At 64.7% G+C, this 54,961-nt stretch carries 56 protein-coding genes (1 of these 56 cut by a window edge); 29 read left to right on the forward strand and 27 right to left on the reverse strand.

Annotated features, from left to right (window positions below; translation table 11 throughout):
- Positions 1-759: 759 nt before the first annotated feature.
- The 5 genes from CN97_RS20105 to CN97_RS03125 all read left to right on the forward strand — a co-directional run bounded on the left by CN97_RS20105 (position 760) and on the right by CN97_RS03125 (position 8,961).
- Positions 760-1,347, forward strand: a complete 588-nt coding sequence (locus CN97_RS20105) for an ImuA family protein (RefSeq protein WP_084683971.1) — start codon at positions 760-762, stop codon at positions 1,345-1,347.
- On the forward strand, positions 1,289-2,770 hold the full coding sequence (locus CN97_RS03110) for a Y-family DNA polymerase (protein WP_035708240.1): 1,482 nt from the start codon (positions 1,289-1,291) through the stop codon (positions 2,768-2,770). The genes CN97_RS20105 and CN97_RS03110 overlap by 59 nt, the downstream gene beginning before the upstream one ends.
- 428 nt (positions 2,771-3,198) lie before the next feature.
- Positions 3,199-6,483: an error-prone DNA polymerase gene (locus tag CN97_RS03115; protein ID WP_035707122.1), complete on the forward strand. Its 3,285-nt coding sequence runs from the start codon at positions 3,199-3,201 to the stop codon at positions 6,481-6,483.
- Between the two features lie 249 nt (positions 6,484-6,732).
- Positions 6,733-7,632, forward strand: a complete 900-nt coding sequence (locus tag CN97_RS03120) for a serine hydrolase domain-containing protein (protein ID WP_084683972.1) — start codon at positions 6,733-6,735, stop codon at positions 7,630-7,632.
- 81 nt (positions 7,633-7,713) lie between these two features.
- Complete coding sequence (locus CN97_RS03125; RefSeq protein WP_242685202.1) at positions 7,714-8,961, forward strand: FAD-dependent oxidoreductase; 1,248 nt, start codon at positions 7,714-7,716, stop codon at positions 8,959-8,961.
- A 33-nt stretch (positions 8,962-8,994) separates the two neighbouring features.
- On the opposite strand, the gene CN97_RS03130 is transcribed toward CN97_RS03125, so the two are convergent.
- The 4 genes from CN97_RS03130 to alr form a co-directional block, all read right to left on the reverse strand.
- Positions 8,995-10,095 (reverse strand): sensor histidine kinase, encoded by a 1,101-nt coding sequence (locus CN97_RS03130; RefSeq protein WP_035707128.1) that lies wholly within the window; start codon positions 10,093-10,095, stop codon positions 8,995-8,997.
- Positions 10,096-10,278: 183 nt separating this feature from the next.
- On the reverse strand, positions 10,279-11,025 hold the full coding sequence (locus tag CN97_RS03135) for an ABC transporter ATP-binding protein (RefSeq protein WP_035708246.1): 747 nt from the start codon (positions 11,023-11,025) through the stop codon (positions 10,279-10,281).
- 5 nt (positions 11,026-11,030) lie between these two features.
- Positions 11,031-11,813: an MlaE family ABC transporter permease gene (locus tag CN97_RS03140; protein WP_084683973.1), complete on the reverse strand. Its 783-nt coding sequence runs from the start codon at positions 11,811-11,813 to the stop codon at positions 11,031-11,033.
- Entirely contained in the window at positions 11,813-12,859 is a 1,047-nt protein-coding gene (alr, locus tag CN97_RS03145) for an alanine racemase (protein ID WP_035707130.1), read from the reverse strand. Before alr ends, CN97_RS03140 begins: the two co-directional genes overlap by 1 nt.
- A gap of 118 nt (positions 12,860-12,977) precedes the next feature.
- On the opposite strand from alr, the gene CN97_RS03150 reads away from it, so the two are divergent.
- Entirely contained in the window at positions 12,978-13,403 is a 426-nt protein-coding gene (locus tag CN97_RS03150; protein ID WP_035707133.1) for a GFA family protein, read from the forward strand.
- A 310-nt stretch (positions 13,404-13,713) separates the two neighbouring features.
- Here CN97_RS03150 and CN97_RS03155 read toward each other — a convergent pair whose 3' ends face one another.
- The 3 genes from CN97_RS03155 to pyrC form a co-directional block, all read right to left on the reverse strand.
- Positions 13,714-15,201, reverse strand: coding sequence for a replicative DNA helicase (locus CN97_RS03155; RefSeq protein WP_035708253.1), 1,488 nt, complete (start codon positions 15,199-15,201; stop codon positions 13,714-13,716).
- Between the two features lie 287 nt (positions 15,202-15,488).
- Positions 15,489-16,163: an orotate phosphoribosyltransferase gene (locus CN97_RS03160; protein WP_035707136.1), complete on the reverse strand. Its 675-nt coding sequence runs from the start codon at positions 16,161-16,163 to the stop codon at positions 15,489-15,491.
- A gap of 71 nt (positions 16,164-16,234) precedes the next feature.
- The gene (gene pyrC / locus CN97_RS03165) at positions 16,235-17,269 is read right to left on the reverse strand and encodes a dihydroorotase (protein ID WP_035708256.1); all 1,035 of its coding nucleotides are present in this window, start codon (positions 17,267-17,269) and stop codon (positions 16,235-16,237) included.
- A 114-nt stretch (positions 17,270-17,383) separates the two neighbouring features.
- On the opposite strand from pyrC, the gene CN97_RS03170 reads away from it, so the two are divergent.
- The 10 genes from CN97_RS03170 to ureG all read left to right on the forward strand — a co-directional run bounded on the left by CN97_RS03170 (position 17,384) and on the right by ureG (position 23,654).
- Positions 17,384-18,199, forward strand: coding sequence for an urease accessory protein UreD (locus tag CN97_RS03170; protein ID WP_035707139.1), 816 nt, complete (start codon positions 17,384-17,386; stop codon positions 18,197-18,199).
- Between the two features lie 12 nt (positions 18,200-18,211).
- A complete protein-coding gene (locus CN97_RS03175) occupies positions 18,212-18,514 on the forward strand; it encodes an urease subunit gamma (RefSeq protein WP_035707141.1) in 303 nt (100 codons plus the stop codon).
- 10 nt (positions 18,515-18,524) lie between these two features.
- A complete protein-coding gene (locus tag CN97_RS03180) occupies positions 18,525-18,830 on the forward strand; it encodes an urease subunit beta (protein WP_035707144.1) in 306 nt (101 codons plus the stop codon).
- A 119-nt stretch (positions 18,831-18,949) separates the two neighbouring features.
- Positions 18,950-19,300 carry a hypothetical protein gene (locus tag CN97_RS03185; RefSeq protein ID WP_035707147.1) on the forward strand — a complete coding sequence of 117 codons (351 nt, stop codon included), beginning with the start codon at positions 18,950-18,952 and terminating at the stop codon, positions 19,298-19,300.
- Between the two features lie 113 nt (positions 19,301-19,413).
- Positions 19,414-21,123: an urease subunit alpha gene (ureC, locus tag CN97_RS03190; RefSeq protein ID WP_035707151.1), complete on the forward strand. Its 1,710-nt coding sequence runs from the start codon at positions 19,414-19,416 to the stop codon at positions 21,121-21,123.
- A gap of 9 nt (positions 21,124-21,132) precedes the next feature.
- On the forward strand, positions 21,133-21,429 hold the full coding sequence (locus CN97_RS03195) for a hypothetical protein (protein ID WP_035707156.1): 297 nt from the start codon (positions 21,133-21,135) through the stop codon (positions 21,427-21,429).
- A 103-nt stretch (positions 21,430-21,532) separates the two neighbouring features.
- Positions 21,533-21,766 (forward strand): DUF1127 domain-containing protein, encoded by a 234-nt coding sequence (locus tag CN97_RS03200; protein WP_035707159.1) that lies wholly within the window; start codon positions 21,533-21,535, stop codon positions 21,764-21,766.
- Positions 21,767-21,826: 60 nt separating this feature from the next.
- Positions 21,827-22,387 (forward strand): urease accessory protein UreE, encoded by a 561-nt coding sequence (gene ureE / locus CN97_RS03205; protein WP_035707162.1) that lies wholly within the window; start codon positions 21,827-21,829, stop codon positions 22,385-22,387.
- Between the two features lie 23 nt (positions 22,388-22,410).
- Positions 22,411-23,046, forward strand: coding sequence for an urease accessory protein UreF (locus CN97_RS03210; protein WP_035707164.1), 636 nt, complete (start codon positions 22,411-22,413; stop codon positions 23,044-23,046).
- Positions 23,043-23,654, forward strand: a complete 612-nt coding sequence (gene ureG / locus CN97_RS03215) for an urease accessory protein UreG (RefSeq protein WP_035707167.1) — start codon at positions 23,043-23,045, stop codon at positions 23,652-23,654. The genes CN97_RS03210 and ureG overlap by 4 nt, the downstream gene beginning before the upstream one ends.
- Positions 23,655-23,708: 54 nt before the next feature.
- Here the strand turns inward: ureG and infC are convergent, their stop codons facing one another.
- Positions 23,709-24,311, reverse strand: coding sequence for a translation initiation factor IF-3 (gene infC / locus CN97_RS03220; RefSeq protein ID WP_338085404.1), 603 nt, complete (start codon positions 24,309-24,311; stop codon positions 23,709-23,711).
- 68 nt (positions 24,312-24,379) lie between these two features.
- On the opposite strand from infC, the gene CN97_RS03225 reads away from it, so the two are divergent.
- Positions 24,380-24,997 carry a hypothetical protein gene (locus CN97_RS03225; RefSeq protein ID WP_035707169.1) on the forward strand — a complete coding sequence of 206 codons (618 nt, stop codon included), beginning with the start codon at positions 24,380-24,382 and terminating at the stop codon, positions 24,995-24,997.
- Between the two features lie 3 nt (positions 24,998-25,000).
- On the opposite strand, the gene CN97_RS03230 is transcribed toward CN97_RS03225, so the two are convergent.
- From CN97_RS03230 to cysG, 6 genes are read right to left on the reverse strand one after another with little or no spacing between them, the layout of a single operon-like run.
- The gene (locus tag CN97_RS03230) at positions 25,001-25,816 is read right to left on the reverse strand and encodes a ferredoxin--NADP reductase (protein WP_035707171.1); all 816 of its coding nucleotides are present in this window, start codon (positions 25,814-25,816) and stop codon (positions 25,001-25,003) included.
- Between the two features lie 48 nt (positions 25,817-25,864).
- A complete protein-coding gene (locus CN97_RS03235; RefSeq protein WP_035707174.1) occupies positions 25,865-26,269 on the reverse strand; it encodes a DUF934 domain-containing protein in 405 nt (134 codons plus the stop codon).
- Positions 26,266-27,012, reverse strand: coding sequence for a phosphoadenylyl-sulfate reductase (locus tag CN97_RS03240; RefSeq protein ID WP_035707177.1), 747 nt, complete (start codon positions 27,010-27,012; stop codon positions 26,266-26,268). Before CN97_RS03240 ends, CN97_RS03235 begins: the two co-directional genes overlap by 4 nt.
- On the reverse strand, positions 27,002-28,669 hold the full coding sequence (locus tag CN97_RS03245) for a nitrite/sulfite reductase (protein WP_035707180.1): 1,668 nt from the start codon (positions 28,667-28,669) through the stop codon (positions 27,002-27,004). Before CN97_RS03245 ends, CN97_RS03240 begins: the two co-directional genes overlap by 11 nt.
- 19 nt (positions 28,670-28,688) lie before the next feature.
- Positions 28,689-29,006: a DUF2849 domain-containing protein gene (locus CN97_RS03250; RefSeq protein ID WP_035707184.1), complete on the reverse strand. Its 318-nt coding sequence runs from the start codon at positions 29,004-29,006 to the stop codon at positions 28,689-28,691.
- Positions 29,003-30,391 carry a siroheme synthase CysG gene (gene cysG / locus CN97_RS03255; RefSeq protein WP_035708262.1) on the reverse strand — a complete coding sequence of 463 codons (1,389 nt, stop codon included), beginning with the start codon at positions 30,389-30,391 and terminating at the stop codon, positions 29,003-29,005. The genes CN97_RS03250 and cysG overlap by 4 nt, the downstream gene beginning before the upstream one ends.
- A 140-nt stretch (positions 30,392-30,531) precedes the next feature.
- Here cysG and CN97_RS03260 point away from each other — a divergent pair, with 140 nt between their 5' ends.
- Positions 30,532-31,020 carry an Lrp/AsnC family transcriptional regulator gene (locus tag CN97_RS03260; protein WP_035707185.1) on the forward strand — a complete coding sequence of 163 codons (489 nt, stop codon included), beginning with the start codon at positions 30,532-30,534 and terminating at the stop codon, positions 31,018-31,020.
- A 7-nt stretch (positions 31,021-31,027) separates the two neighbouring features.
- On the opposite strand, the gene CN97_RS03265 is transcribed toward CN97_RS03260, so the two are convergent.
- The 4 genes from CN97_RS03265 to CN97_RS03280 form a co-directional block, all read right to left on the reverse strand.
- Complete coding sequence (locus tag CN97_RS03265) at positions 31,028-32,416, reverse strand: glutamine synthetase family protein (protein WP_035707188.1); 1,389 nt, start codon at positions 32,414-32,416, stop codon at positions 31,028-31,030.
- Positions 32,413-33,786 (reverse strand): aspartate aminotransferase family protein, encoded by a 1,374-nt coding sequence (locus CN97_RS03270; RefSeq protein WP_035707191.1) that lies wholly within the window; start codon positions 33,784-33,786, stop codon positions 32,413-32,415. The genes CN97_RS03265 and CN97_RS03270 overlap by 4 nt, the downstream gene beginning before the upstream one ends.
- 63 nt (positions 33,787-33,849) lie before the next feature.
- Positions 33,850-34,323: a hypothetical protein gene (locus CN97_RS03275; RefSeq protein ID WP_035707194.1), complete on the reverse strand. Its 474-nt coding sequence runs from the start codon at positions 34,321-34,323 to the stop codon at positions 33,850-33,852.
- A 40-nt stretch (positions 34,324-34,363) separates the two neighbouring features.
- On the reverse strand, positions 34,364-35,017 hold the full coding sequence (locus CN97_RS03280) for a ribonuclease T2 family protein (RefSeq protein WP_035707197.1): 654 nt from the start codon (positions 35,015-35,017) through the stop codon (positions 34,364-34,366).
- Between the two features lie 121 nt (positions 35,018-35,138).
- On the opposite strand from CN97_RS03280, the gene CN97_RS03285 reads away from it, so the two are divergent.
- Together CN97_RS03285 and CN97_RS03290 are read left to right on the forward strand one after the other, a co-directional pair.
- Entirely contained in the window at positions 35,139-35,894 is a 756-nt protein-coding gene (locus CN97_RS03285; protein WP_035707200.1) for a DUF1013 domain-containing protein, read from the forward strand.
- A 73-nt stretch (positions 35,895-35,967) separates the two neighbouring features.
- Complete coding sequence (locus tag CN97_RS03290; RefSeq protein ID WP_035707203.1) at positions 35,968-36,900, forward strand: cation diffusion facilitator family transporter; 933 nt, start codon at positions 35,968-35,970, stop codon at positions 36,898-36,900.
- Between the two features lie 3 nt (positions 36,901-36,903).
- On the opposite strand, the gene recR is transcribed toward CN97_RS03290, so the two are convergent.
- The 4 genes from recR to CN97_RS03310 all read right to left on the reverse strand — a co-directional run bounded on the left by recR (position 36,904) and on the right by CN97_RS03310 (position 39,948).
- Positions 36,904-37,500, reverse strand: coding sequence for a recombination mediator RecR (gene recR / locus CN97_RS03295; protein WP_035707207.1), 597 nt, complete (start codon positions 37,498-37,500; stop codon positions 36,904-36,906).
- A gap of 7 nt (positions 37,501-37,507) precedes the next feature.
- Positions 37,508-37,852, reverse strand: coding sequence for a YbaB/EbfC family nucleoid-associated protein (locus tag CN97_RS03300; protein ID WP_035707210.1), 345 nt, complete (start codon positions 37,850-37,852; stop codon positions 37,508-37,510).
- A gap of 11 nt (positions 37,853-37,863) precedes the next feature.
- The gene (locus CN97_RS03305) at positions 37,864-39,627 is read right to left on the reverse strand and encodes a DNA polymerase III subunit gamma/tau (RefSeq protein ID WP_035707213.1); all 1,764 of its coding nucleotides are present in this window, start codon (positions 39,625-39,627) and stop codon (positions 37,864-37,866) included.
- 99 nt (positions 39,628-39,726) lie between these two features.
- Positions 39,727-39,948, reverse strand: a complete 222-nt coding sequence (locus CN97_RS03310; RefSeq protein ID WP_035707215.1) for a hypothetical protein — start codon at positions 39,946-39,948, stop codon at positions 39,727-39,729.
- Positions 39,949-40,304: 356 nt separating this feature from the next.
- Between CN97_RS03310 and CN97_RS03315 the strand changes: the two genes are divergently transcribed.
- A complete protein-coding gene (locus CN97_RS03315) occupies positions 40,305-40,757 on the forward strand; it encodes a TspO/MBR family protein (RefSeq protein WP_035707218.1) in 453 nt (150 codons plus the stop codon).
- Here the strand turns inward: CN97_RS03315 and metH are convergent, their stop codons facing one another.
- Positions 40,758-44,513, reverse strand: coding sequence for a methionine synthase (gene metH / locus CN97_RS03320; RefSeq protein WP_035707220.1), 3,756 nt, complete (start codon positions 44,511-44,513; stop codon positions 40,758-40,760).
- A gap of 167 nt (positions 44,514-44,680) precedes the next feature.
- Here metH and CN97_RS03325 point away from each other — a divergent pair, with 167 nt between their 5' ends.
- Entirely contained in the window at positions 44,681-45,859 is a 1,179-nt protein-coding gene (locus tag CN97_RS03325; protein ID WP_035707222.1) for an MFS transporter, read from the forward strand.
- A gap of 621 nt (positions 45,860-46,480) precedes the next feature.
- On the opposite strand, the gene CN97_RS03330 is transcribed toward CN97_RS03325, so the two are convergent.
- A complete protein-coding gene (locus CN97_RS03330; protein WP_084684004.1) occupies positions 46,481-48,073 on the reverse strand; it encodes a D-alanyl-D-alanine carboxypeptidase family protein in 1,593 nt (530 codons plus the stop codon).
- Positions 48,074-48,315: 242 nt separating this feature from the next.
- Positions 48,316-49,014, reverse strand: coding sequence for an HAD family hydrolase (locus CN97_RS03335; RefSeq protein WP_035707228.1), 699 nt, complete (start codon positions 49,012-49,014; stop codon positions 48,316-48,318).
- A 116-nt stretch (positions 49,015-49,130) separates the two neighbouring features.
- Between CN97_RS03335 and clpS the strand changes: the two genes are divergently transcribed.
- The 7 genes from clpS to fmt all read left to right on the forward strand — a co-directional run bounded on the left by clpS (position 49,131) and on the right by fmt (position 53,915).
- Positions 49,131-49,451, forward strand: a complete 321-nt coding sequence (clpS, locus tag CN97_RS03340) for an ATP-dependent Clp protease adapter ClpS (protein WP_088216640.1) — start codon at positions 49,131-49,133, stop codon at positions 49,449-49,451.
- Between the two features lie 30 nt (positions 49,452-49,481).
- Positions 49,482-50,531, forward strand: a complete 1,050-nt coding sequence (locus CN97_RS03345; protein ID WP_035707239.1) for a class I SAM-dependent methyltransferase — start codon at positions 49,482-49,484, stop codon at positions 50,529-50,531.
- Positions 50,528-51,349: an SDR family NAD(P)-dependent oxidoreductase gene (locus tag CN97_RS03350; protein WP_035707241.1), complete on the forward strand. Its 822-nt coding sequence runs from the start codon at positions 50,528-50,530 to the stop codon at positions 51,347-51,349. Before CN97_RS03345 ends, CN97_RS03350 begins: the two co-directional genes overlap by 4 nt.
- A gap of 51 nt (positions 51,350-51,400) precedes the next feature.
- Positions 51,401-51,922 carry a peptide deformylase gene (gene def / locus CN97_RS03355; protein ID WP_035707243.1) on the forward strand — a complete coding sequence of 174 codons (522 nt, stop codon included), beginning with the start codon at positions 51,401-51,403 and terminating at the stop codon, positions 51,920-51,922.
- On the forward strand, positions 51,919-52,428 hold the full coding sequence (gene def, locus CN97_RS03360; RefSeq protein WP_035707246.1) for a peptide deformylase: 510 nt from the start codon (positions 51,919-51,921) through the stop codon (positions 52,426-52,428). Before def (CN97_RS03355) ends, def (CN97_RS03360) begins: the two co-directional genes overlap by 4 nt.
- Positions 52,425-52,925, forward strand: coding sequence for a peptide deformylase (gene def, locus CN97_RS03365; protein ID WP_035707249.1), 501 nt, complete (start codon positions 52,425-52,427; stop codon positions 52,923-52,925). Before def (CN97_RS03360) ends, def (CN97_RS03365) begins: the two co-directional genes overlap by 4 nt.
- A 90-nt stretch (positions 52,926-53,015) precedes the next feature.
- On the forward strand, positions 53,016-53,915 hold the full coding sequence (gene fmt / locus CN97_RS03370) for a methionyl-tRNA formyltransferase (RefSeq protein ID WP_035707252.1): 900 nt from the start codon (positions 53,016-53,018) through the stop codon (positions 53,913-53,915).
- A gap of 14 nt (positions 53,916-53,929) precedes the next feature.
- Here fmt and CN97_RS03375 read toward each other — a convergent pair whose 3' ends face one another.
- Both CN97_RS03375 and rnhA read right to left on the reverse strand, forming a co-directional pair.
- Positions 53,930-54,553, reverse strand: coding sequence for a trimeric intracellular cation channel family protein (locus tag CN97_RS03375; RefSeq protein WP_035707255.1), 624 nt, complete (start codon positions 54,551-54,553; stop codon positions 53,930-53,932).
- A 2-nt stretch (positions 54,554-54,555) separates the two neighbouring features.
- Positions 54,556-54,961: the 3' portion of a ribonuclease HI gene (gene rnhA, locus CN97_RS03380; protein WP_035707258.1), read on the reverse strand. Its footprint extends 56 nt past the window's final position; 406 of the gene's 462 nt are visible here — the last part of the coding sequence; its start codon lies off the right edge, out of view — the gene reads right to left on this strand; its stop codon occupies positions 54,556-54,558.

The following is a 54,961-nucleotide window of genomic DNA, read 5'->3' on the forward strand; positions in this document are numbered from 1 at the left end:
AAGCTGCAGTGAGTTCCTGAGCGCGATAGTAAAGGCGCCGTGTTCGGGGCGGGGGGGAGGAGGTTCATCAGCCTCTGTCAGAGCGTGTTCGAGATATTTCTTGGGCGCGGAGCTTCTAGCTGCGTTTCTGCGCCATATCGTCTGGCAATCTTTCATAGGGAGGTCGAGGATCGTTTCCGATTCCCCGTTATCTTCTTGATCCGGCTTTGGCGGCGTCGCTCCAAGCACAACTTCTGTCAGAGGGTTATTCACCTCGCGGCTGAACTCCGTGCGGAACTCGTGGAAAGAGCTCTCTCGCCGCATCAGGTCATGGCGCTGCGCGTCCAGGATTCCCCTTCTTACCTATCTCGTTGCGCATGTGCCCGCTTCGGCTGGTCGAGCAGGCCATCTTGGTTCTTCCTCGAGGCATGTAGCGCGAGCACGAATTCTTGCCGCGATCCAAAGCTTCGGCGCTGCGCCTGCAGGGCTTTGTCCCGCAATATCCTGCAATATCCGGCAGACCTCGCTGGGGCTGCCATGAATTGGCTCCCCCGTCCTACAGGGTCTGCGTCGAAGCGCCCCTCTTGGCCGTCGTCAGCATGAGGGCGCGCTAAACATCAGCACCATCCTTGCCGGATGGCAGCTTTACGACACATTCACGCGGTTAATGTGTTCCACCGCTTCATGTGCTCTGCCCCGCTTGGAAGTTGTAGCTCTCCGCAAACACGGGGCGGTTCATTACGGTCCTGTCTCTTCCAGGTCCAGGCGTTATAGTTGGGCATGGCATCGCCTCTTCCCATACCCTTGCGCGGTGGTCGCGTGCATGAAGCCTTTGGGCCGCTTTCGGCGGCTTTTGGCGCTGTTATCGGTGCGCTGAGCAAGCGGCCTGTCCTTTGGGTGCGGGAGTCATGGGCCCCGGCTCAGGTGACGCCTGAAGGCTTGCGAACGCTTATTGATCCGCGCCGCCTTCTGCTGGCCCGTGGCAGCGATCAGGCGGAAACCCTGGTCATCGCGGAGGAGGCGTTGAAGGACGGGGTCATGCCTTTGGTGGTGATTGAGATCACCCGTCCCCTCAACCTGCGTGAAGGGCGGCGATTACAACTCGCGGCGCAAGCAGGGGACGCAACGGGGCTGTGTCTGATCCCGGAAGGCATGGGCAGCAATGCGGCGGAGACGCGTTGGTATTGCAGTCCTGTTTACGATCCCTCTCCTTTGCAGCCGAGGATGCACGCCCCTCGCACCGCTGTGGACTCGACTTTCATGAGGTGGGAGCTTATTAAGAACAAAAAGGGAACAAATGGGGCGTGGCATGTTCGATGGGATGCAAAGGCGCATCGTCTCGATATGGTTTCCCCGGCTGGCGACTGACCGGGTGCTCCGCTATTGCCCGGTGGAGGCACCGTTCGTGGTCTCTCTGCGGCTCAACAACACCGATTTCATTCATTGCCTCAATCCCATGGCGGAGCGTGCCGGCCTGTCGCATGGCATGACATTGGCAGATGCAAGAGCCTTTTGCCCGCCGCTGATGAGTGCCAGTGCTGACAGGGTGGGGGAGCGCCGCTCACTCCGGGCCCTTCGCCGTTGGGCGTTGCGTTATTGTCCTTGGGTTGGGTTGGAGGAACCAGACGGCCTGGTGCTCGACATCACCGGTTCCGCGCATCTTGCCGGAGGGGAGAAGGCAATGCTGTCCGACATTCGGGAGCGGTTGCGCGGGATTGGCTTCGAGCTGCGATTGGGGCTGGCAGATACGCGTGGAGCGGCCTGGGCGCTCGCGCATTACGGCGAAGGGCTGGCGGCTCCCGGCGATACCCTTGCTGCCTTGGCGGATCTGCCGGTTGCGGCGCTGCGGATCAGCGAGGAACATTCCGTGTCGCTCCAGCGGCTGGGGCTCGGGCGGATCGGCGCGCTGGCCGCGGCGCCCCGGGCGCCGCTGGCCCGGCGCTTTGGTCCCGAGCTTCTGGACCTGCTGGATCGTGCGCTTGGGCAACAGCCTGAATCTGTTAACCCTTTGACTGACATGCCGCATTTTGGTGTGCGCCTGACCCTGCCCGAACCGATCGGCAGGACAGAGGATGTGATGGCGGGCCTTTTTCGCCTGCTGGATCGGTTGTGCGACAAGCTGCGCGGGCAGGAAGCGGGCGTGCGGGCGCTGCGGCTGACACTCCGGCGCGTGGATGGAAATGCGGTGCATGTGGATCTCCGGCTTGCCGCAGCCATGAGAGATGCGGCGCGGATTCAGCCGCTTTTCAGCCGTAAGGTGGAAAGCGTGGATGCCGGGTTCGGTATCGATCAGCTACGGCTGGAGGCGACGCTGGTAGAGCCGCTGCCGCTGCAACAGATGGGAGAGAGAACGGCGGCGACGGACCGGCTGAACGCGCTTATGACCCGGATCGGCGCGCGGATCGGTCTGGAGAACATCCTGTGCTTTCGCCCGGTGGACAGCCATATTCCGGAGCGGAGTTTTGCGCTCGTCCCCTTTACAGAGGCACCGCCCATGCGGGAGCCATGGCCGGAGCCACCCCGTCCCCGCCCCCTGATCCTGTTCCCGCCGGAGCCGATTCTTGCGACCGGGACCACGCCGCCCGAAACCTTCCGCTGGCGTGGCCTTCGTCTGACGACCGGCAGGGCTACCGGGCCGGAACGGATCGCGCCGGAATGGTGGGTGGAAGATGAGAACTGGCGGTCAGGCGTCCGGGACTACTGGCGGGTGGAAACCCGGGAGGGCCGTCGTCTGTGGCTGTTCCATACCCCCCAGGCACCCGGCTGGTTCGTTCAGGGCATTTTCCCCTGATGCCGCCCCGCACAACCTCCCCTGAGCAGAAACCTCGCCTTCCGAGGGATTGTCGCGGCCCATCCTCCGTCGTTGGGAAACCCGGTGCGGATACCACAGAAGGAAGCCGTCCGGCGATGTCCTGCGGCGGCAATCTGTCGCCAGAGCCTTGCCCGCAAGGTCAGAGCCATGGTCCCTTTGGCCAGCCGGGGGGAGACCCGTCCTCTGCAGGATCCGCCATGAGGGCGGGTGCGGCTGTCCGGGCCGGGTTGAAACGCGGGAAGAGCCCCGGGGATCCCTTGAGCCATCCGCGGCAGGGAATGGCAAAAGCCGATCAGGCATTTCCACCGGCCAAAGGCAGTACGGCGGCGCCATCATCACCCGCACCCAAGTCTGGCGACCGCCCCGTTTCGGAGCGCGGATCCCCGCGTTACGCGGAGCTTTGTGCCATGACGAACTTCACCTTCCTGACAGGTGCATCCCACCCGGAGGAAATGATGCTCCGGGCCGCGGAGTTGGGGCTGAGGGCCATTGCAATCACCGATCGTAACTCGCTGGCCGGCGTCGTTCGCGCCTGGACAGCCCTTCGCAACTTGCAGGAGGAGGCGGAGGAAGCCCTGGCTGTGCGGTCGGACAGGCTCGTGGATACCTGCTCGCGGCAGGATGTAGGACACAAGCCCCCGCTTCGCCATCGGGTGCTGGCTGCCTTGCCGAAGCTGATCGTCGGGGCGCGACTGGTGTTGAACGACTGCCCGGTGGAGTGGGTGGCCCTGCCGGTGGACCGGGCGGCCTATGGGCGGCTGACGCGGCTTCTTACCCTTGGGAAGGGTCGCACGGTGAAGGGGAAGTGTGATTTGCGTCTTGCCGATCTGGAAGCGGGAGCGGAGGGGATGATCCTCATTGCCCTGCCCCGGGAGGAGGAGGGAAGCCTGTCCATCCTCTCCCGTCTTCACAGCCGGTTTCCGGGGTTTGTCCATGTCGGTGCGGTGCCGCGATATGATGGGTCGGACCAGCAGTGGTTCGATAGTTGTGCCCGCCTTGCGGAGCAGTCCGGTGCGCCGATAGTGGCGGTAGGGGATGTGCTCATGCACCATGGGCGGCGGCGGCCGCTCGCAGATGTGCTGACATGCCTGCGGGAAGGGCTGACCATCGACAGGATCGGCACCCGCGCGCTCCCCAATGCGGAGCGCAGGCTGAAGGGAGCTTCTGATGTGGCTCGGCTTTACCGCCGCTACCCCGAGGCGCTCCAGCGCACGCTGGAGATCGCGGCCCGCTGCCATTTCGACCTGAAGGAGCTCTCGCAGGACTATCCCGATGAAAGCGACGGCGGGGAAGCGCCACAGGCCCGGTTGGAACGGCTGGCGCGCGAAGGGCTGGCCGACCGCTGCCCGGATGGGGTGCCCAGGGATTACCTCGCCCTTCTGGACAAGGAGCTTTCTGTGGTCGCAGAGCTCGAATACGCCGCGTATTTCCTGACAGTTCAGGACATCGTGCGTTGGGCGCGGTCAAAGGACATTCTGTGCCAGGGGCGGGGGTCGGCCGCGAATTCCATCATCTGCTGGGCGCTCAGGATCACCGATGTCAGACCGGACATGATCGGCATGGTCTTTGAGCGTTTCATCTCCCGTCATCGCAAGGAACCCCCGGATATCGACGTCGACTTCGAGCATGAGCGGCGGGAAGAGGTGATCCAGTGGATCTATGAGAAATATTCTCGCGCCCGTGCCGCGCTCTGCGCCACGGTGATCCATTTCCGCACCCGTGCGGCGATCCGCGAAGTGGGCAAGGTGATGGGGCTGTCTCAGGACGTCACCGCCGCGCTCTCCGGCCAGATCTGGGGCACCTCCAACGAGGGCGCCGGAGCGGAGCGGATGCGTGAGGTGGGGCTGAACCCTTCTGACAGGCGGCTCATGCTCACTATCGGGCTGATCCGGGAGATCATCGGCTTCCCCCGTCATTTGTCGCAGCATGTGGGCGGTTTCGTCATCACCCGCGGCCGGCTCGATGAGCTTTGCGCCATCGAAAACGCCGCCATGCCGGATCGCACCTGCATCGAATGGGACAAGGACGATATCGACGCTCTCCGCATCCTCAAGGTGGATGTGCTGAGCCTGGGAATGCTCACCTGCATCCGCAAGGCGTTCAAGCTGCTCTCCGATCATGAGAACATTTCCCATACCCTGGGCAGTGTGCCGCAGGAGGATGGCAAGACATACAGGATGCTCCAGCGCGCCGATGCCGTCGGCGTCTTTCAGGTGGAAAGCCGCGCGCAGATGAACTTCCTGCCCCGGATGCTGCCCAAGACGTTCTATGATCTGGTGATCGAAGTTGCCATTGTCCGGCCCGGTCCGATTCAGGGGGGCATGGTGAAGCCCTATATCCGCCGCCGCATGGGCTTGGAAGCGCCGGAGCCTTTTGGCCCCGATCTCGCAGAAGTGACGGTGAAGACGCTGGGTGTGCCGCTGTTTCAGGAACAGGCGCTGCGGATCGCCATGGTGGGCGCGGGCTATTCGGCGGAGGAGGCAGACAAGCTCCGCCGGTCGCTCGCCTCCTTCCGCCGCATGGGCACGATCGGTGAGCATCGGGAGCGGTTCGTGACCGGGATGGAAAAGAACGGCTATGATCGGGAGGTGGCGGAACGCTGCTTCAGCCAGATCGAAGGTTTCGCGGATTACGGCTTTCCAGAAAGCCATGCCGCGGCCTTTGCCATGCTGACCTATGTGTCAGCCTGGCTGAAATGCCGCTATCCCGCCATCTTCACCTGTGCGCTGCTGAACAGCCAGCCCATGGGGTTCTATGCGCCAGCGCAGCTTGTGCGCGACGCGCGGGAACACGGGGTGGAGGTGCGGCCCATCTGCGTCAACCACAGCACATGGGACAACCGGCTGCAAAAGCGGCCCGACGGAACCTTCGCCCTGCGGCTGGGCTTCCGGCAGATCAAGGGTTTCCGCAAGGCGGATGCGGATGCCATCGCCTCTGCCCGCGGCAACGGGTATCCCGACCCGGAAAGCCTGTGGCTCCGCGCCCGGATCGCCCCTGCCGTGCTGGAGCGGCTGGCGGAGGCTGATGCCTTCACCGGCATGGGCCTGAACCGGCGGGAGGCGCTCTGGGCGGTGCGGGCCATCCGTGCGCCCGAGCCGTTGCCGCTCTTTGCCGACCCGCTGGATGGCGAAGGGCACCGGGAACCGGAGGTAATCCTGCCCGCCATGCATGAGGGGGAGGAGGTGGTCGAGGATTACGTGGCCACCCGCCTTACCCTGCGGACGCATCCCGTGGCCCTTCTTCGTCCCGCGCTTCAGGGGGTGACACCCCATGGAGCATTGGGGGGGACGCCGCTCCGATGGGTCTCGGTCTGCGGTCTTGTCATCACCCGGCAGCGGCCTGCCACCGCTTCCGGCGTGATCTTCCTGACCCTGGAGGATGAAACAGGCGTTTCCAACATCGTGGTCTGGAAACGGACTTTCGAGCGGTTCCGCCGTGTCGTGATGGGCGGTCGGCTTATCCGCGTGACGGGTCGGGTGGAGCGGGAGGGAGCGGTCGTGCACGTGATCGCGGAGCGGCTGGAGGATCTCTCCCACCGGCTCACGGAGCTTGGCCATCCGCTCGAAGGGGTGGTGGGTGAGCCTGCCGCTCCCGCCGACAGCGCCCCCCGGGCGGTCCGCCCGCCTCGCCCGACCGCCCGGCACCCGCGGGAGCAGACCAATCGCCTGTTCCCGAGCCGGGATTTCCACTGAGTGCCCTCTGCCTTGCGCGAAGGCCCGTGTTTTGCACCCGCCGCCGGGCGGTGTGCCGACCATGCTACCGCTGTTGGGCGCCTCGAGCGTGAAGTGGCCCGCGTTCCCTGGACTATCCCTCGGAAATCCTGGCGGATGGCGGCCCTCCCCAGTGAATAGTGAAAGTGGCACCCGACGACCTCCGAACGCGTATAGAAAACGCCTCCTGACAGTTACTAGAGGTCAAGAACATGCTAGGTCGAAAGGATGATGCGGCGCGGCCCCTTATTCTACAGCACCATCCCACTTCGCGGGACAGAGCGGGCAGATACCGGCGGCTGCCTCCTCTTTCCTTATTGGAGCTTCACAAAGACCGTCATCGCAATCTGCGCCCTCATGCTCGCCGAGAGAAGCAGGATCGATCTGGATGAAGCTGTAGTGGGGCGGCCTTTTACCCTGCGCCAGCTTCTGAACCACACTGCTGGACTGCCCGATTACGGCACGCTCCCTGCCTATCATCAAGCTGTGGCAAGCAATGAAGAGCCGTGGAGCCGCGATGATCTGCTGCGGGCAACGCTGGGTCAGGGAATGCTGTTCTCCCCTGGGTGCGGCTGGCGCTATTCGAATGTCGGCTACATGCTGGCACGTGATCGGCTCGAAGAAGCGGCGGGATGTGCCCTTCCTGATCTCGTGGAGAGCATGATCGCGAGTCGGCTTGGCCTCAAAACGCTCGTACTTGCCACGACGCGGGAGCAGTTTTCACATGTGCATTGGAGCGGAGCGCAGCGTTACCATCCGGGCTGGGTCTATCACGGATGTCTCATCGGAACTGCCCGGGAGGCGGCACTGCTATTGCAGGCTCTCTTCACCGGAGAGCTTGTGACGGAAGCCTCGTTACGGCAGATGCTGACGCCGGTGCCTCTCGGCGGCGCGATGGAGGGACGCCCCTGGACGGCCTGCGGCTATGGCCTTGGCCTCATGATCGGCAGGATGGGGCCCGCCGGCAGAGCGATCGGGCATTCCGGCGGTGGGCCTGTTGGTGTGAACGCGTGCTATCATTTCCCGGACCTGCCCGAGCCAGTTACGGTTGCCACCTTCGCCGACAGTCCTGATGAGGGGCGCGCCGAGTTCGAGGCTCTAAGGCAGAGCGGCGCGCCGCGACTGCGGTAACCTGTTCCCCTCCGCGCGCCGGGGCTGCCTGCATGCGCCGCCTTCCGGTTGCGGCCCTTTCGGTCGCGGTGGAGATCGGCGATGATGCCTGAGATCCGACTGAAGGAGGAACGCATGGCCGCACAAAGCTGTGTGATCGTGGGAGCCGGCCCTGCTGGCATGATGTTGGGCTATCTGCTGGCCCGTGCCGGTATTCCCGTAACCGTGGTGGAGAAGCATCCCGACTTCCTGCATGATTTCCGTGGGGACACGATTCATCCTTCCACGCTGGAGGCTTTCGCCGATCTGGGCCTGCTCGAAGATTTCCTGAAGCTCCCGCATCAGAAGGCGCCAGTGCTTCAGGCGGAGATCGGGGGCGTGCAAACGAAGATCGCCGACTTCTCCCGCATTCCCGCCCGTTGCCGCTTCATCGCCTTCATGCCGCAATGGGACTTTCTCGACTTCCTCGCCGGCCGGGCGGCAGCCTTTCCCGATTTTCGTCTGATGATGGGGGTGGAGGTCGCGGGACTTGTGCAATCGGGCGGCCAGATCCGGGGGATCCGCATCCGGGAGGGGGGGGTGGAGCATGAATTGCCAGCCGATCTGGTCATCGGTGCCGATGGGCGCAACTCCGTCACGCGGCGCGATGCCGCGCTTCCTGTCACGGATTTCGGCAGCCAGGTGGATGTCCTTTGGCTGCGGCTTTCGCGGCAGGAGGGGGATCCTGTCCTGGCGATGAGCCACGCCGGGCCGCAACAGGGGCTCGTCCTGATCGACCGGGGGGATTACTGGCAATGCGGATATGTGATCCGCAAGGGCAGCTACGATGACCTGAAAGCCCGCGGTCTGCCTGCATTCCGGGAAAGTCTCGCAGCTCTCGCTCCGCTTGCCCCCGAACGGTTCGAGGAGATCCAGGGCTGGGATCAGGTGCATCTGCTGTCGGTTCGCATGGACAGGCTCGAACGCTGGTGGCGGCCGGGGCTGCTCTGCATCGGCGATGCGGCCCATGCCATGTCACCGATCGGCGGGTTCGGAGTGAACCTCGCCGTGCAGGATGCAATCGCCGCGGCGAATATTCTTGCGGCACCGCTTGGCTCCGGCCGAATGGGTCCGGACGATCTTGCACGTGTGGAGCGCCGCCGCCGCTTCCCGACCCGCGCCACGCAGAAGCTGCAACTGATGATGCGCCGCAAGCGACCCGTCGTTGGTGAAGCAAATGCCGCCGTCTCTCAGGAAAAGCCTTCTGGCCCCCCGAAATTCTTGCGAGTCATCGGGCGGTGGCCTGTGTTGAGCCATCTTGCCGGGCGTCTGATAGGGCTTGGTTTCCGGCCGGAGCGCGTGCGGATCTAGGGTGCCCCGCCCGGATGTCCTGCGGCTCCGCTGTCAGCGGACGGGGAAGTCCAGCCGGAACATCGCGCCACCCTCCGGCGTGTTTGTGCAGGTCAGATCGGCGTCAAGCTGATCGCTATAGACCGACAGGATCCGCATTCCCAGGCCATGTCGTGCGGCTGGGTCGAACCCCGGCGGCAGACCAGGCCCGTTATCGGCAACGGAGAGGAGGAGCCGACTTTCCCCCACAGTGGCAAGGGTGACTTCGACAATCGGCAGATGCTCTCGTCCGGCATGTTTGATCGCGTTGCCCACAAGCTCCGCCATGACTTGTCCCAGCGCGGTTGCGGCGTTGACGGAAAGAAGCAGCTCCTTCGGCACAAGGATTTCCGCCCGCACCGTTCCGGTCAGCGCCCGGTCCAGATCGGCAAGCAGGCCCGAGGCAAAGGCGGCCAGAGGGAGATGGTCGGATTCGGGGTCGCGGTACAGCTGGTCATGAACGCGGGCAAGGGTGGCGATCCGGCTTGCCGCCTGCGCCACTGCTTCACGCAAAGCGGGGTCGGTATGGTTCCGGGCCTGAAGGTTCAGCAATCCGATGACGGCGGCGAAGCTGTTCTTCACCCGGTGGTCTATCTCGGCCAGCAGAACCTTTTGCCGGGCAAGCGCAGTGTCCTTCTCCGCGACTTCGCGCGCAAGCGTCGCCGCCTGTTCCTCCAGCATCCGGCGTGCATTGACGGTTTCGGTCACATCACGGGAGGAGGCGAGGATCAGATGGACTTCGCCCAACGGATTGTGAACCGGCGTCACGGTGACGGCCCACCACCGGGGTTTTCCCTTGGCGGTTGGACAAAAGGCCTCGAATTCGGTGCGCTCGCCCTCCCGGGCAGTAGCCAGCGCGGTTTCCAGCGTTTCCTTGGCTTCCGGCGGCCACAGATTGGTCCATCGCAAGCCGGCCACCGTGCCGAAATCTTCGATCTCCATGGCGCACATGCCATTCTCGCTCATGAAGGACACGCGCCCTTCAAGATCGATGAGCTTGATGCAATCCGGTGAGGCGCCCAGAACGCCAAGCGCAAATCCCGGCAGACCGCTGCCCATTATGTCGAGCGCGCCACGCGCCAGCATCTCCTTGTCGGAGGCGGACGTTGCGTTCACGGACAGACCTCGCCCGAAATCCTGCTTTCGTGGCGGTCTGTCGGTTTGGCGAAGATGGGGTAACGGCAGAAATCCGGCATGAGCCCTCCCCCGGACAGGCGCAAGACGCGCTATTTCAGCACTGTAAGGGGTTTGGAGTGGCGGGGCAACGTGACACCCTGCGTCAAAGTCGGGTATGCGCGGTCAGCGGACGGATTCGATGGGCCCATCCGCGCGACCGTGGATGAATTGCTGCAGATAGGGATCGTCCGCCGCGTCCATCTCCGCAACCGGCCCGGTCCAGCGGATCAGACCGTCATGCAACATGGCAACCCTGTCGGCGATGGCGCGAACGCTGGTCATGTCGTGGGTGATTGTCATGGCGGTCGCACCCATCTCGGTCACGATCTCGCGGATCAGATCGTTGATGACGCCGGACATGATCGGATCGAGGCCAGTGGTCGGCTCATCGAAGAAGATGATCTCCGGCCCCGCGGCGATGGCGCGCGCAAGACCTACGCGCTTCTGCATGCCGCCTGAAAGCTCTGCCGGGAACAGGTCTGCTGTTTCTGGCTTCAGCCCGACACGACGGAGCTTTTCAATGGCGATTTCGCGTGCCTCCGCCTTGGGGCGCTTGAGCGAGCCGCGCAGCAGGCGGAAGGCGACGTTCTGCCAGACGGTCAGGCTGTCGAACAAAGCGCCGCCCTGAAACAGCATGCCGAAACGGGCGAGGAAGGCGTCGCGGTCCCCCTCCGTCACATCGTGGCCATCGACCCTGATATCGCCGCTGTCCGGTGTGACGAGGCCGAGCACGCATTTCAGCAGCACCGACTTGCCAGTGCCCGATCCGCCGATGATGACCATGCTCTGCCCCTTCGGGACAGAGAGATTCACCCCCCGCAGAACATGCTTCGAGCCGAAGGATTTCTTCAACTCGGTGATCTCGATCATATCGGTCATGAGGCGAAGAAGAACTCCGTCAGAACATAGTTTGAGGCGAGGATCAGGATGGAGGCCGCGACCACGGCGGATTTGGTGGCTCCGCCCACGCCCTGTGCGCCCCGACCGGAATTCATGCCGTAGTAGCAGCCGACCACCGCGATCAGGAAGCCGAAGACCGCGCCTTTTACAAGGCCGGAGCCTATGTCCCAGGCCTCCAGGAAGTTCCAGGTGTTGTGCAGATAGGTCGCGCCATTGAAACCGAGCCGGGTCACCCCGACCAGATAGCCGCCCATGATGCCGATGATGTCGCCGATGCCCACCAGCACCGGCACGGACAGCGTCGCGGCAAGCACACGGGGAACGGTCAGGTATTTCATCGGATTGGTGGACAGTGTCGTGAGCGCGTCGATCTGCTCCGTCACCTTCATCGTGCCGATCTCCGCCGCGATGGAGGAGGCGACCCGCGCGGCCACCATCAGCCCGCCCAGCACCGGCCCGAGCTCCCGCGTCATGCCGATGGCGACGATGGAGGGGACGACGGAGGAGGCATTGAACCGCGAGCCGCCCGCATAGATCTGCAGCGCAAGCGCGCCGCCCGTGAACAGCGCCGTCAACCCGACGACGGGCAGGCTGAGATAGCCTATGGCGAGAAGCTGCTGCGCGAATTCGCGGAAGTAGAACGGTGGGCGGAACATATGGCTCACCGTCTGGCCCGCATAGATCGCGACCTGCCCGATGGAAGTCAGCAGCGACAGCACCATCCGTCCCAGAGCGGCAAGTGGAGAGAGCAGGATCATCAGCGCGTCTCCCTGTAGGTCCGGCTATAGCGGGGGCCAAGCGAGGTCAGCACCTCATAGCCGATGGTGCCGATGACATCCGCCAGCTGGTCGGGCGTCTGACTTGGGCCGAGGATGTCGAGATAGCCCGGCATCTCGTCCAGATGCGACACGTCTGCGGTGATGAGATCCATCGACACCCGCCCGATGAGCGGACAGGGCACGTCGCCCGCCCAAAGCGTTCCCTGCCCCGAAAGCCTGCGGCTCAAACCGTCGGCGTAACCCGCCGCGACAGTGGCGATGAGCGTCGGCTCCGCCGCCTGCCAAGTGGCGGAGTAGCCCACGATCTCTCCCGGCTCCACCGCGCGGATCTGCACTACGGGCAGCGAAAGGCGGACGGTCTGACTGGCCTCCGCGAAAGGCAGGCCGCCATAAAGGCCGATGCCGGGACGGGTAAGTTCAAAATGATAGTCGGGACCGAGCAGGATGCCGCCCGTGGCGGCCAGCGACCGGGGCAGGCCAGTGCCATCCGTCATGCGGCGGAAACTGTCGAGCTGCGCACGGTTCATCGGGTGATCCGGCTCGTCTGCGCAGGCGAGATGCGACATGACGAAATCCGGCCCTTGCGACACCGCGAGGCTGGCGACGGCCGCCCATTCGCCGGGTTCCAGGCCGAGCCGGTTCATCCCGGTATCGAGCTGGATGCCGAAGGGATGACCGGGCAGCGCCTCGAAATGCCGGGTAAGCTGATCGAGCGAATTCAGCATCGGCGTCAGTTCGGCCTCCGCGATCAGCCGGGTGTCGCCCTCCATATGGCCGCCGAGCACGCAGACCTGCGGACCGGGGCCGAGGGCCTGCCGCACGCGCGCGCCTTCTTCGGTCAATGCGACGAAGAACCGCCGCGCTCCGGCGCGGGCGAGGGTCCGCGCCACGCGGTCGGCGCCTAGCCCGTAGGCATCGGCCTTCACGACCGCGCCGGTCTGGGTCTGGGGGGAGGATGCCTGATCGAGCGCCCGCCAGTTCGCGGCGATCGCGTCGAGATCAATGGAGAGGATGCCGCTTGCCATGGCGGTTGTTTCGGCTGGCCCTCAGCGAAGGTCAAGGGGCAAGGCAGCACAGGCGGTTGACCTTGGCGCAGGCGGGCGACAGCTTTGCCGCGGTTTCAGAGCGCAAAAGGGGCAGGACATGGAACGGGAAGCAGAGCAACGGGAGGGGGCCTGTCACTGTGGGAAGGTGCGCTTCAGCGTGCGGCTTGCAGGCGGGCTGGGTGCCGCGAGACGCTGCGATTGCTCCCTTTGCGCGATGCGCGGCGCGGTGACACTCTCAGCCCGCCTGTCGGATTTCACCCTTCTGGCAGGGGAGGATATGCTTCGTACCTATCGGTTCAACACCGGGGTTGCGGAACATCATTTCTGCGGAAACTGCGGGATCTATACGCATCATAAGCGGCGCTCCGACCCGGATCAATTCGGTGTGAATGCAGCCTGTCTGGGGCTCAGTCCCTTCGATTTTGCTGAAATTCAGGTGAATGACGGCGTCCATCATCCCTCGGATGGCAATAAGAGCCGGGTCATGGGCATGTTGCGGTTCGAGCGGTTCTCGGAGCATTGAATGCGCGCATTGCCATGATTGACGGGGGAAGGAGCAGGCGTGGCCCGGAATTGCCCGCAGACCGGTCCATCGAGAATAGCCGAAATTCCGGCGCCGGGCTTTCCATCGGCCCGGTCCTGATCGGATGCCCCGGAGCGGTAAGTCGCATCCAGACCGTACAGAGCAAGAAAAGGGATCGCCCCCCTGTCGCTCCGTCACAAGACAGCCGGTGTCGGGTTGACGGCACCAATAGGCTAAGGCGCTGCGCGAGCCTTTGCGCAGCACTCCAGCTGATCGGGGTTGCTGTACAAGGTGGTGGAGCATCGGTTGCTCAGAACCCTGCGTCGATCCCTTGCTGCCACGGCTTCACGAGGTTGCCGAATCGGGTGAAGCGGCCCTCGAAAGAAAGTTCGACAGTACCGATCGGTCCGTGGCGCTGCTTGCCGATGATGACTTCGGCCTTGCCATGCACACGCTCCATGGCCTCCTGCCACTTTGCCATCGCCTCCAGGTTGTCGTCGCCCGGCTTCTCCCGCTCCCGGTAATATTCGTCGCGGTAGACGAACATCACCACATCGGCGTCCTGCTCGATGGAACCCGATTCACGCAGGTCAGAGAGCTGGGGCCGCTTGTCCTCGCGGCTTTCGACCTGACGGGACAGCTGGGAGAGCGCGACAACGGGGATGTCGAGTTCCTTCGCGACGGCCTTGAGGCCCTGCGTGATCTCGGACACCTCGTTCACCCGGCTGTCCTTGGCCGTGGCGGGGCGGAGAAGCTGGAGATAGTCCACCACCAGCAGGTCCAGCCCATGCGTCCGCTTGAGCCGCCGCGCCCGCGCCGCCATCTGGCTGATCGGCAGGGCGGGCGTGTCGTCGATGTAGAGTGGGCAGGCCTCCAGCGCTTTTGCGGCCTCCACGAAGCGGCGGAATTCGGCCTCCGTCATATCGCCGCGGCGGATCTGTTCGGAGGGCACTTCCGCCGCTTCGGACAGGATACGGGCGGCAAGCTGTTCGGCCGACATCTCCAGACTGAAGAAGCCCACCACGCCCCCGTCCACCGCGCCCTCGGAGCCATCCGGCATCCGGCCACGTTTGAAGTTCTTCGCGACGTTGAAGGCGATATTGGTGGCAAGCGAGGTTTTGCCCATCGAGGGCCGTCCGGCAAGGATCAGCAGGTCAGAGCGGTGCAGACCGCCGAGCTTCTTGTCCAGATCGACAAGGCCCGTGGAGACGCCGGCGAGCCCGCCATCCCGCTGATAGGCGGCGTTGGCGACGTTCACCGCATCGGTCACGGCCTTCAGGAAGGACTGGAACCCGCGCTCCGCCACGCCCTGCTCGCCGAGCTTGTAGAGCCGCTGCTCCGCCTCGACGATCTGTTCCTTCGGCTCGCTCTGCACATCGACCTTGGCAGCCTTTGCGGCGATGTCGCGGCCCAGACCAATCAGCTCCCGCCTGACGGCGAGGTCATAGATCATCTGCGCATAGTCCCGCGCCCCGAAAGAAGAGATGGCCGCCCCGGCAAGGCGCACCAGATAGGCCGGCCCGCCCAGTTCCTTGAGGCCCTGGTCGTCCTCAAGGAATGCTTTCAGCGTCACGGGGGAGGCGAGCGCGTTCTTGACGATCCGGGAAGCCGCGATCTCGAAGATCCGCTGATGGACAGGATCGTAGAAATGCTCCGGCCGCACCAGGCTGGCGATGCGGTCGTAGATGTCGTTGTTGGTGAGAATCGCGCCCAGCAACTGCTGCTCGGCTTCGATATTGTGGGGAAGAACCTCTGCCTCCGGCTCGGCGGCGGCCTGGATCGCCCTCAGTTCGGTCATCATGATCCTGCCCTTTGCAACGTCTCCGCTGGCAAGCGGACCGTCGTCTTTCTGTCAAGCGACTGTCTTACTCCTTACGGAGCCCGGCCAAAAGCGCGGGAGAAACCTGTGGATAAGAGCCACTTCTGCCTGTGTATAACTCTGTATAGCACAGGCCGTGCTGCAGCGCGCTCCGAATGTTGGGGGTCGACTGCGATCCAACACCGCATCTGCCCGATTCCGCCGCGGCGCCGAAACGGGATAATCCACAGGGGTTCTCCTGTCTCGGCGGATTTCCGCGATCTTTCTCAGGCGTGGCGGTCCTGCCAGCCGCGAGGATCGTTCAGGAACTCCTCCACCCCGTCGAGCGTGGGCGCGTCAAAGCTGGCCGCGGACTTGGCTTCCGCCAGCATGTCCCACCAGGTGCAGAGATGGTGGAGCTGGACGCCGTGATCGGCGAGCCGCTGCTCCGTGCCCTCGAAGATGCCGTAGAAGAAGATCACCGCGGTATGATTGCAGCTTGCGCCCGTCTCGCGGATCGCATCGACGAAGGAGAGCTTCGATCCGCCATCGGTGGTCAGATCCTCCACCAGCAGCACGCGCTGACCTTCGGTCATGGCGCCCTCGATCCGGGCATTCCGTCCATAGCCTTTGGGCTTCTTGCGGACATAGCTCATCGGCAGGCCCATCCGCTCGGCCACGAGCGCCGCGAACGGAATGCCCGCCGTCTCGCCGCCGGCGATGTTGTCGAAAGCCTCGAATCCCGCATCGCGCAGCACGGTCATCGTCAGGAAATCCATCAGCGTGGAACGGATACGCGGATAGGAGATGAGCTTGCGGCAGTCGATATAGGTCGGCCCCTTGAGACCGGAAGCATAGGTGAAGGGCGTGGCGGCGTTGAAATCGACCGCCCCGATCTCAAGGAACATGCGGGCGGTAAGGCGGGCGATTTCCTCTCTGGAGGGAAAACTGGTCGGGATCATGGCGGGATTCCTTGGACGAAGGGGTCTTTCTGAAAAGGCCGCCCGGTGAGGGGCGGCCCGAAGCGGAGGGGTCAGGCGACGGCCCAATGGACCGGGAAACCGGGGTCGAAAACGGTGACCGGCCCAGCCCCCGTTTCGATCCGGGTCGGGAAATGGCTGGGCGTCTCCCGCTTGACCAGCGTCAGCGTGGTCTCGTTCGTGGGCAGACGATAGAAGGCCGGGCCGTTCAGGCTGGCGAAAGCCTCCAGCCGGTCGAGGGCTTTCTCCTCCTCGAACACATGGGCCAGAAGCGGCATGGTGTTCGTCGCGGTGAAGCAGCCTGCGCAGCCGCAGGCGCTTTCCTTCGCCGCGTCCGCATGCGGCGCGGAGTCGGTGCCGAGGAAGAAGCTGGTTCCGCCGGACGTGGCCGCTTCGCGAAGCGCAAGGCGGTGTTCCTCGCGCTTGGCGACAGGGAGGCAGTAGTAATGCGGCTTGATCCCGCCCACGAGGATGTGGTTGCGGTTGATGATCAGATGGTGCGTGGTGATCGTGGCGGCGATGTCATCCCCGCCGTTTTTGACATATTCCACGCCGTTGCGGGTGGTGATGTGCTCCATGACGACACGAAGGCCCGGTGTCTTTTGCCGCAGCGGCGCAAGGACACGCTCGATGAACACGGCTTCCCGGTCGAAGATGTCTACGGCAGGATCCGTCACCTCCCCATGGACGCAGAGGGGCAGGCCGATCTCCGCCATCGTTTCTAGAACGCCCCGCACCTTTTCCAGGTCGCGGACACCGGAGGCGGAGTTCGTCGTGGCCCCCGCGGGATAGAGCTTGACCGCCTTCACCAGGCCGGAGGCATGGGCGGCAGCGACATCCACAGCCTCCGTCGTCTCCGTCAGGTAGAGCGTCATCAGCGGCTCGAACGCCTGTCCCTCCGGCAGGGCGGCAAGGATGCGGTCGCGATAGTGGCGGGCGTCATCGCCCGTCACGACGGGCGGAACGAGGTTGGGCATCACGATGGCGCGGGCGAAATCCCGGCTTTCGGGCAGGATGCCTTGCAGCATCGCGCCGTCGCGCAGATGCAGGTGCCAGTCGTCGGGGCGGCGAAGGGTGATCTGGGTCATGAGCCCGGCCCCTAGCATGCCCCGGCCAGCCGCGCAAATTATCCCGGTGATTCGCAGGCCCTTCCCCTTGTCTTCGTTTTTCGCGCATGGTGCGCATCGAATAGCGGAGAGACCATGCAGGACGGGCAGACATATCGGCTGGAGCGGGTCCGGGGCGCTGCGCAAGTCACTCTCTCGCATCGTGCCGGTGCCGTCCGGTTGGACGAGCTTGGCCAGCAGGGATCTGCCAAGGCATTTCTGCCGCGGGTGCATGGCCCGGTGCCCGAGGTGGTTTTCCTCAACACCGCAGGCGGCCTCACAGGGGGGGACCGGCTGTCCTACAGGCTGTCGGCCGGGGCAGGGGCGGTGGTGACCGGCACCACCCAGACGGCCGAGCGGATCTATTCCAGCACCGGCGATCTGGCGGAGGTGGAGGTGCACCTTCTCGCGGAGGCGGGTGCACGGCTCCATTGGCTGCCGCAGGAGACGATCCTGTTCGACCGCGCGCGCCTTGTCCGCAACACCCGGGCCGATCTGGCAGGCGATGCGGAGCTTCTTCTGGTCGAAACGCTGGTTCTGGGCCGCGCGGCAATGGGGGAGGAGGTGCGGAGCCTCCATCTCCTCGACCGGCGGGAGGTGTGGCGCGACGGGCATCCGGTCTTTCTGGAGCCGCTGCGTCTTGGAGATCACTCGCAGGGGCGGGCGGCGCTGATCGGGGCGCATCGAGCGATAGCGACCCTTGCGCTTCTTGCCTGTGGTGCGGAAGATGCGGTCGGACCGCTGCGCGCCGCGCTGGGCGGGATTGATGGCGTGGAGGCCGGAGTTTCGGGCTGGGACGGTCGCTGCATTGTCCGTCTGGCGGCGGAACGGCCGGCAGCGCTCCGGCAGGCGCTGCGCGTGGCCATGGAAGCAGTGCGGGGTGCTCCCCTTCCCCGCGTTTGGCAGTTGTGAGGACGAGAACACGTGAACCTGACGCCCAGAGAAAAGGACAAACTGCTCATCAGCCTCGCTGCCATGGTCGCGCGGGGCCGGCTTGAGCGGGGGGTGAAGCTCAACCATCCAGAGGCGATCGCTCTCATCACCGACTATGTGGTGGAGGGCGCGCGGGATGGCCGGTCGGTTGCAGATCTGATGATGGCGGGCGCGCATGTCGTCACCCGCGATCAGTGCATGGCGGGCATTCCCGAGATGATCCATGAGGTGCAGGTGGAGGCGACCTTCCCCGATGGCACCAAGCTCGTCACCGTTCACCACCCGATCCGCTAGAGGACGCCAGATGATTCCCGGAGAAATCCTTCCCGCCGCTGGTGAGATCACGCTGAACCAGGGTGCCGAGGCGATCACGCTGACCGTCGCCAATACCGGCGACCGTCCGGTTCAGGTCGGCTCGCACTATCATTTCGCCGAAACCAATCCCCGGCTGTCCTTTGACCGGGAGGCCGCGCGCGGCTACCGGCTCGACATTCCCTCCGGCACGGCTGTCCGATTCGAGCCGGGTCAGGAGCGGGAAGTGCGTCTGGTACCCTTCTCCGGTGCGCGCCTTGTCTATGGGTTCAATCAGAAGGTGATGGGCAAGCTCTGATTGCGCTGCGTCATTCCATTGAATGATTGACGCGCGTCGACCGAGCGACATCCTGTCGCAGGGCCGCTCCGGGATCGCTGCCGGGAAGCGACCGCCTTTCTCTGTCGTGGGAGCGTATCATGAGCGATGTGAAAGATCTTCCTGACCCCCTGGCACTTTGGCGGGCGGGTATGGAGTTCGCCCAACTGGGTATGGAGGCGAACGCGATCATCACCATGCGGATGATGGGTTTCATGGGCTTCTGGCGGATGCGGGATACCGAGGCCCTGCGGATGATAACCGAAAAGCCGCCTGCCTTCTTCGAGGGCTGGATGCGGGGCATGTCCGCGGCGATGAGCGGAGAATCGGCGGAAAAAGTGGCGACGGAGGCCATCAAGCCGTTGCGCAAGACGACGCGTGCCAATCATCTGCGCCTCGTGAGGTCTGGCCCCTCTCTCGGACTTATTGCTCGACCGGGGAGCAAGAGCTGATATTGCCCGAAAAACGGGCATGACCGGGATGCGATGCGACCGACTGCGTAGAGCCTGTTGAAACGCGCGCCTCTGCACGGCAGAACGGACCGAGAGCCATCCCGGAGAACCCGATGCCCGCCAAGATTTCCCGCGCCGCCTATGCTGACATGTATGGCCCGACGACCGGTGATCGGGTCCGGCTTGCCGACACCGACCTCATCGTGGAGGTGGAGCGGGATCTCACCACCTATGGTGAGGAAGTGAAGTTCGGCGGCGGCAAGGTGATCCGCGACGGCATGGGCCAGAGCCAGGCGACACGCGCCGAGGGCGCTGTCGATACCGTCATCACCAATGCGTTGATCCTCGACTGGACGGGTATCTACAAGGCCGACATCGGCTTGCGCGACGGGCGCATCCACAAGATCGGCAAGGCGGGCAACCCCGACACCCAGCCGGGCGTGGACATCATCGTCGGCCCCGGCACAGAGGCCATCGCGGGAGAGGGACGCATTCTCACCGCGGGCGGCATGGATGCGCATATCCACTTCATCTGCCCTCAGCAGATCGATGATGCGCTCTATTCCGGCATCACCACCATGCTGGGCGGTGGAACGGGGCCGGCGCACGGCACGCTTGCCACGACCTGCACGCCCGGACCATGGCATCTGGCGCGGATGATCCAGGCGGCGGATGCCTTTCCGATGAACCTTGCCTTTGCCGGCAAGGGCAACGCCTCGCTCCCCGGCGCGCTGGAGGAGATGGTGAGGGCGGGTGCCTCCTGTCTGAAGCTGCATGAGGACTGGGGGACGACGCCTGCCGCCATCGACTGCTGCCTGTCGGTCGCCGACGACATGGATGTGCAGGTGATGATCCACACCGATACGCTGAACGAATCGGGCTTCGTGGAGAACACGCTGGCGGCGCTGAAGGGGCGCACCATCCATGCCTTCCATACGGAGGGCGCGGGCGGTGGCCATGCGCCGGACATCATCAAGGTGGTGGGGGCGCCGAACGTGATCCCGTCATCGACCAACCCGACCATGCCCTATACCGTGAACACGCTGGAGGAGCATCTCGACATGCTCATGGTGTGTCACCACCTGGACAAGTCGATCCCCGAGGACGTGGCCTTTGCCGAATCCCGCATCCGCAAGGAAACCATCGCGGCGGAGGACATCCTGCACGACATGGGCGCGTTCTCCGTGATCTCGTCCGATAGCCAGGCCATGGGCCGGGTCGGCGAGGTCATCACCCGCACCTGGCAGACGGCGCACAAGATGAAGGTCCAGCGCGGTCGCCTGTCGGAGGAGACGGGCGACAACGACAACTTCCGGGTGAAGCGGTACGTGGCCAAATACACAATCAACCCCGCCATCGCGCATGGGCTGTCGCGCCACATCGGAAGCGTGGAGGAGGGGAAACGGGCGGATCTCGTGCTCTGGCACCCCGCCTTCTTCGGCGCGAAGCCGGAGATGGTGCTGATCGGCGGCACGATCGTGGCTGCGCAGATGGGCGATCCCAACGCGTCGATCCCCACGCCGCAGCCGGTCTATTCCCGGCATATGTTCGGCGCCTACGGCAAGTCTGTGGAGCGGTCGGCGGTGGTCTTCGTCTCCGCTGCTGCAGAGGCGGAGGGGCTGCGCGGCAAGCTGGGCATCGGGAAGGAGACGCTCGCCGTCCAGAATACCCGCAACATCGGCAAGGCGGACATGAAGCTCAACGCCGCCACGCCGGAGATTGAGGTGAACCCGGAAACCTATGAGGTTCGCGCGAATGGTGAACTTCTCACCTGCGAGCCTGCAAAGGAACTCCCCCTCGCGCAGCGCTATTTCCTGTTCTGAGGTTTCTTCATGCGTATCTGGCTGATCCTGCCTTTCACCCTCGCAGCCTGCACCGATCCGGGCTTCCGCGGCGTTGCGGGTATGCGTGAGGCAGAGGCGTCGCAGGTTGGTTCTTGTGCCTATGTCTCCAACATCACCGGCAGGCCCAGTGTGTATGGGCCGTTGCTGGGTGATCAGGGCATCAGCTATGCGCGCAATCAGGTACTGGATACCGCGCGCAGCTCAGGGGCGAATACGGTGGTGTTCCAGAAGGTCACCCCCGGTGAGCCGGTCTACGAACTCAATGCGACAGCTTACCGCTGCTGAGCCAGCTGCAACGCTGCAATGCAAAAACGACCGTAGCGCTTGAGAGGCAGGCTCCCTATTTGACCCCTCGGGGAGGGAACACCGCAAGTTCGGACGTTTCCCAATGAACGCTTACAATCGCATCGAAACCACACCCACCCGCGAGAAAACCCTCCGCGAGATCGTTGACGATTTTTTTGTGGGGATCGGTCAAGGCGTCAGCGCCTATCGTGTCCGCGAATCGCGCATGGCTGAAATGCGCAGGCTTGACGCCAAATCCGACGCCGAGCTCAAGGACATGGGCCTGACGCGTGATCGCATCCCGCAATACGTCTTCCGCGACCTGTTCGCCGCCTGAGCCGCCTTGACGCCTTTCTCCGAAGGAGGCACCAACGGGGAAAGCGCGGGAGATCAGGCGATGGCAGACATTCCGAAAGCGGTGCGTATCCGTCCTGCTGGTGCATGGGCGGGCGCTGTGGATGAAGTGCTGCTCGACTACGATCAGCGCTTCCTGCGCCGTCGGCGGCTGGATTCTGCGGCGGGCGAAGCTTTCATGGTCGATCTGCCGGAGACAACCAGCCTCAACCATGGCGATGCCTTCGAGCTGGAGGACGGGCGCCTGATTTCCGTCGCTGCTGCGGATGAGCCGCTGCTGGAAATCCATGCCGATGATCTGGTGCGGCTGGCTTGGCATATCGGTAACCGGCATACGCCCTGCCAGATCGAGCCGGGCCGCTTGCTGATCCGCCGCGATCACGTGTTGCAGGATATGGTCGAGCGGTTGGGCGGGCATGTCCATGCCATAATCGCCCCCTTCCGGCCCGAAGGCGGCGCCTATGGTCATGGCCGCACCCTTGGCCATTCGCATGGGCCGGACGACGCCCAGCACCCCTCCGAGAACTCCGGGACACATGTGCGGTTTCACGGCAGCCATGGCCCGGAGGAAGAGGAGGATCCGCCGCCGCGGGATCCTGAATGATCGCCGCCGGTTGACCCAGTTCGATGACGGCGGCGCTTCTCACCCTTTCCCAACGCCTTTCCCCGGCCTTCCCGGTCGGGTCATTTGCCTATTCGCATGGGCTGGAATGGGCTATTTTCGCAGGTGAAGTGACAAACGCGGAGACGCTTCTTCTGTGGGTGGAGGATGTTCTGGCCCATGGCAGCGGGCGCAGCGATGCAGTCCTGCTGGCCCATGCCCTTACCCCCGGTGCGGATTTGGGGCTGCTCTCCGATATGGCTCTCGCGCTCGCCGCCAGTGCAGAGCGGGTGCGGGAAACGGTCGATCAGGGTCGTGCCTATATGGCGGCATTGCCGGAAGATGCGGGATCGTTGCCGGGCGATCTTCCCTATCCCGTGGCGCTGGGCGCGACCTGCCGTGATCTAGGCCTGCCCGTCGAGACAATCGTGGCCTTCTACCTTCAGGCTTTTGCCGGAATGCTGGTACAGGCGGCGGTGCGCTTCGTGCCGATCGGCCAGACAGCGGGGCAGCGCGTGATTTCCGCACTGCATCCGCTGATGATGCGGATCGCGGCAGAGGCGGTCGCGACGCCGCTGGACGGCATTGCCAGCGGCGCCTTCCGCTCCGATCTCGCCGCCATGCGGCATGAGGTGATGGAAGTGAGGATTTTCAGGACATGATGAGCGGGAATGGCCCCCTCCGCATCGGGATCGGCGGCCCGGTGGGGGCAGGCAAGACGACCCTGACGGAGCAGCTTTGCAGAGCAATGCGGGATCGCTGGTCGGTGGCCGTGATCACGAACGATATCTATACCCGCGAGGATGCAGAGTACCTCATGCGGGCGCAGGCCCTGCCGCTTGAGCGCATTCGGGGCGTGGAGACGGGTGGTTGTCCCCACACAGCGATACGGGAGGATGCGTCCATCAACCTCGCGGCGGTGGCCGATCTGACGGCCGCCATTCCCGATCTGGATGTGATCCTGATCGAATCGGGGGGAGACAATCTGGCGGCCACGTTCTCACCCGAACTGGCGGATCTGACGCTCTATGTCATCGACACGGCAGCGGGGCAGGACATTCCGCGCAAGAAGGGACCGGGTGTCACGAAATCGGACCTGCTCATCGTGAACAAGGTCGATCTTGCCCCGCATGTCGGCGTGGATCCAGCCTTGCTGGAGAGTGATACCCGCGCGGCGCGCGGCAGGCTTCCCTATGTGATGGCTTCTCTTCGGCAGGCGGTCGGGGTGGATGAGGTTGTCCGCTTCATCGCGCGCGAAGGCGGGCTTTAGAAATGCGAAAGGCCCCCGGCAAGGGGGCCTGGACGCGACAGAGACGATCCGCGCTTATTTCGGACCGATCATCATCACCATCTGGCGGCCTTCAAGCTTCGGCATATTCTCCACCTTGCCGACCTCGGCCACATCGGCGGCCACCCGGTTCAGCAGTTCCATGCCGAGCTGCTGGTGCGCCATCTCGCGACCGCGGAAGCGAAGGGTCACTTTCACCTTGTCGCCGCCTTCGAGGAACTTGAGCACGGAGCGCATCTTCACGTCGTAGTCATGGGTATCGGTCCCGGGACGGAACTTGATTTCCTTGACCTCGATGGTCTTCTGCTTCTTCCGTGCTTCGGCCTCGCGCTTCTGATTTTCGTATTTGAACTTGCCGAAGTCCATGATCTTGCAGACGGGCGGCGTGGCGTTCGGCGAGATCTCGACGAGATCGAGACCAGCCTCCTGAGCCAGGGCGAGCGCCCGCGCTGGCGTCACGACCCCGACGTTCTCGCCCTCTGCCCCGATCAGCCGAATCTCCGGCGCGCGGATACGTTCGTTGACACGGGGTCCGGTGTCGCGTTGGGGCGGGGCATTGTGCGGTCTGCGGGCTATGGTGGTAATCCTTACGATGTTGTGTGCCGCGGGCAAAATAGTGTTGGCGAAGGCGTGATACAACAGGGATTCGGTATTTCCGCCGCGGCCCCGCACCGCAATGGGCGGTAAAAGCCCGGAGGAGTTGGAAGATGAGGTCGTTTCTGATCGCGGCGATACTGGTGGCCCTGGGGATCGTGACATGGCGCCATTTCGCCACGGATGTTCGTGGGCCGTGGGGCGGACTCACACGGGAAGCGCCCTCTCTTCCCTCAGCCTTCCGGTTTCCCGTCGAGGAGGACGAGGAGAGTTTCGTCAACCGTGCCGCCCGCACCGCGCGCGAAGCGGCTACCGATGCACAGAGCGCGGCAGAGCAGGCGGGCAGGGCCTTGAATAGAGCGGCCTCCGCCAACATGCGTGAAGCGGTGAGCCTTGCCGCAGGCGAGGCGGAGCGGGCTGTCGATGCCGCGATGGCAGGGGTGCAGGATGCGCTGCGCGACCCCTCGGAGTCGAGCAGGAGCGCGGCGGAGGGGGCACTCGCCGCAGCAGATCACGCCACGGACATCGTCACGGAGGGGACGGAAGTGCTGGGGGAAAAGGCGCGGCGCTGGTGGGTGGAGCGGGCAGGCACATTTCGCGCGCATATCACCGAAGCCGATCTGGCACCCGACCTGGAGGACCGGCTGCTTCACGCCTGGGACAAGGCAAAGGACGCCCCGGAAGCAATCCAGAACGTCCTTCAGGAACTCAGGGTTCAACTGGAAGAGTGAGGGTTAGCCGACGAAGGCCTTTTCCACCACATATTCGGCAGGCTCGCTGTTCGCGCCTTCGCGCAGACCGAACCCGTCGAGGATCTCCATGATATCCTTGTTGAAGGCGAGGCTGCCACAGACCATGCCCCGGTCCGTCGCAGGATTTATCGCCGGGATGCCGAGCCGCTCGAACACCTCGCCGGAGCGAAGATGGTCGGTGATCCGGCCCATGACGGGCGAGGTTTCGCGCGTGGTGGTCGGATAATAGCGCAGCTTGCCCGCGGCGAACTCACCGACCAGCGGATCCTCAGCGACGGAGGCGACCAGTTCCTCGCCATAGGCCAGAGCCGCCACTTCCCGCGTCGTATGGGTGAGGATGACCTCATCATACCGCTCATAGGTTTCCGGGTCGCGGATAAGCGAGGCGAAGGGCGCGATTCCCGTGCCGGTAGCAAAGAGCCACAGCCGCTTGCCGGGCAGCAGCGCATCCAGGACGAGCGTCCCCACCGCTTTCGGCTTCAGAATGATCTCGTCACCCGGTTGAATATGCTGCAACCGGGAGGTCAGCGGGCCGTCCTGCACCTTGATGGAATAGAACTCCAGTTCCTCGTCCCAGGCGGGGGAGGCGATGGAATAGGCGCGCAGCAGCGGGCGGCCGTTATCCCCTGTCAGGCCGATCATCACGAATTCGCCGGACCGGAAGCGGAGCGACCGGGGACGGGTCACGCGGAACGAAAACAGATGCTCCGACCAGTGCCGGACGGCGGTCACGGTTTCGGTGGGCAGGGTCTTGGCGGCGGGGGCGGCGGTATCGGTCACGGGAGCGAGGTCGTTCATGGCGGGGAGTCGCATCCTTTTATCGGGAATAGGGGATCGGCGGAAGGGTCAGCCCCGCAGCCGCCGCTGGTAATCATGTTCGCGCCAGTCGGCACGGGCGAGCCACTGATCCTCAGGCTGACGGGCGGCGAGTTCCGAAGCGATCTCCACCTCGTCGAAACCGGAGCGGCGCACCATGGCATACTGATCGGCGATCACATGACCCTTGGCGCGGAGCCGCCCGCTGAACCCCAGCCGCCGCAACTCGCGACCGAGGGTGAAGCCGCGACCGTCGGAAAATGCGGGGAAGTCGATCCGCACGAATCCGGCCGACAGAAGCGGTACCAGGTCAGCGGTCGCGGTGTCGGAGGGAACGTCCACGGCAGGGCTGGGACCATCCAGCGCATCAAGGGGCAGAAAGTCCCCGGTGAAGTCCTCGGCATGGAAGCCGTCGTCGCGCACGATCACGGTCATGCCGCGTTCTCCTTGTCCTTTGGCATCCGCACGGCCTTGCCGTCGATGAAATGGATGCCGCATTCGACCTTTGCCTGTCCCCGCCAGCGACCGGCCCGCGGATCCTCGCCGGGTTTCACCGGAGAGGTGCAGGGGGCGCAACCAATCGACGGATAGCCCTTCGCCACGAGCGGGTGCCGGGGCAGGTCATGGCGGGTCATATAGGTATCCACCTCCGCCGGCGTCCAGTCTGCGAGCGGATTGATCTTGATCCGGCTGTCGCCTTCGGCCTCGAACAGGTCGAGCGTGGCGCGGGTCGCGGCCTGAAACCGTTTCCGCCCGGTGATCCAGGCGTCGAACCCTTTCAGGGCGCGTTCGAGCGGGCGGGTCTTGCGAAGGTCGCAGCAGGCATCGGTATTGAACTGGTGCAGCGTATTGTCCGGATCCTCGAAGGCAAGCTCCTCGGGATCGGCCGTGATCCGCCGGATGTCGGTAAGACCGAGGCTGCGCGCGATCTCCTGCTGATAGGCGATGGTTTCCGCGAACAGCATCTCCGTATCGACGAAGAGCACGGGCAGCTCGGGCGCCGCCTCCGCAACCATATGAAGCAGCACGACGGATTCGGCCCCGAAGGAGGAGACGAGCGCCACCCGGCCCGCCGCCGGATCGGCGAGCGCGGCACGGATCGCTTCCGTACCGCCCTTGTCGCCGTGGCGGGCATTCAGGGTATCCACCCGATCCGCAACGGAACCGTCAGGCCGCATCGCGCTTGCCTTCCTCCGGGTAGAGCGCGGCCTTGAACGGGGCCGGGCCAAGGCGACGGAAGGCGTCGATGAACGTCTCCTCCGGCCCCTGCCGTTCGGCCAGATAGGCGCGCATGAGCCGCTCGATCGCGGGCACCACCTCCTCCGCCGGAAAACCGGGGCCGGCGCGTTCGCCGATGGCCGCACGTTCCGTGCCGTCGCCGCCCAGCGTGATCTGATAATTCTCCACGCCCGCGCGGTCGAGGCCGAGAATCCCGACATGCCCCACATGGTGATGGCCGCAGGCGTTGATGCAGCCGGAGATCTTGATCTTCATCCCGCCGATCTCCTCCTCCAGCCCGAGAGCGTGGAAATGAGTGGCGATATCCTGCGCGATGGGGATGGAGCGCGCGGTGGCCAGCGCGCAGTAATCCATGCCGGGGCAGGCGATGATGTCGGAGATCAGCCCGATATTCGCCGTGGCCAGTTCCGCGGCCTTCAGCGCTGCGTGGACGGCGGGCAGATCGCCCTTGTGCACATGCGGCAGGATGACGTTCTGCTCATGGCTGATACGCAGTTCGTCATGTCCGTAGCGTTCTGCCAGATCGGCCAGCACGCGCATCTGGTCGGATGTCGCATCGCCCGGCGTCGCGCCCTGTTTCTTCAGCGAGACGGAGACGATGGCGTAGTTGTCGTTCCGGTGGCGGCTCAGGTTCTGTTCGCTCCAGCGACGGAATTCCGGGTCGCGAAGCGCGGCCTCATAGGCGTCGGTGGGTGCGTTCTTCCATGCGGGCGCTGCAAAGGCTGCTTCGATGTCCGCAAGCAATGCCTGATCGGAACCGTGAAACTCCGGCCGGATTTCCGCGAACCGGGCTTCCACAAGCTCCCGAATCTTCTCGACGCCCGTTTCGTGCACGGTGATCTTGATGCGGGCCTTGTACTTGTTGTCGCGGCGGCCAAGCTCGTTGTAGACGCTGAGAACAGCTTCCACATAGGGCAGCAGGTCGGCCTTGGGCAGGAACTCCCGCACGATATGGCCAAGCATCGGCGTCCGGCCAAGGCCGCCTCCCACGATCACCTCGAAGCCAGGCTCGCCCCGCGCATTGCGCACCATGCGGAGCCCGATGTCATGCGCGCGGGTCACGGCGCGGTCGTTCGGGCTGCCGGTGATGGCGATCTTGAACTTCCGCGGGAGGAACTGGAATTCCGGATGGTCGGTCGACCACTGACGCAGCAATTCCGCGACGGGGCGCGGGTCTTCGATCTCATCCGCCGCAGCGCCGGCGAAATGGTCTGCGGTGACGTTGCGGACGCAGTTGCCCGAGGTCTGGATGGCGTGCATCTCCACCTCCGCCAGAGCTTCCAGCATGTCCGGCACGTCGCGGAGCAGTGGCCAGTTGTACTGGATGTTCTGGCGGGTGGTGAAATGGCCGTATCCCTTGTCCCACCGGTCGGCGATGAGCGCGAGCTGACGCATTTTCGCGCCGTTGAGTGTGCCATAGGGGATGGCCACGCGCAGCATGTAGGCGTGAAGCTGGAGGTAGAGACCGTTCATCAGCCGGAGCGGCCTGAACTCCTCCTCCGTCAGCGATCCGTCGATCCGTCGCTCCACCTGCGCGCGGAACTGGGCCACCCGTTCGCGGACGAAGGCTGCGTCGAAATCGTCGTAGCGGTACATGCGGTCTTGCTCCTGGGACTCAGCCGACGCGATCGAGGTCGCGTTCGGCCTGTTTGCCGTGGGGGTAGTTCGAAGGGCCGGTCGCGCGGAACACCTCCCGGAAATGGATGGGTTCCGGCCCGGTGGATCCTGCCTTGGCATCGGCGAGATAGGCGCCGACGACAAGCCCTGATTGCGCTGCCGCATCCAGAAGGCGGATCGCGGCATGGGCTTCATCCTCGATCAGCTCCGCCTCGTGCAGTTCGCGCGACCAGCGGTCATCGGGGGTGAGATAAACGACATCGCCCTCAAGGAGGGCGTTGGCGGTGACGACTTTCGGTGTGAAACGGCGGCTCATGGTCTGGCCTCCTTGAAATCTTCGAGAAGTTGGACTGCGCGTCGGGGCGACAGCCCGTAAAGAATGATCGCTGGGCCCGTCAGTTCCGTGACGGACGTGGTAAAATCATTGAGACAACAGCCAATAATTCGTTCATCCGGGCGGGATGCGTTCTCGATCAGCGTGACGGGCGTGGTTCCTGCCGCGCCATGCATCATCAACCGGCCCTGAACGAATCGGGCGGACTTCCGGCCCATGTAGATCGCCGCCACTTCGCCCGGACGGGCAAGTGCGCGCCAGTCATGCTCGGCAAAGCCCTGCATGTCGTGGCCGGTGATGAAACGGACGGACGAGTTGCGTCCACGGCGGGTGAGGCTCTGGCCGATGCTCGCCGCAGCGGCGACGGCGGAGGTGATGCCAGGGACGATGCGCCAGGAAATACCGGCGGCCTCCACTGCCTCCAGCTCCTCGTCCAGCCGCCCGAACAGGCCGGCATCGCCGGATTTCAGCCGCACCACATGCGCGCCCGATCCGGCATGAGCAAGGATCAGCGCGTTGATCCGCCCCTGGCTCATCGAGGGGCCGAACCCCTCCTTGCCCGCGTCGATCAGCGTGGCCTCGCGCCGGGCGAGTTCAAGGATCTCCGGTGAGATCAGGCGGTCGTGAATGACGACATCCGCCTTGTCCAACGCGCGCCGCGCCTTCAGCGTCAGAAGCTCGGGGTCACCGGGGCCAGCGCCGACGAAATCCACATGACCGGGCCGGGGCGCCGCGTCCAGATGGCGGGCGAGCAGATCGTCCAGCGCCTGCTCCGCCCCGTCTTCGCCGCCGGCTTCATGCGCGCGGGGGCCGACCTCGAAGTAATATTCGCTCCAGAAATCGCGGCGGCGGCGGCCCATCGGCAGGGCATCCGCCATGGTCCGGAAGGCCTTGCCGATCCGCGCCAGCGCGCCAAGGCGCACGGGCAGCCGCGCCTCAAGATCCGCTTTTATCGCACGGGCAAGGACGGGGGCCGCGCCTTCCGTTCCGATGGCGACGGTCACCGGATCGCGGTCCACGATGGCGGGCGTGATAAAGGCGCTGCCATGAAGATCATCGACGATATTGTGCAGAACGCCCGCCGCACGGGCGAGAGCCGCGGTCGCGGCGTCGCGCGCTGCATCCTCATCTGCGGCATAGACGAGCATCGCTCCGACCAGATCCTCGGGAGCGATCGCACGATGGTGGAGCGTGATGCGCCCCTCCGCCGCCCAGAGCAGGATCTCGTTCACCGGATCGTCGGAGAACACGTCTAGCTGCGCCTCCGTCTTGAGCAGCAGCCGCAGCTTCGCAACGGCGGCATCGCCCCCTCCGGACAGGAGAATGCGGCGCCCCGTGGTGTCGAGGAAGAGCGGAAAATGCTTCATGACAGGAACCAAGTCTGGAATCGCAGCGCCAATATAGGATATTTTCCGCCATGAATGCTATCCTGACTTGCAGATAAGGATGATTGTTCAGATAATCGCCTTCAACGGGGCATCCTTCCCGGTTTGAGGGAGTTCAACGAATGGCAGTCCGGCTGGACGAGATCGATCGGAAAATCCTTGTCGAATTGCAGGAGGATGCCAGCCAGTCGTTGGATGAAATCGCCCGCAAGGTCAATTCTTCCAAGACCCCCGTCTGGAACCGGATCCGCAAGCTGCGCGAAGCCGGGGTGATCGGACGGCAGACGGTGATTCTGGATCCGGAATCACTGGGCCTTGAGGCGTGTTTCTTCGTGCTGATCCGCACCTCGGAGCATGAGGCCGACTGGCAGAAGAAGTTCCTCAAGGCGCTCCGGGAGCGCCCGGAAGTGCTTGAAGCGCATAGGCTTGCGGGCGATATCGACTATATCCTGAAGGTCCGGGTCGCCAATGCCCGGGCCTATGACAAGTTCTATCAGGCGCTGATCTCGGAAGTGCGGATCTACAACGTCACCGCACTCCTTTCCATGGAGGAGATCAAGGCGACGACCATCCTGCCGATCCCGGAGGAGACGCCGGTCCAGAACGCATGACACCCGTTCAGACAGCGTGGAGATAAAGGTCGAAATCCACGTCCGGTATGGTCGCGGCCACCCGGGCGTATTCGGCCGCCTTGATGGCGGTGAAGGTGCGATGCATTTCCACCCCCAAGGCATCTTTCAGGAAGGCGGAGTGTTGCGCCGCCTCGACTGCTTCCCGCCAGTCCCGCGGAATGGGGAGGGGAGATGAGGCTTCATAGCCGTTGCCCACAGTCTCCGGCCCCGGGTCCAGCCGTTCCGTCAGCCCCTTGTGGATACCGGCCAGCACCGTTGCGCCCACCAGATAAGGATTGGCATCCACCCCGGCAGGGCGATGTTCGATGCGGCGGGCTGCGACAGGCCCTGCGGGGATGCGCAGCGCCACGGAGCGGTTGTTCACGCCCCAGGTCGGCGACACCGGGGCATAGCTCTGGCTCGCGAAACGGCGCCAGGAATTGCCGTGCGGGGCAAAGACCAGCATGGATTCGCCCATCGTCGCGCGAAGCCCGCCGATGGCCTGACGGATCGGGTCGTTCCAGACGCCTTCCCGCGCTTCGCTGAAGATGTTCTTCCCCTCGCCATCGGCCATCGACACATGGAAGTGCATCCCTGACCCGGCGTAGCGCGCAAAGGGCTTCGCCATGAAGCAGGCTGTCACCCCAAACCGCCGCGCGGCGAGGCGCACGATGCGCTTGAGCCGGATGAGGTCATCCGCTGCCCGCATGACATCGGGCCGGTAATGGAGCGTGAGTTCATACTGGCCCGGCGCATATTCCGAGATCACCGTCTCCGCCATGATCCCTGCTGCCGCGGCGCCGGCATAGATGGCGGAAAAGAGCGGCTCCATCCCATGCAGGTGATCGACGGAATAGACTTCCGTCCGGTCCGACCGCCGCCCGTCGAGCACGGCGGCAGCGGGGCGGACGCGCCCCTCCGCGTCGCGGGTATTGTCGAGCAGGAAGAACTCCAGTTCGAACGCGCCCGCGGGAAACAGGCCTTCCGCTTCCAGCGCGGCGACCTGACGGGAAAGGGCGTGGCGCGGATCGGAGGCCATCGGTTCCCCGTCGAGGGTGAACATGGAGAGAAGCACCTCCGCCCGCGCGGGCGATGTGCCTGCGATGGGCACCAGGCTTCCCGGCACGGGCCAGGCACGCAGATCGCCATCCCCCTGATCCCAGACCAGTCCGGTTTCGTGCACATCCTCGCCACAGATATCCAGGCCGAGAATGGAAATCGGCAGATGCCGCCCATTGCGATAGAGCGACATGAGTTCATGCCGGCGGATGATCTTGCCGCGGCCCACGCCGTTTGCATCCGTCAGAACGAGGTCGATCGCCTCAATCTCCGGGTGCTGGGCCAGAAACTCCTCAGCTTCAGAAATATCGGAGCCGGAGGGAGAAAGCGATGTCATCGGAACAGCTCCGCGCAGATTTCGTCAAACGCATCGATGAGCCGGTCGATCTGTTTCTTCCGGGTGACGGGCGAGACGAGCATCATGTTGTGAAAGGGCGCGATGAGCAGCCCGCGGTTGACAAGGGATAGGTGGACAGCCGCCTCCACCAGCGGCTGATAGGCTTCCTCGGCCTCGGTGCCGTTGCGCAGGGGCCCGGGCGCACAGATGAACTCCACCCGCGCGCCGCAGCGGACGACATGCCACGGCACATCCCGCTCCTTGATCACGAGGCGCAGCCCTTTCTCAAGCCGCTTCGCGCCGCTCTCCATCCGCTGATAGGCGCCTTTCGTCATCACCTCGGAGAGCGTGGCACGCAGCGCGGCGAACTGGAGCGGATTGCCGGAGAGGGTGGTGCCCATGCCCGTATGGCCGGGCTCGCGCTCTGCCTCCTGCGCCGACAGACGGGAGGCTACGTCCTCGGTCATGCCCCAGACCGCCGCCGCCACGCCGCCCGCCACCGCTTTCCCGCAAGTGAGGATGTCGGGCAGCAGCCCGTGCCGACGCGTATAGCCGCCCAGCCCGGAGCTGATCGTATGGGTCTCGTCGAGGATGAGGAGCGTTCCCGTCGCCCGTGTGAGCCGACGGAGCGCCTCATGAAAACCGGGCTCGGGCAATACCATGCAGGCATTGGTCATGACCGGCTCCGCGATGACCGCTGCCACGTCCATTTCGCAAAGCGCAGCTTCCAGCGCGGCGAGGTCGTTGAACTCTACCGCGATCGTCTCCGAAGCCGGATCTGCCGCCATGCCGACAAGGCCGGGGCGCGGTACCGTGCGCCCGTTGCGCAGCTTCACCATCGTCTCATCCACCGTGCCGTGGTAGGCGCCGTTGAAGACGATGATCTTCCGCCGCTCCGTGACTGCCCGTGCCACCTTCAGGGCGAAGCGGTTCGCATCCGTCGCGGTCGTTGCCACCTGCCAGCGGAACTCTCCAAAGCGGGAGGAGAGCAGTTCCCCGACCGCCAGCGCGTCGATATTCGGCAGCATGTAGGTGAGCCCCTGCCGCGACTGCCTGCGAATCGCCTCCGCCACCGGCTTTGGCGAGTGACCAAAGAGCGAGGCCGTGTCGCCAAGGCAGAAGTCTTCGAAATCGTGCCCATCGATATCGGTGAGCCTCGCGCCTTCCGCCCGTTTCACCATGATGGGAAAGGGTAGGGGCCAGTCCCGCATCCAGTGCATCGGCACACCGTCCATCCAGGCGGCTGCGCCATGATCGAGCGCCAGGCGGCTCCGGGGGCGGGTTCGCGCATAGTTTGCCGTTTCCTTCGCAAGGAGCTTGCGGAGGCGATTCGTCGGGACACCGCCCGAAAGGGAATTTAGCGATGACATGGGGGCCTCGCTCTTGGGGTTCGTGGGGTTCTCACCCAAGGTGAGCACGGGCGCAAGGGGCGGTTATTCGACCAACGGGACAAGGGTAAGCAGGCGTTTGCCCTCCTCGGCGCTCAGAAGCACGCGGAACAACTGCTCGATCCTGTCGCGATAGGTCAGCAGCATGGCAGAGGACAGCGCCGCCGGCTCCCCTCGGAGTTGTCCAGCGGAAGCCTCTTGCCAAAGGTTCAGCATTTCATGCGCTGCAACGGCGCTGGCGGCGTTGGCGAAACGGCTTTCTTGACGGAGAAGCTGAACCCGGAGCCGCGTTTCCGCCTGAGCATAGCGGGGCCGAAGGCGCTCGACCGCTGCCGCACGTTCGGACGGTGGCAGGATCAGCAGATCCTGATAGATGCCTATGGTCAGCGTCGCGAGGTCGGCGGTTCGGTCCACGGTGCCGGCGTCATAGAGCGTGAGCTGCGGCGCGCAGCCTGTCAGCGCCAGCGAAAGGGCGATGACCAGCGGTCGGACGAGGGAGGGCAAGGGCCGCGTCTGCATGGTGCCTCACTCTAACGTGCCGCATTGCAGCGAAGAACCCCTAAGGCGCCGCGAGTATCGCGTTTTTCAGGGTACAGTCGCGGATCACATCCTGACCGCAGCGCCGGGGTTCCAGATCTTTCGTTAGACAGACACGCACCTCCGCAATATGGCCTGCGGAGCAGGTGACGGTAAGCATGTCGCGGCTCATTCCGGGATTCGTCTCGATGAACGCATCCTCGATGACGGAGGCAGGAAGCCGCACATCTTCCCGCAGGCGGGAGAGGACCTCCGGCATTGCAACGCTGTGGTAGGCCTTGCGCTGGGTGGAAAGATAGTCGGCCGCGCTCAGCCCCGCGCAGCGGCCGTGCTTCTTCCATTGATACCAGGCAAGCCCCTGCGACCCCATGATATCGGTCATCGCGCCTGTCTCGGCCCGTGACGGGTCACGCATGGAGGTACGGCAGAATTCGGGCCAGCCTCCTTTGTCATATTGCGGCCAGAGGCCATGGAGAAGGAAGCCGTGGCGATGCCGGGGATCGCACTGGCCCCCCGTTTCCCCCTCGCGCGAACACCATCCGGGGGACCAGGTGAGTGCCATGACGTAGTAGTCGAATTCGCCTGCAGGACGCCCGCCGCGCGCCTGTGCCAACGCGCCGTCCGCCGTTGTGGACAAGCTCAGGAGGGCGGCCAGAACCGCTGTCGTCGCGCGCATTGCCTCTTTCCTCCTTCGGCCTTCCCGCCTATATATCACCGGACTTCCCGAAAACGTGGAGATCGCGGCCAAGGCCGCAGCCGTTTTCCCGGCGCGGGAGAGATATGTTAGGAGAGACCCGATGAACAAGCCCCTGATGGCCAAGGCGACCGCGGTCTGGCTCATCGAAAACACCACCCTGTCCTTCAAGCAGATTGCGGATTTCTGCGGCCTTCACGAACTCGAAGTGCAGGGCATCGCCGATGGCGATGTGGCCACCGGCGTCAAGGGTTTCGATCCGATCGCCAACAACCAGCTCGACGCCGTGGAGATCGAGAAGGGTGAGAAGAACCCGATCTACCGGCTCAAGCTGAAGTTCAACCCGGCCGCCGTGGGCGAGGAAAAACGCCGCGGGCCGCGCTACACGCCGCTTTCCAAGCGTCAGGACCGTCCGGCCGCGATTCTCTGGCTCGTCAAGTTCCACCCAGAACTTTCGGACGGCCAGATCGCAAAGCTGGTAGGCACGACGAAGCCGACGATTCAGTCAATTCGCGACCGCTCGCACTGGAACATCGCGAATATCGCGCCGGTTGACCCGGTGGCGCTGGGCCTTGCCCGCCAGTCCGAGCTGGATGCGGCCGTCCAGCAGGCAGCCCGCAAGAAGACGGCGGATGGCGTCGTGATGACCGATGACGAACGTCGCAAGCTCGTTTCCACCGAGCAATCTCTGGGGATGTCGCCCGATGCGCGGTTGCCGTCCTCCATCGCGGGTCTGGAAAACTTCTCTCTCTCCGAGGAGGAAAAGAAGCCGGCCGATTTCTCCAATGCGGACAGCTTCTTCAACCTGCCCAACACCGACGATGATGAAGAGGACGAGGACGACGATCACCGTCGCTGAGACCGCTGCCGTGGCTGGACTTCGCGACGGCCACGGCTAACTGCACCCCAACGGCGGCTGGCTGATGGGGAAAATGGATAGATTGACGGAACAGAGCGCGCTGCGCGTTTCCATCGCCGCGACCGTCGTGGTCGCGTTGTTCGGAATTCTTTTCGGGTTGCTGTCGGGCGCCTTCTCCATTGCCTTCGACGGTTTCTATTCGCTTGCTGACGCGACGATGACGGTGCTCTCGCTCATCGTGTCGGAGCTGATCGTCAGGTCTGCACGGACGAACGCGCTTTCGGGCAAGCTGCGCGACAGGTTCACGATGGGCTTCTGGCACCTCGAACCGATTGTCCTAGGTCTGAACGGCCTTCTGCTCATGGTCGTGGCAATCTATGCGCTCATCAATGCGGTGATCACTCTTCTGGACGGCGGCAACGTCCTGAAATTCGATCTGGCTATCCTTTATGCTGTGGTGACGCTGGCGGTCTGTCTGGCGATGGCCTGGTTTGGGCACCGGGTGAACCTGCGGCTAAAGTCGGAATTCCTGAAGCTCGACGTCCGCGCTTGGATCATGTCGGGCTGTATCACCGGCGCTCTGCTGGTCGCCTTCATCCTGGGCTGGGCAGTTCAGGGCACGCGTCTGGAATGGCTCTCCCCCTATGTCGATCCGGCGGTGCTGGCGCTCGTCTGCCTTGTCATCATCCCGCTGCCTCTCGGCACCGTTCGGCAGGCACTTTCGGATGTGCTGCTCATCACGCCCCCCGACCTGAAGGTGCATGTGGACAGCGTGGCGGAGGAGATGGTCGCGAAATATGGCTTCAAGGGCTACCGCGCCTATGCCGCTCGCGTGGGGCGGGGTACACAGGTGGAGCTTTACTTCATCCTGCGGACAGGCCTGCCGCCCGAGCCGCTGGAGCATTGGGATCGTCTGCGGGATGAAATCGGAGATGCCATCGGGGGCGAGGGGCCGGACCGCTGGCTGACCATCGCCTTCACCACCGATCCCGGCTGGGCGGAGTGAGGGTCAGAAGGACCGCCGCGCCCGCATCGCCGCGCTGATCGTGCCATCGTCCAGATAGTCGAGCTCTCCCCCCACCGGAACACCCTGTGCGAGAGAGGTGACGGCCGCGCCGCAACCTTCCAGCGCCTCGGCGATGTAATGTGCGGTGGTCTGTCCGTCCACGGTGGCGGGAAGGGCAAGGATCACCTCCCGCGCGCCCTTCGCCCGCGAAACCAGCGCCGGAATGCGCAGATCCTCCGGCCCGACGGCGTCGAGCACCGAGAGCGTGCCGCCCAGAACGTGATAGCGTCCGCGAAACGCACCCGCCCGTTCCATCGCCCACAGATCCGCCACGTCTTCCACCACGCAGATCTCGCCTGTCTCCCGCTGGGGATCGGCGCAGATGGCGCAGAGATCGCCGGTACCGATATTGCCGCAGACCACGCAATCGCGCGCATTCACGGCAACCTGCTGGAGCGCCTCTCCCAAGGGGGCCATCAGCGCTCCCCGGCGGCGAAGCAGATGCAATACGGCACGCCGCGCCGACCGGGGGCCAAGCCCCGGCAGGCGCGACATGAGCGCGATCAGCGCCTCGATCTCCGCATTGGCGGCGTCTTTCAAGATGGCCTCAGAACGGCAGCTTCATCCCGGCGGGAAAGCCGAAGGATTCGGTGAGGCTCGCCATTTCCGCCTGTGATTTTTCGGCGGCCTTGGTCTGTGCATCCTTGATCGCGGCGAGGATGAGATCCTCGACCACTTCCTTTTCCTCGGGGTTGAAGATGGAGGGGTCGATATCCAGCCCCGTCAGCTCGCCCTTGGCGGTCGCCGTGGCTTTCACCAGTCCAGCGCCGGATTCCCCCGTCACCGTGGTGGTGCGAAGCTCCTCCTGAAGCGCCTCCATCTTCTCCTGAATGTCCTTGGCCGATTTCATGAGCTTCGCCATGTCGCCCATCTGGCCCAGTCCTTTGAACATCCGTTATCCTCTCATTCGTCCTCGAAGGGGTCCCATTCATCCGGCACTTCGGGAAGTGCCGCCTCCGCCGCTTCGGCCACCGCCGTCTCGGCTGTTCTGACTTCCGCCACGCGGGCACCGGGAAAGGCTTCCAGCACCGCCTGCACCAGCGGATTGTTCCGTGCTTCCTGCCGCAGGGCTTCCTGCTCCGCGTCGCGTTCTTCCGCGATCGTGCGACCGCCGCCATCCGAAACGACGGAGACGCCCCAGCGCACACCGGTCCAGCCCTGCAAACGCCCCGAAAGCCGCGCGGCGAGATCAGAGGGGGCTTCCGGTGTCGGCTGGAATTCGATCCGGCCGGGCGCGTAACGCACAAGGCGGAGCGTCGTCTCCACCTCGATCAGCAGTTTCACATCCCGGTTCGAGCGGATGAGTTCGACGACCTGCGGAAAGCTGGCATAACGGGCAAGCGATGTTTCCGGCGCCGAGGACAGCGCCATCGCCACGCCCCCGCCGGAGGGTGTCGCTAAGGTCCGCGGGCCGGCCTGCATCGTCTGTGGAAGCGGGCGTTCGGCTCCTGCCCGGCTGCCCGGCCCCTTTCCTGGCCCGCCGGGTGCGGGCGGCGGCAGCGACTGCAGCCTGCGCACCAGATCCTCGGGGGAGGGAAGGTCGGCCACATGCGTCAGGCGGATCATCGTCATTTCAGCGGCCATCATCGCGTTCGGCGCGAGGGAGACCTCCTCCAGTGCCTTCAGCAGCATCTGCCACATCCGGGTCAGCACCCGCATGGAAAGCCGTCCTGCCAGATCGAGGCCGCGCGCACGCTCATCCGGTGGAACGGTCGGATCTTCCGCCGCTTCCGGGGTGATGCGGACGATGGAGAGCCAGTGGGTGATTTCCGCAAGATCGCGCAGCACAGCCATGGGATCGGCGCCTGCCGCGTATTGCGCCGAGAGTTCCGCCAGCGCCCCGGCGGCGTCCCCCCGCATGATGAGGTCGAAAAGATCGAGCACCCGTCCGCGATCGGCGAGGCCGAGCATCGCCCGCACCTCCTCCAGCGTCGTTTCGCCCGCGCCGTGCGCAATCGCCTGATCGAGCAGTGACATCGCGTCCCGCGCCGATCCTTCGGAGGCCCGCGCGATCAGCGCCAGGGCATCGCCGGCGACACGGGCGCGCTCGCGCTCCGCCACGTCGGCAAGATAGGGGATCATCACTTCCGGTTCGATCCGGCGAAGGTCGAACCGCTGGCAGCGGGAGAGGACGGTCACGGGAACCTTGCGGATTTCCGTGGTGGCGAAGATGAACTTCACATGTGGCGGCGGTTCCTCCAGCGTCTTGAGCAGCGCGTTGAACGCGCTGGTCGATAGCATGTGGACCTCATCTATGATGTAGATCTTGTAGCGCGCCGACGCTGCCCGGTAATGGACGGAGTCTATGATCTCCCGTATGTCGCCGACCCCCGTGCGGGAGGCGGCGTCCATCTCCATCACATCGACATGGCGCCCTTCCGCAATGGCGACACAGGCGTCGCAGAGACCACATGGCTCCGTCGTCGGGCCGCCGGTCCCATCGGGGCCGGTGCAGTTCAACCCCTTGGCGATGATCCGGGCGGTGGTCGTCTTGCCCACCCCCCTGACCCCGGTCATGATGAAGGCATGGGCGATCCTGTCCGCGGCGAAGGCATTCTTCAGCGTACGGACCATCGCCTCCTGCCCGATCAGATCGGCGAAGGTCTGCGGTCGATATTTGCGGGCAAGGACCTGATAGGTCGCCGGGGCGCTGTCGCTGGCAGGCATATGAAGAGTCCGTCGGAGAGTTCCGCTGAACCTATAGTCTCCCACCGCTCGTCACAAGACCGCGGCAGGATCAACCAGAGCGACCGCCACCTCCGGCGGCTACATCTTTACAAGACGCCGGACCTGCGAGGCGATGGTGCGTAACACCTCCGCCTCATCCGCGCGAGAATCGCTGGCAAGATCTTCGAGATCGTCCACCAGGCACAGCCGATTGTATTCGCCCCGCACATTCGCAAGCAGCACTGCCACAGCGGTGCGTATGGCGATTTCGCCCGTGTCGTGATGCACGGGTGCAAGGTGGGAAGCGGGAACAGCACTCATGACACTCAAACCTTTAAAAACCATTCACTGTCGGAAAATGATCTAGCCTTGTAGGCAAAAAGAAAAGTGGAAGATACGCATGAATTATTTCGTTGGGTGGCTTTTGGGTATCTAAAGCCCCCCTGCGCCCGAAGCGCCCTACATGCACTTTCATGTCAGACACACGACGAAGTGTCTATCATTACTACAAAAAACACGAAGCACTCCTGTTTGTTCCCGCATGGCTCTGACAACCATAGGATGAACCTGTTAATCGCTGGTGAAAGCAGTGTTTCGGAAATGCCAGAGACTCTGGCCTGCCTTGACCCGATCCTGGCCCGTATTATCTCGCATTCGACCTTTGAGGTGAGGACAGGATGGGCCAGCTTGCAACTTATGCGATGTTCATCATCGTGGTGCTGGTCATCGGCTTCGGCACGGGCATGACGGTGGACCCGGGTGGCTGGTATGAATCGCTGACCAAGCCTTCCTTTACCCCGCCGAACAGCATCTTCGGCCCGGTTTGGGGCGTGATGTACCTGCTGATTGCAGTTGCGGGAGCGCGTACCTGGCTTCGGGAGCGGACCGAGCGACCCTTCTGGCTCTGGATCATCATCCCCGCGCTGACCTTCATCTGGACGCCGATCTTCTTTGGGGCGCAGATGACAGTCCTTGCGGCGGCGGTGGTGCTGGCCCTGTGGGTCGCCGTTTTCGTGTTCATCCGCGACCGTTGGCGGGCGGACCCGCCGACGGCCTGGATGATGGTGATCTACCTGCTCTGGCTGAGCTACGCGACGGCGCTGAACCTGGGCATCGTCTGGCTCAACTGATCACTCCGCAGCCGCGCGGCGCGCGGGCGTGTAGTTGAGGATTGGCGCCAGCCAGCGTTCCGCCTCCGCCAGATCAATCCCCTTCCGGCTGGCGTAGTCGGCCACCTGATCCGCCTCCACTCGCGCCACGCCGAAGTAATGCGCATCGGGATGAGCAAGATAAAGCCCGGAGACCGAGGAGCCGGGCCACATGGCATAGCTCTCCGTCAGCCGGACGCCGATCCGGGCTTCCGCGTCCAGCAGGCGGAACAGCGTGAGCTTTTCCGTATGGTCGGGCTGGGCGGGATAGCCGGGGGCGGGCCGGATGCCGCGATAGGGCTCTCCGATCAGGTCTGCCGGCGCATAGACTTCATCGGGTGCATAGCCCCACAGCTCCTTGCGCACATGTTCGTGCAGCCGCTCGGCGAAGGCTTCGGCAAAGCGGTCGGCCAGCGCCTTCACGAGAATGGCGGAGTAATCGTCATTTGCCCGTTCGAATCGCTGGGCGATCTCCTGCTCCTCCACCCCGGCAGTGACGACGAAGCCGCCGACATAGTCGGGCGCGGAGGGCGAAACGAAATCGGCCAGCGCGGTGTTGGGCCGCCCCTCCCGCTTCCATGTCTGCTGGCGCAAGGTGAAGAAGGTCGCCAGTTCCGCGCTTCGCCCCTCATCCGTGAACAGGCGGATATCGTCACCCGCTGCCTGTGCCGGCCAGAAGCCCACGACTGCCTTGGGGGAAAACCACTTGTCGTCGATGATCCGCGCCAGCATCACCTGTGCATCGTCCCAGAGCGCACGGGCGGCGGCGCCCTGCTTCTCATCCTCAAGAATGGCGGGGAAACGGCCCTTCATCTCCCATGTCTGGAAGAAGGGTGTCCAGTCGATATAGCGCGCCAGTTCCTCAAGGCTCCAGTGGTCATAGACCCGCGTGCCCAGGAAGCTCGGCTTCGGCGGCTGGTAGGCCGACCAGTCCGGCCGGAAGGCATTCTCGCGCGCCTTCGTCAGCGGCAGGCGCTGCTTCTCCCGTTCCGAGCGCGCATGGGCTTCGGCCACATTGCGGTATTCGGCGCGCACCGTTTCCACATAGGCGTCGCGGTTGGCCGACAGCAGCCCTGAAACGACGCCGACCGCGCGACTGGCATCCGTCACATAGACGGCCTGACCGGCGGTATAGTTCGGGTGGATTTTCACCGCCGTATGCACGCGCGACGTGGTCGCCCCGCCGATCAGCAGGGGGATGTCGAAGCCTTCTCGTTCCATCTCGGCGGCAACATGCGCCATCTCGTCCAGCGAGGGGGTGATGAGGCCGGAAAGGCCGATCACGTCCACGTCCTTCTCTCGCGCTGTGGCGAGGATCTTCTCCGCCGGGACCATGACGCCGAGGTCGATGATCTCGTAATTGTTGCAGGCCAGCACGACGCCGACGATGTTCTTGCCGATATCGTGGACATCGCCCTTTACCGTGGCCATCAGAACCTTGCCCGCGGATTGCCGGGTGTCGCCCTTCTCGGCCTCCATATAGGGGAGCAGCATGGCCACCGCCTGTTTCATGACGCGGGCGGACTTCACCACCTGCGGCAGGAACATCTTGCCCGCGCCGAAGAGGTCGCCCACCACGTTCATCCCGGCCATAAGCGGCCCTTCGATCACGTGAAGCGGCCTGTCGGCGGCCAGCCGCGCCTCCTCGGTATCCGCGTCGATGAATTCGGTGATGCCGTTCACCAGCGCATGTTCCAGCCGCTTCTCGACCGGCCATTCGCGCCAGCCGAGGTCGCGTTCCTTGGCCTCCTTCGCGCCAGTGCCGCGGAAGCGTTCGGCGATCTCCAGCATTTGCTCCGTCGCCGTGCCGCCGGCCTTCGGTACGCGGTTCAGCACCACGTCTTCACAGGCCTCTCGCAGGGCCGGGTCGATCTGGTCATAGACGGCCAGCTGCCCCGCGTTGACGATGCCCATGTCCATCCCCGCCTGAATGGCGTGGTAGAGGAACACCGCATGCATCGCCTCCCGCACCGGCTCGTTGCCGCGGAAGGAGAAGGAGAGGTTGGAAACACCGCCCGAGATATGCGCATGGGGCAGGGTTGCCCGAATCTTGCGCGTGGCCTCGATGAAATCGACACCATAGTTGTCGTGTTCCTCGATCCCGGTTGCCACCGCGAAGATGTTCGGGTCGAAGATGATGTCCTCCGGCGGGAAATCGACTTCCTCGGTGAGGATGCGATAGGCGCGAGAGCAGATCTCGACCTTCCGCGCCTCGGTATCCGCCTGCCCGGTCTCGTCGAAGGCCATGACCACCACCGCAGCGCCATAGGCCCGGCAGAGCTGCGCGTGGTGCAGGAAAGCCTCCTCGCCTTCCTTGAGCGAAATGGAATTGACCACCGGCTTGCCCTGCACGCATTTCAGGCCGGCCTCGATCACCTCCCACTTGGAACTGTCGATCATCACCGGCACGCGGGCGATGTCTGGTTCCGCGGCGATAAGGTTGAGATAGGTGGTCATCGCCTTCTGCGAGTCGATGAGCCCCTCGTCCATGTTGATGTCGATGATCTGGGCGCCGTTCTCCACCTGATCGCGCGCCACATCCAGCGCGGCGGCGTAGTCGCCGTTGGTGATGAGCTTGCGGAAGCGCGCGGAGCCGGTGACATTTGTCCGCTCCCCCACGTTCACGAAGGGGATATCTGGGGTCAGGACGAAGGGTTCCAGCCCTGAAAGCCGCATCCTGACCGGCACTTTCGGCAGGGCGCGGGGGGCCTGCGCTGCCACTGTCTCGGCGATGGCGGCGATATGCTCGGGCGTCGATCCGCAGCAGCCGCCCACCACGTTGATGAGGCCGTCGCGCGCGAAATCGGCGATCTGCTCGGCCATCTGGTCGGGCGTTTCGTCATAGGCGCCCATTTCGTTCGGCAGGCCCGCGTTCGGATAGGCGCAGATGAACGTCTCGGCCACGCCGGAGAGTTCCGCCAGGTGCGGCCGCATCGCGCGCGCGCCAAGCGCACAGTTCAGCCCCACGGTGAAGGGCCGGGCGTGGCGGACGGAGTTCCAGAAGGCGGTCGGCGTCTGGCCCGAGAGCGTACGCCCCGACAGGTCGGTGATCGTGCCCGAGATCATCACCGGCAGCCGCACACCGGTTTCCGCAAAGATTTCCTCGCAGGCAAAGATCGCAGCTTTGGCGTTCAGCGTGTCGAAGATCGTCTCGATCAGGATCAGGTCCGCGCCGCCTTCCGCCAGCCCCCGGACCTGCTCGCCATAGGCGATGCGCAGATCATCGAAGGTCACGGCGCGGAAGCCCGGATCGTTCACGTCCGGGCTGATGGAGGCGGTGCGGTTCGTCGGGCCAACGGCTCCAGCCACCCAGCGGGGCCGCCCGTCCTCCGCCGTCGCCCGGTCCATCGCACGGCGGGCGATGCGCGCGCCTTCCCGGTTCAGCTCGCGGACCAGATGTTCCATGCCGTAATCGGCCTGCGCGATGGTGGTGGAGGAGAAGGTGTTCGTCTCCACGATATCCGCGCCCGCTCTGGCGTAGCGGTAGTGGATTTCCTCGATCGCCTTGGGCTGGGTCAGGATCAGAAGGTCATTGTTGCCCTTCTGCGGCTTTTCGCCGTTCACGGTATGGCAGCCGCAGCCGCAGCCCGCACCATGGCCGTGGAAATCCTCTTCCGACAGGCCCAGCCCCTGGATCTGCGTGCCCATCGCGCCGTCGAGGATCAGGATACGTTCCCGCGCGGCGGCGGTGAGCGCGTCGAAGACGGGGGAGCGGAGCGGTTTTGCGGCACGGGTCATGGCGGACCTCCCGTAAAATCTGGGCAAGGGGCGGATCGTTCCTGTTACGCCCTAACATAGTCACCCCGCAACCACATGCGAACCGCGTCTTTGCCTGCGGCTTGCGCTTTTCAGGGCTGCGCGGCACGGTTCTTCCCGGCGCTGGGGAGACGCGCCGGGAGGAACTCATGCATCCGGGACTGATCTGCCTCGTGCTGGGCTATCTGCTCAGCCAGTTTTATCGCTCGTTTCTGGCCGTGCTGGCGCCCGTGCTTGCGCGGGATATTGGCGCAACGCCGGAGATGCTGGCGCGGGCGTCCGGCTTCTGGTTCCTCGCCTTCGCCGCCTGCCAGCTGCCCATCGGCTGGGCGCTGGACAGGTTCGGGCCGCGGCTGACGTCCGGCATCCTGCTCGGACTCTGCGGCGGCGGGGGCGCGCTGATCGTGGCGACCGCGGGGGGAAGTGGCGGACTTGATCTCGGCATGGCGCTGATCGGTGTGGGATGCGCGCCGATTCTGGTGGCAGGTTACTACATCATCGCGCGGGAGTTTCCCCCGCGGCTGTTCGCGACGATGGCCAGCGCCATGGTCGGCCTGGGAATGATGGGTGATCTCGGCGCCTCGCTGCCGCTTGCATGGTCGACGGCAGCGTTCGGCTGGCGGGCGACGATGGGCGGAGTGGCTGTCCTCACCGTTGCTGTCGCCGCTGCGGTGCTGATCTTCGTGCGCGATCCCGCGCGGCTGACGCCTGGGACCGGCGATGCCCAGAGCCTTCTTGGGCTCCTGCGGCCCGGGCCGCTCTGGCTCGTAATGGCCATTCTGATCGTGGGCTATGCGCCCGTAGCAGCGGTGCGGGGGCTGTGGGTTGGCCCTTATCTCGAGGCGATCCATCATCTCGATCCTGCCGGGATCGGGCTGGTGACCAGCGGCATGGCCATAGCGATGGCGGCGGGCACCTTTGCCTATGGACCGCTGGACCGATTCCTCGGCACGCGCAAATGGGTGGTGCTGGGAGGGGCGCTGCTCACAGCGGGCTGTTTCGCGCTGCTTGCCGCGGAAAGCAGCCCCCATCTGGTCCGCGATGTGGTTCTGCTGTTGCTCGCTGGCCTTTTCGGCATGAGCTACGGCCTGCAGATGGCCCATGGCCGCGCCTTCTTTCCGCCCCATCTCACCGGGCGCGGCGTGGCTGTGCTGAACCTGTTTTCCGTGGGGGCGGTGGGGCTTTTTCAGTTGCTCTCGGGGCGTATCTTCGCCGCCGTCCGACCCGCAGGGGAAGCGATGGCCTATTCTGCCATCTTCAGCTTTCTTGCTCTCAGCATCGTGGCGGGATGCGCGATCTATGCCTTTGCGCCTGACAGGACGGATTGATCGCATCTCCGCGCGAACCGGCCGGGTGGGCTGAAGCCGCCCTCTGGGTCTCAGTCTCGGCGGCGGTTCCGGGGGCGGAGAACGCCCTGCTTCCGCTTCAGAGCTTCTGCCGATCAAGCGCGTCTGCGCTACCTCCATGACGTGTGGCTCCAGCGGTGATCAGCCGGAAGCGATGGGTAGGGGAGAAAGCATGCGTGAGAGGCACCACTGTTGCATCTGTCGTGCGTTGTTCCGTGCGGCTAGTCCTTGTTCTTCCAGGCATGATCCCGATGCGGTCGCGGTGCACGCCATATAGGACAGCCTGTTCGCGCCTTTCGGGCAGGGATGCGAGGCTCTCATCAGGCAATCCGTCGCCAACTCTGAAGATGATGCCGTTTGGAACGCGGCGACATCGACGCGAGACGGCTATGGCTCTTGGAGAAGAAGGGCTGAAGCCGCCCCCACCGCGCTTCCGTCCGCCGAAGACAGGTTGTTCACCGGTCTATCTCCTCGCGGAGACTGATCATGCAGCCGGAGCATAATCGTGACACGGGAGCATAGGATTCCGAGTCAGAACGCCGCCCGCGACAGGTCGGGCGGCGTTCTGATTGGCTGTGATCGTCCCGGCCGATGGGGCTGGCGTCAGGACGGACCGACGGTGAAACACTGGATATTGCGCGCCTGGAGCCTGCGGCAGGCCAGATCGGCAGTATCCTGGGTCAGCCCCATGAAGGTCGCGTCAAAGCCGGACGGGCGTTGCACCACCTTGCGCAGCCCATCGCTCAATGTCCCCATCTCGCTGAGCGCAGTGCGCAGCAGAACCTTCTCCGCCTCGTAACGGGAGTTGAACCGCCCCAGGTTCACACCCCAGAACCGACCCCCGGACGTAGAAAGCCGCGTGACGACCTCCGGTCCTTCGGGAGGGGCGGGGGCCAGTGCCGCGGCTTGCGGTTTGGCTGTCGGTTGCTTGTGGACCGGCGCCGCTGCAATGGCAGGACGCGCGGGCGGTGCGGGAATGGCTGCCGCGAGGACCATTTCGCGGGCAGAAGTCTCAGGCGCAGGCGCTGCAACCGCATCGACGGAGGAATCGCCCTCCTCCTCAATCGCAGCCTCCTCCTCCCCCTCGCTGGCGAAGGGCAGGGCGGGGCGGGCGTCCGGCGCCACCGCTGCCATGACGAGCGAAGCGGAGGCCCGCCGTTCGGGGGCATCGTGAACCTCCGCCACCACGCTGGAGATATTCTCCCGGATCGCGGCGATGAGGGCAGGGTCGGGCGCGCGCTCGGGCCGTTTGGCGGGGCGGCCGCTGGAAGGGGGGGCCATTGCGCTGACCTGCGGCGCCGCAAGGGCCACCTGAATCGCGCGCGAGGCGTCGATATTCGGCATGGAGGAGGCGCGGGAGAGGGGGGCGGGAACCGGTTCCGGATCCGCCTGCGCTACCAGCGCCTCGCTCACCGGAGCGCGCGTCGGCGCCTTCCTGAAGCCGATGTCCAGCAATTCCGCCATCTTGGCATTCCGTGCCGGCGTGGAGGGTGAGCCAAAGACCGTGGCGATGATCCGCTTGCCTCCCCGCTCCGCCGAGGCGGTCAGGTTGAAGCCCGCGGCATTGGTGAAGCCGGTCTTGATCCCGTCGGCACCCTTGTAGGCGTCGAGGAAACGACGATTGGTATTGGCCACCTGCGCAATGCCGGCATCGGACGCACGACGTGAGAAGATATTGTAGTATTCCGGGAAATCGTAGAACAGCCGCCGCCCGAGAATGGTCATGTCACGCGCGGTGGACATGTGCCCGGCCTTCGTCAGGCCGTTGGCATTCTGGAAGGTGGTGCCGGTCATGCCGATCTGCTTGGCCGTCCGGTTCATCCGGTCGGCAAAGGCGCTCTCGCTCCCGCCGATCAGCTCGCCCAGTGCCGTCGCGGCGTCGTTGGCGGACCGCAGCGCTGCCGCACGGATCAGATAGCGCACCGCGATCTTCTGACCGGGTTTCAGACCCAATCGCGAAGGTGGCTCCGCCGCCGCGTTGCGGGTGACCGTCGCCCGGGTGTCGAGCGATATCTCTCCCCGCTCGATCGCCTGAAAGGTGATGTAGAGGGTCATCATCTTCGTCAGCGACGCCGGATGGAGCCGGGTCGTGGCATTCTGTTCGTAAAGCACCTCACCCGAACGGGCGTCGATGACATAGGCCGCGAAAGGCGCGGCGCGTCCCATGAGTGGGAGAAGCGTCATTAGGCAGGCCATGCCCGCCAGGAACAGCCCATGACGGGCCGAAAGCCCCAGCTTACGGATCACTGCTCGTCCTCGTTCTGCCGCGGACCCCGTCGTTCGTCGCGAGGTCTCGTTGATATGGAGGGACGGTAACATGGGCATCCTCCTTTGGGAAACCCTATGTTTATCGGTGAGTTGTCGCCAATTCCTTAACCAGCCCCCATATTTCGTGGCGCTTCCGCCGATACGCCCCCACCTAAGGCGGTTTCCTGCCGTCACGCCTCCGTGATTTCGCTGATCAGGCCCTCCAGAACGCCCAAATGGGGAATCATGCGGAAGCGGGACTGTTGCTCCGGCGCATCATCGTGCTCCAGCTCCCACGTCAGATCGTGGGGCACGTGGACGCCCCAGCCCCCTGCGGCAAGAGCGGGAATCACGTCCGAGCGGAGCGAATTGCCGATCATCATCGCATCGCCCTCCCGTGCGCCATGACGGGCAAAGAGGGCGCGGTATATCTCCTCCGTCTTGTTGGAGACGATCTCGACCGCGTCGAAATGCGGCCCGAGCCCCGACTGGGCGAGCTTGCGCTCCTGATCCAGCAGATCGCCCTTGGTGATGAGCACGAGCCGATAACGACCGGCGAGCTGTGTCACCGTCTCCTCTGCATGGGGAAGCAGGTCGATGGGATGCCGGAGCATTTCCTGACCCGCCTCGATCAGTTCCCGGATCACGCGGGCAGGGACTCTGTCTTCCGTCACTTCGAGGGCCGTTTCGATCATCGACAGCACGAACCCCTTGATGCCGAAGCCATAGGCCCCGAGGTTGCGCCGCTCCGCCGCGATCAGGCGCTGATGCAACTCATCCTGCGCCACGTAGTCAGAGAGCAGGTCCGCAAAGCGATTCTGGGTCAGCCGGAAGAAGGTCTCATTCTGCCAGAGCGTGTCATCCGCGTCGAAGCCGATCACCTGCAACATGGCGTGCCCTTTTTTCCCGCAGCCTTTCGCGCTATATCTTTGCCGATACCCTTCATCCTTCCCTCCGCTTCGGAGACAGTCCGTTGAGCCTGCCCATGATCCGTGCTCCCTTCACGATGTCCTCGCGCAAGGACAGTCCTGACAGTGATGCCTCGGTCATCACCAAGACCAAGCCCAAGACGCAACGTCCGCCGCTTTACAAGGTGATGCTGTTGAATGACGACTATACGCCGATGGAATTCGTCGTGCATGTGCTGGAGCGGTTCTTCGGCCTGTCGCATTCGCAGGCCTTCGAGATCATGCTGACCGTGCACAAGAAAGGCCTCGCCGTCGTGGGCGTGTTCAGCCATGAGGTTGCGGAGACGAAGGTCGCTCAGGTGATGGATTTCGCCCGCCGTCACCAGCACCCCCTGCAATGCACCATGGAGAAGGAATGAGGCGGGGCAACCTCCCTCATCCACCGACGAATGACAGATATCAGACTTTCGCTTGCTGTTGAGGCAGGCGTCTTTGCCGTACCCGAAACGGGCACCATTCTTGTGCTGCGCCCCCACGCCGGGGCGGACCTTTCGGCGCTGCCGAAGGAGCGTGTGCGGATCGTGCAGGGCTTCCGTCCCGATTACGATGCCTTCGCCGCCGCCGGGTATGCCGTCAGCCCGGAGCCGGAGAGCAGGCATGACGCGGCGATTGTCGTCCTGCCCCGTGCGCGGGTTGAGGGGCGTGCGCTCATCGCCGCCGCCGTGGCCAGCCTGCCGGTGGGCGCACCTGTTGCGATCGACGGGGCGCGAACCGATGGGATCGAAGGGATTCTCCGCGAACTCCGGGGGCGTGTGACGGTGGGGGAAGTGATCTCCAAGGCGCATGGCAAGATCTTCGCCTTTGCCGCGCCGGAGACCTCCGTCTTTGCCGACTGGCAGGCGCAGCCCACGGTGCTTGCGGACGGATCGGTGACGCTGCCGGGGATTTTCTCCGCCGATGGACCCGATCCCGGATCGGAGCTTCTGGCGGCGAGCCTGCCGGAGAAGCTTTCCGGTTTTGGCGCCGATCTGGGGGCAGGCTGGGGCTATCTCGCGAGGGCGGTTCTGACGCGGCCCGGTATCAGGCAACTCGACCTGATAGAGGCTGAGCATATGGCGCTGGACTGTGCGCGCCGGAATGTGAGCGATCCTCGTGCCACCTTCGTCTGGGCCGATGCAACGCGTTATCAGCCGGCGCAGCGCTATGACTTCATCCTGTCCAACCCGCCGTTTCATACGGGTCGGGCCGCTGATCCGTCGCTTGGGGCAGCGTTCATCCGTGCGGCCGCCCGGATGCTGACCCCCTCGGGGACGTTCTGGATGGTGGCAAACCGGCATCTCCCCTATGAGGCGACCCTCCGCGATGCCTTCCGTGAGGTGGAGGAGGTCGCGGGAACCGGGGCCTTCAAGATTTTCCGGGCAAGCCGCGCGGCGGTCGCCACCCGCCCTGCTCCCGGTCGATCGGCATCGGCTGTCGACCGCCGCCGGCCTGCCAGATGAGCTTTTCCATCGCGGGAAAGACGGCGATCGTCACGGGAACCGCCACCGGTCTGGGTCTCGCCATCGCCCGTCACTTTGTGGAGCGCGGTGCGAATGTCATGTTCGCGGAGGCTGATGAGCAGCGTCTTCTGTCCCGCGTGGGCAGTGAGGTGGATGCCGACAGCGGCCCGCTGCGCTTCTTCGTGGCTGATACGCGGCGCAAGCTGGCGGTGACCAACCTGATTTCCGCCACCTATGATGCCTTCGAGCGGGTGGACATCCTCGTGAACGCCGGGTTCTTCATGCAGCCGTCGGAGGATGTGCTTGACCCGGACCGAGACGGAGTCGAGGAGCTCTGGCAGACGAACGTGCTTCCGGCGCTCCGGCTTTCCCAGCAGGTCGCCCGCCGCATGATCGCACAGGCGGAAGCGGATGCGCTGGCCGAGGGGGAGGTGGGTTCGATCATCACCCTGTCCTCCATCGCCGCCCGCCGCACACGGCCGGAGATGCTGGCCGCCTCCATCGCTGCATCCGGCGTGGAGCAGGTGACGCGCTCGCTGGCGCTGGCGCTGGCGCCGAAACGGATCAGGGTGAATGCGCTCGCCCTCGGCAGCGTGATGACGGAAACCCTGCAAAGCGCGATACGCGAGACGCCCGACTACCGTGACCAGGTCATCTCCTGCACACCCACGGGCCGGATCGCCGGAGCGCGCGAGGTTGTGGAGGCGGTGCAGTTCCTGGCCTCCGAAGCGGCGTCCTTCATGACGGGGGAGGTGCTCACCGTTGACGGCGGGCGGTCGCTCCTCGACGCCGTGCCTTTCGTCACCGGCCGGCCCTGACGGCGCGGCAATCCCGTTGCACAGCGGGCGGTCATCGCCTAAATCCCGATCATGGCACGCAGACTGATCCTCATTCACCCCGATCCGAGGCTTCGCAAGGTTGCGGAGCCGGTGACGGAAATCACGCCCGAACTGGCGGAGCTTGCGGATGACATGCTCGTCACGATGTATGAGGCCCCGGGGCTCGGTCTTGCCGCGCCGCAGATCGGCATATCGAAGCGGCTGATCGTATTGGACTGTGTGAAGGAGGCGGAGGCCGAGCCGCGTCCCATTGCCATGTTCAACCCCGAAATCCTCTGGAGTTCCGAGGATCGCAGCATCTATGAAGAAGGCTGCCTCTCCATTCCCGACCAATATGCCGAAGTGGAGCGCCCCGCCGAGGTGGAGGTGCGCTGGCTCGACCGGGAGGGGCTTGTTCAGCAGGAGCGTTTCGCGGGGCTTTGGGCCACCTGCGTTCAGCACGAGATCGACCATCTCGATGGCAGGCTGTTCATCGACTACCTCAAACCGCTGCGTCGGCAGATGATCACCCGGAAGATGGAAAAGCTTAAGCGGGAGCGGGCGCGGGCATGAGCCGCCGGCGCATCCTCTGCTGGCCGGACCCGGCGCTCCGCCGCAAAGCCGCCCCGGTGGAAGAGATCACCGCAGAGATCCGCGATCTGGCCGCCGACCTGCTCGATACGATGTACGCCGCGCCCGGCCGCGGTCTGGCCGCGACCCAGATCGGCGCGATGCACCGCGTTTTCGTGATGGACGCGGAATGGAAGACCGGCCCGGCCAATCCCGTCATCATGCTGAACCCGGAGATCGTCTGGTCAGCGTCGGAGCGGGTGCTCTGCGACGAGGGCTGCCTGTCGCTGCCGGGTATCGTGGTGGCGGTGGAGCGCCCGGCGGAGGTGAAGCTGCGCTGGCAGACGCTGTGCGGCGGAATGCGGGAAGAAAGCTACCGCGGCTTTGCCGCCGTCTGCGTGCAGCATGAGCGGGATCACCTCGACGGACAGCTCTGCATCGATCTTGTCGGCGATGAGGCACGGGCGATGATCGCCCCGGCGCTCCGCCGGCTGGAGGCCTCCGCATGATCCGCCCCTTCGTGCCCTGGCCTGACCGCAGGCTCCGCACCCCGGCGGCCCCCGTCACGGAAGTGACCGAGGAGACCCGGACGATCTGGAACGACATGATCGAAACCATGGATGCCATGCCGGGCTATGGGCTGGCAGGGCCGCAGATCGGCGTGATGCAGCGGCTGGCCGTGGTGGATTGCTCGGACGAGCGGGGACAGGCCGTGCGCCTGGCAAACCCGGAGATACTGCATGCCTCCGGGCAGTTGCGCATGCATGAGGAAGCCAGCCCCAACCTGCCCGGCGTCTTCGCCGCGATCGAGCGGCCCCGGGCCGTGACCGTCCGCTTTCTGAACGAGCGTGGGGAGCTGGAGGAAAGGGATTTCGTCGGTCTGTGGGCGACTTCGGTGCAGCATCAGATCGACCACCTCGAGGGACGCATGTATTTCGACCGTCTGTCCCCTCTGAAGCGGCGGATGCTGCTGGCGAAAGCGGAGAAACTCACCCGGCGTGCCTGAGAGGACGGTCCTTCCCCGGACCCTCGCTGCGCCTCGCCGCCGCGGCGGGGCCGGGCAAAGCGGCCGGGCATCGGAACAAGGACATGTGACATGCGACTGATCTTCATGGGAACACCGGATTTCTCCGTCCCCGTGCTGGAGGCGCTCGTGGCTGCGGGCCATGAGATCGCCGCGGTCTACTGCCAGCCGCCGCGCCCCGCAGGCCGGGGCAAGCATGAGCGGCCCAGCCCTGTCCAGTCGCGGGCCGAGACGCTGGGACTGACGGTGCGCCATCCCCGGAGCTTGCGCACCCCCGAGGCGCAGGCCGAATTCGCCGCGTTGCAGGCGGATGTTGCCGTGGTGGTGGCCTATGGCCTCATCCTGCCCAAACCCGTTCTGGATGCGCCATCGCGGGGCTGTCTCAATATTCACGCCTCGCTTTTGCCGCGCTGGCGGGGGGCCGCGCCGATCCACCGTGCCATTCTTGCCGGCGATACGGAAACGGGGGTCTGCATCATGGAGATGGAGGAGGGGCTGGACACCGGGCCGGTGCTGCTCCGCCGGGCAATCTCCATCGGCGCGGAGGAGACCACGGGGGAGCTGCACGACCGGCTCTCCATTCTCGGAGCAACGGCCATTGTCGAGGCATTGGACCGGCTGGAGGAGCTGACCGCCATCCCGCAGGGGGAGGATGGCGTGACCTATGCCGCGAAGATCGACAAGGCCGAGGCGCGGATCGACTGGACCCGCCCGGCCAAGGAGGTCGACCGGCTGATCCGCGGGCTGTCTCCCTTTCCCGGCGCATGGTGCCTTGCGGAGACGGAGCGGTTGAAGCTTCTCCGCTCGCGGCCCGTGGCGGGAGGGGGTGGGCCCGGGCAGGTCATCGGGACGTTCACGGTTGCCTGCGGAGAGGGCGCCGTGGAAATCACCCTCGCCCAGCGGGAAGGGAAACGGCCGATGGTGCCGGAGGATCTGCTGCGCGGGTTCCGTTTGCCTGAGGTGCTGGGCTAGGACGGGGGCGGCGCTTACCGACGGGGCGGGCGCGGCTTGTAGCTTGGCAGGCGCCAGCCGAAGATCAGGCTCCCGGCGCGCAATCCGAAGGTGACGATCCCGCCGATCAGCGCCGCCGTCGGCCCGCTTTCCGACAGGCCGAGGCAGAGGGAGACAGCGAGCGCCCCTCCCGCCGCCGCGGTGACATAAAGCTCCCCCTGGCGGAGAACCATTGGCACTTCATTGCTCACCACATCCCGCATCAGCCCGCCAAGACAACCGGTGATGACCCCCATGATGATGCAGATGCTCCAGGGCTGACCCATGCCTGCGGCGATGTTCACACCCGCGGGCACGGCGATGGCCAGGGCCACGGCATCGCACCACAGGATCGCGCGCGCTCGGCTTTCCAGACGCGGCGCCAGAAAGAACACCAGCGTGGCCGCAACCGCGGCGACGAGCAGCATCCCGGGCCGGCCGATCCAGAACACCGGATCACGCTGAAGCAGCACGTCCCGCACCGTGCCGCCCCCCACGGCGGTCAGACAGGCAAGAAACAGGAAGCCGATCGGATCGAGCTGCGCCCGGCTTGCCGCCAGTGCCCCGGTGAGCGCGAAGACGAACACTGACGCCGCGTCCAGCCACACACCGAAACCCATGTTCAGTTCTTGCCCGGCTTGTAGGGGGCCATGGCGTGCCGGGCGAGCTCATCCGCCCGTTCGTTCTCCGCATGGCCGGCATGGCCCTTGATCCATTGCCACGTCACCTTGTGCGGGCTGCGGGCAGCATCCAGCCTTTGCCACAGGTCGCTGTTCTTCACCGGCTTGTTGGTGGAGGTTTTCCAGCCGTTCCGCTTCCAGCCGTGGATCCACTCCGACACGCCGTTCTTCACATAGGCCGAATCGGTCACCACCGTGATGTCGGACGGCCGCGATAGCGCCTCCAGTGCGGAGATCGCAGCCATCAGCTCCATGCGGTTGTTGGTGGTCAGCGCCTCGCCACCGGACAGCGTGCGTTCCTTGAGCACGGTCTCCCCGTCACGGGCGATCATCAGGACACCCCAGCCA

It is taken from the genome of Haematobacter massiliensis (assembly GCF_000740795.1).
Classification (GTDB): domain Bacteria; phylum Pseudomonadota; class Alphaproteobacteria; order Rhodobacterales; family Rhodobacteraceae; genus Haematobacter; species Haematobacter massiliensis.

Excerpts from the sequence above, each read along its gene's own strand:
- CN97_RS20105 (WP_084683971.1), top strand. The coding sequence starts at position 760 with ATGGCATCGCCTCTTCCCATACCCTTGCGCGGTGGTCGCGTGCATGAA.
- CN97_RS03110 (WP_035708240.1), top strand. The coding sequence starts at position 1,289 with ATGTTCGATGGGATGCAAAGGCGCATCGTCTCGATATGGTTTCCCCGG.
- CN97_RS03115 (WP_035707122.1), top strand. The coding sequence starts at position 3,199 with ATGACGAACTTCACCTTCCTGACAGGTGCATCCCACCCGGAGGAAATG.
- CN97_RS03120 (WP_084683972.1), top strand. The coding sequence starts at position 6,733 with ATGCGGCGCGGCCCCTTATTCTACAGCACCATCCCACTTCGCGGGACA.
- CN97_RS03125 (WP_242685202.1), top strand. The coding sequence starts at position 7,714 with ATGATGCCTGAGATCCGACTGAAGGAGGAACGCATGGCCGCACAAAGC.
- CN97_RS03135 (WP_035708246.1), bottom strand. The coding sequence starts at position 11,025 with ATGATCGAGATCACCGAGTTGAAGAAATCCTTCGGCTCGAAGCATGTT.
- CN97_RS03140 (WP_084683973.1), bottom strand. The coding sequence starts at position 11,813 with ATGATCCTGCTCTCTCCACTTGCCGCTCTGGGACGGATGGTGCTGTCG.
- alr (WP_035707130.1), bottom strand. The coding sequence starts at position 12,859 with ATGGCAAGCGGCATCCTCTCCATTGATCTCGACGCGATCGCCGCGAAC.
- CN97_RS03150 (WP_035707133.1), top strand. The coding sequence starts at position 12,978 with ATGGAACGGGAAGCAGAGCAACGGGAGGGGGCCTGTCACTGTGGGAAG.
- CN97_RS03155 (WP_035708253.1), bottom strand. The coding sequence starts at position 15,201 with ATGACCGAACTGAGGGCGATCCAGGCCGCCGCCGAGCCGGAGGCAGAG.
- CN97_RS03160 (WP_035707136.1), bottom strand. The coding sequence starts at position 16,163 with ATGATCCCGACCAGTTTTCCCTCCAGAGAGGAAATCGCCCGCCTTACC.
- pyrC (WP_035708256.1), bottom strand. The coding sequence starts at position 17,269 with ATGACCCAGATCACCCTTCGCCGCCCCGACGACTGGCACCTGCATCTG.
- CN97_RS03170 (WP_035707139.1), top strand. The coding sequence starts at position 17,384 with ATGCAGGACGGGCAGACATATCGGCTGGAGCGGGTCCGGGGCGCTGCG.
- CN97_RS03180 (WP_035707144.1), top strand. The coding sequence starts at position 18,525 with ATGATTCCCGGAGAAATCCTTCCCGCCGCTGGTGAGATCACGCTGAAC.
- CN97_RS03185 (WP_035707147.1), top strand. The coding sequence starts at position 18,950 with ATGAGCGATGTGAAAGATCTTCCTGACCCCCTGGCACTTTGGCGGGCG.
- ureC (WP_035707151.1), top strand. The coding sequence starts at position 19,414 with ATGCCCGCCAAGATTTCCCGCGCCGCCTATGCTGACATGTATGGCCCG.
- CN97_RS03195 (WP_035707156.1), top strand. The coding sequence starts at position 21,133 with ATGCGTATCTGGCTGATCCTGCCTTTCACCCTCGCAGCCTGCACCGAT.
- CN97_RS03200 (WP_035707159.1), top strand. The coding sequence starts at position 21,533 with ATGAACGCTTACAATCGCATCGAAACCACACCCACCCGCGAGAAAACC.
- ureE (WP_035707162.1), top strand. The coding sequence starts at position 21,827 with ATGGCAGACATTCCGAAAGCGGTGCGTATCCGTCCTGCTGGTGCATGG.
- CN97_RS03210 (WP_035707164.1), top strand. The coding sequence starts at position 22,411 with ATGACGGCGGCGCTTCTCACCCTTTCCCAACGCCTTTCCCCGGCCTTC.
- ureG (WP_035707167.1), top strand. The coding sequence starts at position 23,043 with ATGATGAGCGGGAATGGCCCCCTCCGCATCGGGATCGGCGGCCCGGTG.
- CN97_RS03225 (WP_035707169.1), top strand. The coding sequence starts at position 24,380 with ATGAGGTCGTTTCTGATCGCGGCGATACTGGTGGCCCTGGGGATCGTG.
- CN97_RS03230 (WP_035707171.1), bottom strand. The coding sequence starts at position 25,816 with ATGAACGACCTCGCTCCCGTGACCGATACCGCCGCCCCCGCCGCCAAG.
- CN97_RS03235 (WP_035707174.1), bottom strand. The coding sequence starts at position 26,269 with ATGACCGTGATCGTGCGCGACGACGGCTTCCATGCCGAGGACTTCACC.
- CN97_RS03240 (WP_035707177.1), bottom strand. The coding sequence starts at position 27,012 with ATGCGGCCTGACGGTTCCGTTGCGGATCGGGTGGATACCCTGAATGCC.
- CN97_RS03245 (WP_035707180.1), bottom strand. The coding sequence starts at position 28,669 with ATGTACCGCTACGACGATTTCGACGCAGCCTTCGTCCGCGAACGGGTG.
- CN97_RS03250 (WP_035707184.1), bottom strand. The coding sequence starts at position 29,006 with ATGAGCCGCCGTTTCACACCGAAAGTCGTCACCGCCAACGCCCTCCTT.
- cysG (WP_035708262.1), bottom strand. The coding sequence starts at position 30,391 with ATGAAGCATTTTCCGCTCTTCCTCGACACCACGGGGCGCCGCATTCTC.
- CN97_RS03260 (WP_035707185.1), top strand. The coding sequence starts at position 30,532 with ATGGCAGTCCGGCTGGACGAGATCGATCGGAAAATCCTTGTCGAATTG.
- CN97_RS03265 (WP_035707188.1), bottom strand. The coding sequence starts at position 32,416 with ATGACATCGCTTTCTCCCTCCGGCTCCGATATTTCTGAAGCTGAGGAG.
- CN97_RS03270 (WP_035707191.1), bottom strand. The coding sequence starts at position 33,786 with ATGTCATCGCTAAATTCCCTTTCGGGCGGTGTCCCGACGAATCGCCTC.
- CN97_RS03275 (WP_035707194.1), bottom strand. The coding sequence starts at position 34,323 with ATGCAGACGCGGCCCTTGCCCTCCCTCGTCCGACCGCTGGTCATCGCC.
- CN97_RS03280 (WP_035707197.1), bottom strand. The coding sequence starts at position 35,017 with ATGCGCGCGACGACAGCGGTTCTGGCCGCCCTCCTGAGCTTGTCCACA.
- CN97_RS03285 (WP_035707200.1), top strand. The coding sequence starts at position 35,139 with ATGAACAAGCCCCTGATGGCCAAGGCGACCGCGGTCTGGCTCATCGAA.
- CN97_RS03290 (WP_035707203.1), top strand. The coding sequence starts at position 35,968 with ATGGATAGATTGACGGAACAGAGCGCGCTGCGCGTTTCCATCGCCGCG.
- CN97_RS03300 (WP_035707210.1), bottom strand. The coding sequence starts at position 37,852 with ATGTTCAAAGGACTGGGCCAGATGGGCGACATGGCGAAGCTCATGAAA.
- CN97_RS03305 (WP_035707213.1), bottom strand. The coding sequence starts at position 39,627 with ATGCCTGCCAGCGACAGCGCCCCGGCGACCTATCAGGTCCTTGCCCGC.
- CN97_RS03310 (WP_035707215.1), bottom strand. The coding sequence starts at position 39,948 with ATGAGTGCTGTTCCCGCTTCCCACCTTGCACCCGTGCATCACGACACG.
- CN97_RS03315 (WP_035707218.1), top strand. The coding sequence starts at position 40,305 with ATGGGCCAGCTTGCAACTTATGCGATGTTCATCATCGTGGTGCTGGTC.
- metH (WP_035707220.1), bottom strand. The coding sequence starts at position 44,513 with ATGACCCGTGCCGCAAAACCGCTCCGCTCCCCCGTCTTCGACGCGCTC.
- CN97_RS03325 (WP_035707222.1), top strand. The coding sequence starts at position 44,681 with ATGCATCCGGGACTGATCTGCCTCGTGCTGGGCTATCTGCTCAGCCAG.
- CN97_RS03330 (WP_084684004.1), bottom strand. The coding sequence starts at position 48,073 with ATGGCCTGCCTAATGACGCTTCTCCCACTCATGGGACGCGCCGCGCCT.
- CN97_RS03335 (WP_035707228.1), bottom strand. The coding sequence starts at position 49,014 with ATGTTGCAGGTGATCGGCTTCGACGCGGATGACACGCTCTGGCAGAAT.
- clpS (WP_088216640.1), top strand. The coding sequence starts at position 49,131 with ATGTCCTCGCGCAAGGACAGTCCTGACAGTGATGCCTCGGTCATCACC.
- CN97_RS03345 (WP_035707239.1), top strand. The coding sequence starts at position 49,482 with ATGACAGATATCAGACTTTCGCTTGCTGTTGAGGCAGGCGTCTTTGCC.
- CN97_RS03350 (WP_035707241.1), top strand. The coding sequence starts at position 50,528 with ATGAGCTTTTCCATCGCGGGAAAGACGGCGATCGTCACGGGAACCGCC.
- def (WP_035707243.1), top strand. The coding sequence starts at position 51,401 with ATGGCACGCAGACTGATCCTCATTCACCCCGATCCGAGGCTTCGCAAG.
- def (WP_035707246.1), top strand. The coding sequence starts at position 51,919 with ATGAGCCGCCGGCGCATCCTCTGCTGGCCGGACCCGGCGCTCCGCCGC.
- def (WP_035707249.1), top strand. The coding sequence starts at position 52,425 with ATGATCCGCCCCTTCGTGCCCTGGCCTGACCGCAGGCTCCGCACCCCG.
- fmt (WP_035707252.1), top strand. The coding sequence starts at position 53,016 with ATGCGACTGATCTTCATGGGAACACCGGATTTCTCCGTCCCCGTGCTG.
- CN97_RS03375 (WP_035707255.1), bottom strand. The coding sequence starts at position 54,553 with ATGGGTTTCGGTGTGTGGCTGGACGCGGCGTCAGTGTTCGTCTTCGCG.